We start from the raw sequence: 57671 nt of genomic DNA on the forward strand, positions 1-57671 counted from the left end.
TGGGGTTTCTCGCCTGCTGGTGATGGCTGGTCGAGGAGCTGCCTGCAGAGGCCGATACGATCCCGTCGGTGGCTATTGGCGAGAAAGCCGAAGTGGCGCATGCGGTGGAAGCCGTCAGGGAGCACGTGCAGAAGAAAACGCCGGATGAACTCGTGTGGGTCAAGTCGCATGATCTTCTCGCGGTCGCGACCATTGCCACGGTAATCCTTCCATCGGAAAGCAACATGGCCGTCATCGACCTCGACGATGCGGCTGTTGGCGATGGCCACACGATGGGTATAGCGGCCGAGATAGGCGAGCACCTGATCCGGGCCGCCGAACGGTGGCTTCGAATAAACGACCCATTCGACGCGGCGAGCACGCGCGAGATGGCGGGTGAACGCCTCGTCGTCGTTGAGATGGGTGAGTTCGTTGGAGAAGCGGAGTTCACCGTGAGCAAAGGCGTCGGCAAGGGCCGTCAGAAACAGCCGCCGAAACAGGCGTGACAGCACGCGCACGGGCAGAAAGAAGCCCGGCCGGCAAGCGACCCACCTTGACCTGTCGGGCGAGAGACCGCCGCCGGGCACGACGCAATGGACATGGGGATGATGGGTCATGGCCTGGCCCCAGGTGTGAAGCACGGCGACGATGCCGATATCGGCGCCCAGCCGCTTGGGATCGGCGGCAACGGTCCGTAGCGTCTGGGCGGCGATCCGGATCAGCAATGCATAGACGACCACCTTGTTGTGAAAGGCGATCTCGGCGATGCCGGGTGGTAGCGTGAAGACCACATGAAAGTACGGGACCGGCAACAGATCGGCGACGCGTGCATCGCCCCACTCCTTGCGGGCCGCGCCTTGACACTTCGGGCAATGGCGATTGCGACAGGAATTATAGGAGATGCGGGTCCTGCCGCAATCGTCGCAGGCATCGACGTGACCGCCGAGCCTGGGTGTCCGGCAAGCTTCGATCGCGCCCATGACGCGGCGCTCGCCGCGGCCCAGATGACCGGCGTTCTCACGCCTGTAGGAGCTCCCATGCCGTCGAAAGATGTCGGCGACTTCGAAGGTGGGGCGCAACCGATTACGATTCCGGCGGCGTCACCTCCAGTCGTAATCGATCGAGCGGACTGGCCGTCGACCGGATCGTGTCGGTGGAGACTTGCGTATAGCGCGCTGTCGTCGAGAGGTGGGCGTGGCCGAGCAGGACCTGGATGATGCGGATATCGGTCCCGTTCTCGAGCAGGTGAGTGGCAAAGGAATGCCGCAGCGTATGGACGGTGACGTGTTTGGAAAGACCCGCCGCCGCAACCGCCGAACGACAGGCGGAATGTAGCACCCACGGCTCGATCGGCTTGTCAGGATCGCGCCCAGGAAACAGAATGTCCTTGGGCCGCGCCAAGCGCCAATAGCTGCGCAGGATCCCGAGCAGTTCCGGCGACAGCATGACGTAGCGGGCTTTGCCGCCTTTGCCGCGCGTGATGTGGATCACCATCCTTGAGCTGTCGATATCGTTGGCGCGAAGACCACAGACCTCCGAGACCCTGAGACCGGCGGCATAAGCTGTTGTCAGAGCCACCCGCGCCTTCAGGCTGGAGACAGCTTGCAGAAATTGGACGACCTCGTCGCTGGAAAGAACAACCGGCAACTGGCGAGGCTCGCGCGCATACGGAATATGCTCCGGGATTGTATCCTGGCCGAGCGTTACGCCATAGAGGAACCGGAGTGCGCAGACGATCTGGTTCAATCCCGACCAGGAGATGCCCGTCGACACGAGGTAAACCTGGAAGGCATGGATATCGTCAAGGCCCAGCCGATCCGGCGATCGGCCAAAATAGCGGCTAAACTTTGCGACTGCATAAAGGTAGGATTGCTGCGTGGCCGGAGATAGATTGCGGACTGTCATGTCCTCGATCATCCGGCGACGCAGAGGGCTCATCTCGGCCATCTGGATCTCCTGTCTGAAGGATGGGTTTGCAACACCCAAATCCTCTCAGACAGGAGGCGTCTCTCAAAGCGGGCACCAATTGCCGCGACTAGCGGCTTAGTTCAATCCGCATCCAGCGGGTCTACAGTACCCCGCCGGCGTTTTACCGTGATCGTACAGCTCTGATCCTTCTTCGCCTTACCTTGAGAAGAAATACCTCTGCAGCATTAGCGGGATCTAACGAAGTTTGTCCTTGGCCAAGCAGAGTGCGGTTTTCCGCACGGTTAAAGGCGGTTCATCGGCGATGCGGCGGCGAAGACGATATGCCGGCGTTCTGAACTGAGATTCAGCTACTTCCGAAGCGCTATTGCAGCCCCAGTTTCCTCTTCAGCTCGGCGTTCTCCTCGCGCAGGCGTCCCGCTAGCAGGCTCTTCAGTCGCTTGTTTTCTTTTTCGAGCGCGACCAGATCGATTAGTTCGTCACTGGCTGCCGGGAGCGCCGCAGCCTTCTTCCAGTGATAGTAGGTCTGTTCCGAAATGCCGGCCTGCTTCACGGCGCTCTTGAGGGTGGTGCCGCCACTCATCGACTTCGCGATCTGAGTAAGCTTCTGGGCGCGCTCCTTTACGGAGTGGACCTTCCGGCCAGAAGGCGCGGCCGCTGCTGGTGTTTCCCCCGCTGGCGGTCCCGCATCGGCGCCATTCTTCCGAGTTCGCGGCCTCGGCTCAGCCTTGGTCTTTCGCGATCGTGAGGTTTGATTCTTCCCATCAGGCGTCGCAACTGTGGTTACAGGCTCGGTCGCCATTTCTCCTGATTCAATTGCTTTAGGATCTACCATGAGAGGCTCCGCTCCGGGTTGATGCACGTGTGCAACATCAAGGGCCACGACATTAGAGTCAACAAGATGCCGATTTGGCAGCTCCATCTCCTTGAGCTCTCTTGTTGTCTCGGCCACGGCTGCTGACAAATCAATGTCACCCCAAATCGAGTGACCCCGCCTTTGAGCGCTGCGCTTCTGTTTGATCTCAACAGTGAACGGTCGGGTCGGCCGCCTCATGATTACTTCCTTGTTGGACGCGAATTGCACTGAAAGTTGCTAATGCCAGGATTGAACGTCCTGACGCTTCCTTTATCGGATGACACTACCTGGGAGCAAGCGACCCTGATCGTGTCGTGCCGCAGCCCGATGAACGCGACAGTATTCTCGAAAACTGGTTACGTGACCATCCACGCAAGGGGCTTCCTGCCCTGGGTTTCGCAAAAATGGAAGGACGACGCTTGGGCCGTCGCCCAGATTTGCGGCCGAGACGACCGCCTTTCTGTCGAGCAGGTCCGGGCTATTCGGGAGCTTGCGAGGATCCCCCCAGCTAAAACCATCGCCGAGCGCATCGGCGCACGGAACCGTGAGCAGGTGCAACGGGTGATCGACGGAGAGACATATACGCGAGTGATTTGAACAAGGTCGAGCATGGTGAGTGTCAAGCCGAAGATCGGCCGCCAGGATGAGGACACAGCTCGGATGAGGAGCTGATAGTCCTACGCTGATCGACGCGGGTTTCAATCTTACTGACTTCGCTGATACAGCTCCAAGACCCACGGTGAATGGTGGTGCTCCTGATAGACCAGGCTGAGGTGCCTTTTCGGCCGGGTCACGCCGACATAGAACAAGCGCCTGGCGTCGCGAAGGCTCGCGGGACTGGTCCTATCGCGCGTGCTCGGCATGTCGGAAGCGTTTACTCCGTACATGATGACTGCATCGAACTCTCTTCCCTTGGCGCTGTGGAGGGTGCTGAGGTTGACACGTCCGGAACCTTCCGTTCGACCAGCGAAGTGCGCCAAGGAAAGATCGAGGTCACGAGCCGGATCGGTGTTGGTGATCATCTCCGGACAGACATCCCATTCCTGTTCGGAGTTGCGGGCAATCATGCGCCACGGCGTGACGAGTTCACGAGAGAAGCGCTGCAGCCAGAAATGGGTGGTCTCGGTGGTTCCGAGTGAGGCGTTGAGAAATCCCATAAGCTGCGCGGACAGGTTCTGTTCCTCACGCTCGCTGGCGTGGCGCCCATAGACCAACGTCATCGCTTGCGACAGAAGCCGCGCATATGGCGGCTCGGCATCGCGCCAGCCACCTGTGACCCAGCGGGCGCATTCCTCGATGAAGCGCGCAAGGCGGGAACTTCTCTTGACCAGCGCATTCGTGTCGGTTCTGACAAAAGGGATTCCTGCCTCTTTCAAAGCGGCCGCGACCTTATCGCCGAGCCAGGCTGCCCGATAGAGAACCGCGATTTGCCCGAGTTCGAACCCTTGTTCCACAAGCTTCGGGATGATCGTGTTGGCAACCGCCTCAGCCTGATCGTCGTGTCCGTACGGAACTGGCCAGAAGCTCAGGTCGCCGTCGGGAGCGCCATCTATGCCATGATAGTCGCGCTCCTCGCCAAGGGCCCCGAGCGAGGCTCGAATGATCTTCGCGCCGGAACGATAATTGAAGCGAAGCCTGATTGTGCGCACATCGGAACGGCGCGTCAGGCTTTCGAGCAGCTCAGGGTTGGCGCCGGCGAAGGCGTAGATCGATTGGTCGGTGTCGCCGACGGAGAACAGCCGAATTCCGCCCTCGAAGCAGAGCAGCAGGACGAGCTCATGCAGCGCGTCCCCGAGATCCTGATATTCGTCGACAAACAACACAGGAAAGCGTGCGCGAAGAGCGTCACGAATCCAGCCATTCTCCTTGATCATGCGATAGGCGATCAGCGGCATGTCGTCGAAATCGATCAGCCCTTGCCGGCGCAGATCTGCCTCGTAGGCCTCGACGAAATCAGCCAGCTCCGGATTGCGCCCCCGCCATTCGGGCCGCGTGCGATCGACATCGCGCAGGCGTTTTTCCGACGCGAACTTCCATCTTTCGTGAGGATCGTCATAGCCGTCGATCGAACTCTTGTACGCCGTTTCGACGGCGGCCCGCATCTGCGATCTACTTGCGACCTTGAAGTCCGCAGGAAGCCCGGCGGGCACGCAGCGCGCGTAGGGGCCGATGATCTGGCTCAGCGCGAAACTGTGTACGGTGCCGATGAAGGCGCGGTCTCCCGGCGTGATCCCAAGGCGGGCGAGCCGTGTTTCCAGCTCTATCGCGCAGTCATTGTTATAGGTGATGCAGGCAACGCCGCGAGGATCGGCCACGTCCTCGATCAGCGCGCGTGCCATCGCGGTCGTCAGCGTCTTGGTCTTGCCACTTCCCGGACCGGCCAGGACCACGCAATGGCCTTTTTCCACGACAGCGGCCGCTTGCTCCGGGTTGGTATTGAGGTCGGCCAAAGCTTGAATAAGGGCCCGGTCGCTAAGCATTGGAGACCAACGCGACGAGAGCGGTGATTGCGTTCTCGATATAGGCTGGTGGCGGAAAACCCGCAGCCTTCTTCGCCAGCCGGGCGCCGAGCCGTCCCTTACCGACGCTCGCGACCATAGCCAGCAGCTGTTCAGCATCAACTGCCATGCCAGCACGCCAGGCGGCAATGCGCTTGGTGCGCACCGACCCGAAATCCTCTTCATTCAGGATATCGAGGAGCGGGATCGACAAGCCGGCCGTGTTGGCGACGGAGACTTCGAAGGTCCGTTCATTGAGAAAGACCCTAGTCTTCACCGCGCCGGCACTGAATGCGGCATAATCCTTTGCCTCCCATTCCGCCAGCTGCGTCGGCGTCAGTGAGGGTTTGCCGCGAATTGTGAGCATGTCCGCCCAGAGATCCATGGTTCGTTTCTTGCCCAGAGGAGGCTTGCTCCCGTCGAGCGGATCCCAGTCGGTGATAACGCAATAGGGCAGTTTCAGCGCCTCGGCGAGCTTGACATAGGGGCGGAAGTTCGTCCCGGCCACATTGCAGACAGTGATACCGAGATCGTCAAGCGAGTGGCCGAGAGAGGAAGCGAAGACTGGTAACAGCGCCTCCTCTGCGTCGCCTTCGACGAAGATGACGCCCCGTGCGAACAAAAGCTCGGCGCGGGTGGCGTCGAGATAGTTTTCGAGATCGTCAAGCTCGCCGGGCGTCACCGGCAGTGTCGCCAATGAGAATGCCTGCGTCGCGCTTCCTTGCCTCTTCAACTGGACGATCGATCGCAACGGCGAGACCGCAGCCAGGGTGGGTGAATGGCTGGTGACGATCATGGCCCGGGAAGCGTCGACATCGCCGAGCAATTTCGCGAAGACGGATCGCTGAAGGTGCGGGTGAAGATGCGCCTCTGGCTCTTCGATGCAAAGCAGCGAGAAATTGCGTTCGTTCTTCTTCCGGCGCCATGCAAATTCCGCAAGCTTCAGTGCCAGCAGGGCGACGTTCGCCGACCCGAGGCTGGCCTCTGCGATGCTCCGCTTGCCGTTATCGATGAACATTGCGATCGCCCGGAATAAGCGCAGCGGGTCGGTGGGCGCAAACCTCAGGCGCGCGTCGATGTCATGCGCCTTCCCAGACAGGTGGGCGATGCCAGCTCGCAGTTCATCTTCAAGCGTCTTGATGGTCGGAAAGGCTTCGAGCGTCTTGCTCGCTTTTTCGAGCTCCGCCGCAACCGCGTCCAGGTCCGGGCGGCTGATCCCGGAAATAGCCTCCTCAAGCAGATGGCGCAGTGGTGAACTTCGCCAGCTCCCGAGCTGTCCTTCGGCGTCGCGCAAGGCGTCGAGCAGATCGATTGCGATCCGGCGACGTACCTTTCCTGGAAGGGAGCGCGTTTCGTCGCCGCCGCCAAAGACCAGAAACTCGCAATCGGCGCCCGACTGTGGGGCGCCAGTGACGTCGGACTTCTTGCGGAACAGATAGCTGAGCTGAGCAACGCTCGGATTGTGAGAGGCTCGGAAATCGGTCAACAGCGCAGTCAGCGCCATGTCGGTCGCGAATTCCGAAATCTCCAGATGCACCTCGATGGGCGTGCTGTAGTCAGCTGGTCCGCCATCCCAGAAATCCGTGAGCTTCAGCTGTCTTGCCGAATCGGGCAGTGTCGGGTCGAGGATAAGCTGGATCGCGAAAAGCAGATTGCTCTTCCCGACCCTGTTTTCTCCGAGGAGCACGACATTGCCAGCCAGCGCAACGTCGATCGATTGAAAGTTTCTGAAATTCCTGATGCTTAACTTGCTTAGATGCATTTCTATCCCCAAGGCCAAAGCTTTTTTCTTTGCCTGAGCTTTAATAGCTGGTGATATTGAGCGATCACAGTGCCTTATAGGAACAACAAGCCGAAAACCCGATGCTCATTCGTTCCACTCACGTCGTCGATGGCATGCTGGCGCTTCGCAGCGCCCGCGCTGCCGCGGCGCGAGCCGGAGCAATCGGTCGCGAGATCCTCACTTTGCCGCTGCTCGCTGCACGCTTGGTCGGTGGTTTCGCCACACCTGCCGGCACCGATGTTCTCTATCCGGCGATTCAGGCCGCGCTCGCTTCCGAGAGCTTTGGCGACATCGGAACCGTTGCGGGGCTGCCAGGCATGCCCCGTGCGGTCCTCCATTCCCTGGATTGCGCCTGGCGGGCGGATCTCGATCTGTCGTCACTGGCAGGCGAGGCGCCGAGGTTTGATGACCTTCATCGCATCGAGACCTACATTCGCGATCACGTTCCACCCACGCATATGTTGCCGCGCGACCTTCGCGACACTGCCAGCAGGCGGGTCGATCTCGCGCGCAGCCTGCTGGGTCCGGTGACGCTTTCAGGATTGGTGGACGTCGACCCGCTTTGGCGGCCGCTTCTCAATAAGCTCGCTCGCGTCACCGACCTCACCTGGGAGCTGTCGGTCCCCGTCGAGCAGCCATGGTTTAGAGGGTCGATCCAAAGAAGGGCGGCGACTACTCCGGTCTGTACATCCGCCGAGGCGAGCGCGGACCCGAAGGCGGAGGCCATCGAGGCGCTGCGCTGGACCCGGCAGTTGCTGGCCACCGGCAGGGTGCAAGCTCAGGACATCGCCATCGCTGCGACTGCGACCCAGGACTGGGACGATCATTTTCTGGCCTATGCGCGAAGCGCCGGATTGCCGTTGCACTTCTCTCACGGCATTCCGGCCTTGAGCACGCCGGAGGGCCAGGCGTGTGCGGCGCTGGCGGACATTCTTGGAAACGGTCTCAATCAGGAGCGCGTCTGGCGCATGATCCGGCGCCTACCGGCGCGCCCATTCGCCGGCTTGCTCCCCCCGGACTGGTTTGCTGCTGTTCCGCGAAACGCGGGACTGCGAAGCCTCGACCAGTGGCGCGAAGTGCTGGCGGCGGCCAGGCCGCAACGCGCCGATGGTGAACTGGTCGAGCAGGTCCTGTTTCCGATTCTTGAGCTCCTCGCGCGCGGAGCGCAGGCGGCGGGAGAGGCCGGCGCGCGGTTGCTGAGCGCCGCCAGCCTGGCGATGTGGGAGGAAGCGTTGCGAAGCGCGCCGGCGCAAGCCATCGCCCTGTCCTTGCAAGCTCTGCGTGTCGCCGATCAGCAAGACCCCGCCAACAGCGTCGTCTGGTGCCCGGCGTCGCAACTGGCGGCATGCCCACGTCCCTTCACCCGCCTGCTTGGCCTCACAAGCCGGTCCTGGCCGCGATCGGAAAATGACGACCCGCTGCTGCCGCATCATTTGCTCGACCGCCGAAGGCTGCATCCCGTGGGTGTCGCTGAGCGCGATCGGCGTCATTTCGAGATCATCCAGGCACACACAACGGAACAACTCGTTCTGTCGCGGTCGCTGCGCAACGCCAAAGGCGGCGTTCTGTCACCCAGCTCCCTATGGCCTTCGGACGAGATCGTGCACAAGCGCGATCGCATTCCGGAGCATGCTTTCAGCGACGCTGACAGGCTTTTGGCGAGGCCGCGCGATGCCGGCCACCTGCCCCATGTTCGCCAGAGCCAGCTTTGCTGGCGCAACTGGCAGCGGCCTTCCGAGTTGACGCCGCATGACGGCCTCTCAAGTGCCAATCATCCGGCGATTGAGGCAGCCTTGTCGCGCGTTCAGTCGACGACGTCACTGCAGCGCCTGCTGCGCGATCCGCTAGGATTTGTCTGGCGCTACGCTCTAGGTTGGCGCTCTGTCCGATTCCAGGACGACCCGCTGCAGCTCGATGCAGCCTCATTCGGCGAGCTGGTGCATGAGTTGATCAGCGGCGCGATCGCAGCGCTCGAGCCTACCCCGGGGTTTGCGCGTGCCAGCGCCGGCGAGATCGACGCGGCGATCGTTGACGCTTCGACAACGATCCTGAAGGCCTGGCCGCTGCAGCGTTCAGTTCCGCCGCCAATCCTGTGGCGCCACACGGTGAATGAGGCTGCACGTCGCACGGCCTGCGGCCTTGCCGCCGACGATCAGGTCAGATCCGATACGCGCAGCTGGACGGAGGTGCCATTCGGTCAGCGCACTGCCGCGGAGGAAGAAGCGCCGTGGGACACCACGGTGGCGGTGCCGATCGAGCAGACCGGTCTGGTGTTCGGCGGCCGCATGGATCGGCTAGATATTCGTGCCACAGGCGACGGTGCGCGCATCACCGACTACAAGAGCGTCAAGCCGCCTCCGAAACATCAGCGCATCGCGCTGGGCCAGGGACGGGAGCTGCAACGCGTGCTTTATGCGATCGCGGTCCGCTCCCTGCTGCCCGAAGTCAGGACAGTTGTGGCGCGCCTGATCTATCTCGCCGAAGATCCCGCTACCTTCGAGCTCAAGGGCGACCAGCTCGATGCGGTTGTGAATGAAGCGGCGGGGTATCTGTCGGCAGCCATGGCGATCCTGCGCGGCGGCCGGATTGCGCCGCGTTGGGAACAGGATGCCCTCCATGACGACATGCGTCTGGCGCTTCCGGCCGATCGCGAAAGCTATCTGCGCCGCAAAGCCGCTGAGTTCCGAGCGGCCAATCAGCAGCTCAATCGGCTGTGGAGCGCCTCGACATGACGCTCGTCGACCAGGACGCCCGTTGCCGGGCGATGACCGATTTCTCCTCGATCCTGCTGGTGGAGGCGGCTGCGGGAACCGGCAAGACCTCGCTAATGGCCGGCCGCGTGGCGATGATGCTCGCATCCGGCCATCATCCCGGCGACATCGCGGCCATCACGTTTACGGAACTTGCCGCAAGCCAGCTCGCGCACCGGATCAGGGAGACGATCGACACGCTGCTGATGGGCGATGTTCCGGCTTTCCTTCAGGCCGTTCTTCCGGAGGGCCTCTCAGAGCAGCAGCGCAATGCGCTGGTCGCCGTCTCTCCCCGGCTCGATGAGCTGACGGCGACGACCATCCACGGATTTTGCCAGGCGATCATCCGCAGCCATGGCGTCCAGGCTGGCCTAGACCCCGGCGCTCGCGTGGTCGATGCGACGGTCGCCGACAATCTGTTCATGGCCGAGCTGTCAGCCTGGTTTTCCAAGCGGCTTGCGGCAGATGCGGCGGAAACTGACCCAATCGTGGTTCTGGCCGAGGCTATCCCGCTCCAAGTCGTGGACCTTATCCGGGAGTTGGCGAGCCTCCGGCGCAAGCATCCGGATGCGCGACCGATCCCTCCGTCTCCCGACGCACGGCCCGACATTGATTTCGTCCAGGCGGTCGACGATTTCGCCCGGTGGCAGACAAGCGCCGACACTGAAAAATGGCTTTCCGAGATCGCGTCGGAATTGAGCCGGCTTGCGGAGCGCTATCAGGACTGTCTCGCCCAAGGCGAGGATTTCGGGGCCTTGTGGCGGCTTTGCGATCCGGGAACCGGCCGGCTCTTCGAGCGCAAGGGCCTCCAACTCAAGACCTATGAAGATGCGGCGCGAGGCTTCGGCGCTCACCGCAACGATGCCGGCCCCGGTGACGGCCGGACGCTCTACGAGATCGTCGTCATCGGCTGGAACGAGCTGGTAGGTCATATCGCAAGCGCGCTCGTCTGCTCTTTGTCGGCCTCGCTCGACCAGCTGCTGGAAAGCTACCAGGCACGCAAGCGTGCCGCCGCCGTCCTGGATTTCGATGATCTGCTGATCCACGTTCGTTCGCTGATCCACGACCATAAAGAGGTGCGTCAGGCAATCGGCCAACGCTATCGCTACGTCCTGGTCGATGAGTTCCAGGACACGGACAGCATCCAAAACGAGATTTTGTTCTCGATCGCCGCGACCGAAACGCGGCCAGGACAATGGGAGAAATCAGACCTGCGGCCCGGAGCGCTTTTCCTCGTTGGCGATCCGAAACAGGCGATCTATCGTTTTCGCGGCGCCGACATCGAAGCCTACGAGCTCTGCCGCCGGCTGATCGACAGCCAGGATCACGGTGCGGTGCTCGAGATCACGGCCAATTTCCGTTCGCTGAGCCGGATCATCGAGCATGTGAATGCCTGCTTCGAGCCGGTCTTTGCCAAGCCGTCGCAGCCCCGTTATGTCGCGCTTGCCCCCACGCTCTTCGAGGCTTCGCACTCGCTTCCCTGCGTGGGACGCTTCACCGTCGAGATTGCGACCGAGGGGCGCGTCTACGCGGAAATGTTTCGGGAAGCCGAGGCCGAGCGGGTTGCCGACATTTGCGCCGCCTTGATCGGCAACCTGTCGATACAACGTGCCGACAAGACATGCACGCCGCTCCAGGCCGGCGACATCGCGCTGCTTTCGCCGGGACATACGGAACTGTGGCGCTATGAGCGGGCGCTCGAGCAGCGCGGACTCGCGGTATCCTCGCAAGCCGGCCAGACGCTGATGCGACGACAGGAGACGCAGGATATCTTGGCATTGTTGCGGGTCCTGGCGGATACTTCCGACACCTTGGCCTTTGGCGCGCTGATGCGCGGACCATTGGTCGGGCTCAGTGAACAGGAAGTGCTCGACATCACTGCGACCCTCGCCGCGAGGGAAGAGGGCCAAACTTTTTTCACCGTGCGAACGGATCCAGAACTGGTGCAGCATCCAGTGGCTAGGGGCATTCTGGTCGAGCTGCAGCAACTTCGCCGGCGCGCTTCTATTGTGACGCCAAGTCTGATTCTGGCGGAAGCCATCGAGCGCCTGAACATTCGCGTCATCATGGCAGCGCGACATCGCAATCGAAATGCACGCGCGCTCGCCAATCTCGACGCCCTGATCGAGAGAGCGCGCGGTTACTCTGTTGCTGGCCTGCGCGCATTCATTCATGATCTCCAGTCTGATTGGGAGCGAAAGGCCCGGGCACAGGAAGGACGTCTCGACGCTGCCGAGGATGCCGTCGAGATCGTCACCATTCACAGTGCCAAGGGATTGGAATGGCCGGTCGTCATTCCGGTCAATTCCACGACCGAACTCTACCGGCCGGATCAGTTCGTGCATCGGCAATCCGATAACAGTCTGCACTGGATGCTCGGCGGCGTCGCTCCGCAGGAGCTGGCTGCAGCGCGTGCCGAGGAAAGCCTGGAAGATGCCAATCAACGAGAGCGGATCTGGTACGTGGCATGCACCCGGGCAAGGGATCTCCTGATCCTCCCCCATATTCCTCAGGCGTCCCAAGATTCCTGGTTCAGCTCCATAGACCTGCGTCAGCAACACATTCCCGAGATGGACCTTTCGTCCTTTGCGCGGCGGGAAACGCCTAGGCCGGCCTCTTCGTCGAACGTACAGTCTTCCGACATTTTTGCCGCCGAGCAGCGATCTGTTGAGGAAAGCGCGCCGCCGGTCCTGTGGCGCCGGCCCAGCGAGCACGATGCCGATCGGCTCGGGGACCCTCTCGCCGGGGTCGTGATCTTGGAGACCCATGCCGAGCATCTTGAGGTCGTCGGCGCCGGGACGCGTCGCGGCGTGATCCTTCACAAGCTGATGGAAGAGCTTCTCACCGGCGAGCTTGCGGGAGAATTCGCCGCAAGCGTGTCCCGCGCTCGCGAACTGCTCGATCAGCTTGTTTCCGACGTCAATGACGACGAACCTCGACCCGATCCTAATGAGATGGCAGCCGCGGCGCTTCGTGGGCTCGCATTGCCAGAGATTGCCGAACTGAGGCCCCACCTCGTGCCCGAGATCGCAATCTGGGGACGAGACGAGGTTGGCCTGCTCGCCGGTCGGGCTGACGCCTTGGCAATCATCGAAGAACGCGTTGACGCTGCGATCGATTGGAAATCTGACGCAAACCCTACACCTGCTGTACGCAAGGCACATGTGCAGCAGCTTCATGAGTATCTGTCCGCGACCGGCGCCGTACGCGGCGCAATTGTCTATCTGACGAGCGGCGAGGTCACCTGGATCCTCCGTTCCTAAATGGGATCATCTATTCGTCGAGCGCGATGCTGGCACCACTATCGTCGATATCTGCAAATCCCGGTATGATGTCGCCCGCCAGCAGTTTCTCTTTGCTGAGCAGTCCTGCGTCCTCCAACGCCTCGAAGTCGGGCAGGTCGCGCAGCGTGTCGAGGCCGAACTCCAGCAGGAATTCCTTTGTCGTCACGTAGGTGTAGGGCGCGCCCGGCGTCGGGCTACGCGGACCGGAAGCAATCAGGCCAGCACCGCGCAGATGGCCAATAAAATCGCGACTGATCTCCTTGCCGAAGAAAGACGACAACTCGGCGCGGGTGATCGGCTGGAAGTAGCCGATGCACATCAGCACGAGCACCTCTGACTGCGTGAGGTCTGCCGCGCGCTCGTTACCGCCGACTGCACTGCGGATGGCGTCGGCATAGGCAGGCCGGGTGCGGTGCTGCCAGCCGCCGGCAACGGCCACCAGATCGTAAGGGCGGCCACGCAGCTCCTCGCGAATGTCGTCGATCAAAAGGTCAACGCTGCAGCTCTTGCCGACGATGCGGGCCAGCGTCTCGCGGCCGACCGGCTCGCTGGCGGCGAAAATCGTGGCCTCGACGCGATGCATCCATTCACGCCAGCGCGCGTCCGGCGGCAGATGATCCAGCTCCCGATCAACCAGCATTCGCTGGACATCTTTTTTTCTCGTCTGCGCACCGCTTCCGCCATCGTCTTCACAGCCCGTAAATGCGGAAGGTCGGACGGCCGGACAGCTCGCGCACCGCGCCAAGCTCAACCAGCCGGTCGAACAGGCGGCGCAGCCCACGGTCACTCATGCCTGCGATCTTTTCCGAGGCAACGATCGTATCGTCAGAAAGGAGCTTGTCGACAACAGCGTCCGCCGCCTTGGCCCTGAGTTTCGGCGCAACAGCAAGCAGCCGGTCCGCTCGGCGCTCGAGCTCAGCGGAAAGATCAATGGCGCGCAGCGCAGCGCGCGCCTGCGCGGCAAGCAGACTTTTGGCACGCTCAGGATCTGTCTCAATGTCTGTCACCACAGAGCTGGCTGCCGATCGACGCGTGCGGGCGCTTGTGCCCAAGGCTGCCTCGGCGCCCAGCAGCGGCACCGCGTGTGCCCAACCCAGCCGTTGCGCCAGCAGGGCGTCGGCGAGCCAGCATCCGAAGGCTCGTGCGAAGCCATATCTTTCGGCGGCCATGAACGCGCCGGTCAACGTTGCGAGAATGCCAGCGCCGTCGGCGAGTTGCCGAAGATCATCCGCCAGATCGCTGACCGCCTCATCATCCGGGGCGTAGCCGAACTCTTCCAACACCGCAGCGAGGTTTTTCTCCGTCAGCAATTCGTCCCCGGGCCGGGCCGCCAGCCGGCGCCAGGCCAGCAGCATCGATCCGGCGGGGCCGAGGGACAAAAAATCGCCCGGTCGTGTGAGCAGCACGGCATCGCGCAGCGCGCCTTCATCCTCGACGCGGCCGGCCTGCTTCGCCGTCACCGCGGCAGCGACAAGCGCCAGGCGCTGTCGCCAGGCGCCGGCCCAGCGTTCCTGCCGACGCACCACCGCATCGAGCGCGCCGATGGCAGCGCCGACAACGAGCGCCACATCCTCTACGTCTTTACTGGCAAGGCCTTGCCCATCCGGGACGGCGCGGCGCAGCCAGGCCGGCACCGCTGCCATTGGCGCGGTCGAAGGGGCGCCGGCAAGCGTGACGTAGTGGCGCGGAGCGGGTTTGGGACGCAGAATCATCGACAGCACGATGAATCATGGCGGCGCTTTTGGCAACGTAAATAGACAAAAAGCGCTGTGCTTGTCGCGCGCCAACAACGAATGATAATGTTGCATTATCGTTCGTTTTGCGAATGAGACGCGAAATGCCTCAGCCGCCCTTATTTTTCACCGGAAATGAGATTCATGTCGCGGCACGAAAGGCTGCCGACTGTCGCCATCACGCCGGCAAATTATCTTGCCTGGCCCCCGGGGTTGTCGGCTGCCAGCAACCTTAGACCCGACCAAGATGGAACGATCACAGCGTTGTCCATCTCAAGGCAGCGTATAGCGCATTTTTGCCCTTTTCGCAACCGTTCGCCCTTGTCGGTCATCCTAGATCAGTGGAAAAGCCCAGAAACGGTTTTCGGAACGTCGTTCTCACCCTAATTCGCCGGACTGTTGCCCTGGTTTGGTGGACTGATCGGCTCAGATGAGTGGATTGGCGCCTCGCCGCTGCTCCAAACGGCGCCTCCGAGCCCAGCTAAGCACCAAAGCAGGCTGCTTTCCGCCCTCTACCTTCCCAAAAGCCTGGAATTCCGCGCTCGCGGTCATTGATTATGAGATTGCCGGAGCACAATTATGAGACCGGTGAATCGGAATTGCGAGACTGAGCACCTCTTTTGGGCCCGAGCTGCGTTCGAGACTTTTCGGGGCGCCTCCGTCAACTGCATCGAAAGAGGCTTTCTACCGCGCTTTGGTTCATCGCCACGCCTCTTTCCGGTGGCGGCAGCTATCGCATCATGTCGCCAAGGGCAGCCTGCAGCGGTGGCGATCGCTCCAAAGTGGCCGCAATCCTGTCCCGCCAGCGCTTGCCGCGCGCCAGGGCGTCCTCGAGAGCCTCGCGCAGGTCGTCCGGCCTATCCGTAGCAAGCACATCGATCAGGAATTCGGCCTGCAGCCGGTCCTTGATTGATTTTAGGCTGTCTGGCCCATCGCGGCGGCGGTCGGCCACGATGAGCTTATGGATTGCGAAGCGTTCCGGCCGCGGAATTTGCACGAGCACGCCGTCGCGATAGGTAACGGCTGCCAGCATTGGCTCTGCCAGGAGATAGTTGAGATGATGCAGCGATTGGGCATGTACGCCGAGCGCCGGCAGTGGACGCAGCCCCTCTTCTTCGGCGAAAGACGGCGTCAGGAATTCGACGAGCGTCTCGCTCCGCGTTTGTTTCCAGCGCCAGGTCTTACCGGGGTCCAGCGTCGGCGCCGGTTCGAACGAGAAATCCTTGAGAACCCTTTCGAGCGGCGCCGACACGCTGTCGTCCAGGGCGATCGAGAGTCGCTCGAAGCTGGCGATGTCGACGTCGTTCGTTTGGGCGGTCTGGTCAAGGGTGAAGCGAACGCCGAGCTCGCCCTCGTAGAGGCGGAACGCCTGAGTTCCCACGACCGTCCCGCCGAGGCGGAAAACGCCGGCGGATGCGAATGCGTGCAGAAGGCTACCGGTCGCGGCATCGACGCCAAGAAACCCTTCCGCGCGCAGCAGGCGGACCCGCCGCGCGCGATTGCGTCGGCGATTGTCGCGGTCGTCGCGCAGTGCTTCGATGCGTTGCATCCGAAGGCGGAGTTCCTCGCTATCTTCCCCGATATAGGTCTTCTTGACATCCGAACCGACGCGGTAGGTATCGTACCAGTAGACGCGGCCTTTGCGGTCGATCCGCGTCGGCGTTCCGCGGATCCCCGCCGCGACTTCGTCGCGCAGGGACGACAACAGATCGTGGTAGGCCGAATGGGCGAGCGGTGAATGGCGCGTGATCATTATGCTCAACGAAATGGATTGTTGTTGAACATAGCCCATGTTCAACGAAAATGAAAGACGTTGAACATCATGCCGCCGCGATTTGATTAGGGCAAACTTCGGCGGTCGAGGGGGCATTCCCGCTAATCGTCCCTGACATGGTATGTTGCGAATCGTAGTTGAGGATCCGCGCGCTTGCCCGAACAAGATGACCTGCCCGATATCGTGGAGATCGTCCACGCCATGGGCCGAGATGCGGCTGAAGGGTCAAATGCGCGGTTGACGGCCGCCAGGAATCATCCCTCCCCTGCCCTGCCGGAGCCAAATCCTGTCGACCGGCAGCGCTTGCCCGGCCACCTCGAACATCTTGCCGATCGCGCCCGCGACTATGTCGAGGCGGCGAGTTCCGCCAACACCCGCCGCGCCTATGGCTCGGACTGGAAGCATTTTGCCGGCTGGTGCCGGCGCCAGGGCGTCGAGATGTTTCCGTCTGATCCTCAGGTCGTCGGCCTCTACATCACCGCTTGCGCTTCCGGCAAGGCGACCGGCGACAAGAAGCCAAACTCGGTGTCGACGATCGAACGCCGGCTTTCCTCGCTGACCTGGAACTATGCGCAGCGCGGCCAGCCGCTCGACCGTAAGGACCGGCAGATCGCCACCGTCATGGCCGGTATCCGCAACACCCACGCCTTCCCTCCCCGGCAGAAGGAAGCAATCCTGCCCGAAGACCTGATTGCCATGCTGGAGACGCTCGACCGCGGCACCCTGCGCGGTTTGCGCGACCGCGCCATGCTGCTGCTCGGCTTCGCGGGCGGCCTGCGCCGCTCGGAAATAGTTGGCCTCGACTTGGCCAGGGATCAAACCGAGAATGGTCGTGGCTGGGTCGAGATCCTGGAAAAAGGGCTGCTCGTCACCCTGCGCGGCAAGACCGGCTGGCGCGAGGTCGAGATCGGCCGCGGCTCGTCCGACGCGACTTGCCCGGTGGTGGCGCTGGAGACCTGGCTCAAACTGGCGAGGATCGGCCATGGGCCGCTGTTTCGACGCGTCACCGGCAAGGCAAGACAGTGGGAACTGATAGGTTGAACGATCAGGAAGTCGCCCGCCTCGTCAAGCGTGCGGCGCTCGCCGCGGGCGTTCGTGGCGATCTGTCGGAAGGCGAGCGTGGCCAAAAGTTTTCTGGCCATTCGCTGCGCGCCGGCCTCGCTTCCTCGGCCGAGGTCGATGAACGCTACGTGCAGAAGCAGCTCGGCCATGCTTCTGCGGAAATGACCCGTCGATATCAGCGCCGCAGAGACAGGTTCCGTGTCAATCTCACCAAGGCAAGCGGGCTGTAAACGCCCCTTCAGAGGGAGCCCGCGCCCCTACCAAGGCCAATAACCTCCGTTTGCGCGATCGCCTTTCTGCAATCCAGTCATGTCGATAGATTGCGAGTCTGTCGACATGACTGGAATAGGTCGATGCCGGCGACGAGCAATTGAGGGTCGTCGAGGAAGATATCGATGTCGTGGCTTTTCGCGATGGCCGATCTGCATCATCATCTATGACCATTCGAAGCCGTAGCCGCCGCCATTCGGAGGGACGTCGGCTCAAGTCCAGCCATTACGTGGCGAGCGGGGAGCTCTCACCGGACCAGGCAGAGAACTGGGCGGCAAAAGCCTTCAAGTCGTGGACCGCTATGTCGTGCGCGATTGCGAACTCGACTTGCTGGGCCAGCGGGACCTCACCGAAAAAGGCGCTGATATGACCCGGATGCAGCTTGGCCAGATCGATATCAGCAAGGCAGTGCGCCAGCGCCGCGTCGTCCAGTTGATCACTGTAGGGCGCATTCACCGTCGTCAGGACAGATGCTAAGTGCTTGCTCATGATGGCCGTAAGGTAGTCTTTTCGGGCCGATGACACAATTGCCACCTCTTTCGCTTTCAACCCTGCCGGCGTAAGTCTGTCACCGGCCGGTAGAAGATCACACGTACCGACGGAACAAGCTGGTTGAGGTAATCGAAATCCCGAACGTTGCCTCTCAGGACCGTCGCCCCCAGCAGGCCGGCTGGTGAAAGATCAGCGCATCATTAAGAAAGCGGCGTTCGTGCCCCCTCCCTTTCGGCAGACGGCTCACCCGGAACAGAAGGCCACCAAGCATGCCGGCGCGTCCCAGGCGGTGGCGTCGGGAGCATGTAGCCGGTGCGCGGGAATGTCCTTGATCGTGTCCGCAACCACTTTCAGGACCGACTTCGTCGTGGATGCAGCGGCTCGAGCCGGCCGAACACATGGCTAATCTCGGCAAGACAACGGCGGAGTGATGGCAAAGCCGATAGCTGACAAGCTCGTCGACCACTTCGGGCGTGCGTCACTGCAGAACATCCAGATAGACGCTCGTGTCGAGAAGCAGGGCACCGCCGACAGGCGCTTGGTCAGTTGCTCAGGACAAAAGGGAATCCGGCCGCCTTTCCAGCCCGGTACGCCGCTGTGGCTTGAGGGAACGCAGTGCGCTCCCTAGATCACACGCGAAGATCAATGTCCGCAGGGATGGTGCCCTTACGGTCGACGAGCCGGGCGCCAAAATCGTCCTCGAGGGCCAGCCCGGACAAGGCGAGTTCAAGCAGCTCGGTGTCGGCCGCTTCGATCAATTCCGGTGGCACCCTGCCGGAAAGCCGTGTGTTCTTGGCCGCGCCAACAAGGCCAACCGCCCTTGCCTGCTCTAGCACCAGACGGTTGCGGGTGTGAGCGATCCGCTCCTCGCTTTCGGCAGCTGTTGCGCCGCGATTGGTCATCCTGGGTTCTCCTCCGTTGAACGAAATTAGAGGATGTTGAACGCGAAGGCAATGAATGCAGAGAGTGCGGCGGGACCGGTGCGGGCTCCAGCGGCTTTGCTCGCCCTTTTCGTTTCAGTCGGAGCTGGAACGGAGAGTTGGCCGCGGCCAACTTTGCTGTTCGATTACGACATAGGCTCTATTGTCGCCGAAACGATTCGCACGAAAGAAAGTGTTGGCCGCGGCCGACTATGACCGTAGTTCTCCGAAACCGTTGAATCATAAGGGTTCTTGGCAGGGTTACCGAATCGTGCCATCTTCGATACGGTTTTTTAGCCATTCGCAGCTAAAAAGCGCATCGAAAGGGGAAATCGATGTTGCAGACTCAAAACGTATCGACGGCCATTTCTTCGGACGCGCGGATTGCTCATCATGCGCGTCAGCTGTCTATGCAGCTGCAGTTGCTGCGAGAGCGCCTGTTCCCACCGTCCTCCCAGAAGATGTTGAAGACGTTCACCTCCGGCGAGGCCGCTCAGCTTGTCGGAGTATCAGACGGCTATTTAAGGCAGCTTTCAATAGATGGCAAAGGCCCTATGCCCGAGATGTCCCAGACGGGGCGACGTTCGTACTCTCTCGCCCAAATTCACGAGTTGCGTCAGTACATGGCTTCTATCAAGCCGAAGGACGCCCTCACTTACCTGCCGTGGCGGCAGAAAAGCGAGAAGCTCCAGACGATTGCCGTCGCCAACTTTAAGGGCGGCAGTGCAAAGACAACGACATCAATCTACCTCGCACAGTATCTTGCTCTGCAGGGATATCGCGTTCTCGCGGTTGATCTCGATCCGCAGGCTTCGTTGTCGTCGATGCTCGGTGTTCAGCCGGAGTTCGATCTAGCGGAAGGCGACACCCTCTACGGTGCGATCCGTTACGACGAGAAACGGCGGCCGCTGAAGGAAATAATCAGAAAGACGTACTTCGCTGGTCTCGATCTCGTTCCCGGAAATTTAGAACTGATGGAGTTCGAGCACGAAACCCCGACTGCGCTGATGGAGCAGCGGAAAACCAGCAATAGCGGGATCTTCTTTCGGCGCGTTGGCATGGCTTTGGCCGAAGTCGAAGCCGATTATGACATTGTGGTGGTCGATTGCCCGCCACAACTCGGATACCTAACGCTGGGTGCGGTTTGCGCAGCGACATCGCTTCTAATCACCGTCCATCCTCAGATGGTCGACGTGGCGTCAATGTCGCAGTTTCTGCTCATGACTTCCGACCTTCTGTCGGTCGTCCGCAACGCAGGCGGTGATCTCAACCACGATTTCATTCGATATGTCATAACGCGCCATGAGCCGCACGATGGTCCGCAAGCACAGATCGTTGCCCTGCTGAGAAATCTCTTCGGGGAGGAGGTTTTGGCCGCGACAGTACTGAAATCGACGGCGATCGCTGATGCCGGGCTTACGAAGCAGACACTCTATGAAATCGAACGAGGTCAAGTCCGCCGCTCGACATTCGACAGGGCCATCGAATCCCTTGATGCAGTCAACGGGGAAATCCTCGGCGGCATCGAAAAGGCATGGGGCCGGTCATGAGCAGGCGAGACGTTCTGAACGGAATATTTGCCGATACGACACGAGAGTTGGCCGCGGCCAACTTTTCCAAAGAGACAGATAGCGGTCGTGTTCTGGCGGGGCCCGTAAGGACGATGGGACTTGCCCTGGACCGCATGGACCAGGAAGCCAGAGAACTTCGAGAAGCCTTGAAGTCCGGCGAGAGGGTTGTCGAACTCGATCCCGAACTGATTGACGGTTCATTCGTGCGTGATCGCCTCGACGGCGAGGTAGCCGCTACGGACGATATTGTGAGGTCGATCGAGGAAAACGGCCAGGAAGTGCCCATCCTCGTCAGGCAGCACCCCGATATCGAAGGACGATATCAGGTCGCCTATGGCCATAGAAGGCTTCGTGCTGTCCGGCTCCTGCGGCGGAAGGTAAGGGCGGTTGTAAGACCACTATCGGACAACGAACTCGTTGTCGCACAAGGTATCGAAAACACTGCGAGAAAGGATCTCTCTTACATCGAGAGAGCGATCTTTGCCTCAAGCCTCGAAGCACACGGCTTCGGCCGCGATCTGATCATGCAGGCGTTAAGCACTGATAAAACGGAACTGTCGAAACTTCTGTCTGTCGCCAAGAGCATTCCGGGTAGCCTAGTCAAAGCCATCGGCAGCGCACCCTCTATGGGCCGCCGTAGGTGGATGGATATCGCCGAGAAGATCATCGATCCCAAAGCGCTGGAGGCCGCTAGAAAAGCCATCGAGAGGCCCGAATTCGAGGCCGTCGGATCGGACGAGCGCTTCATGATCGTTCTTGCAGAGGTTTATAAAAAGCCGCAGCGAGAACAGACAGTCAGCGAGTGGAAACCGAAGGGTGGCAAGGTCACGGCAAAGATCAAGGACACCGGGACAGCCTATACGCTCTCCCTCAAGACCTCCGGAACCGATGGAGGCTTCGGTGCATATCTGACAGAACGGCTGGATGATCTCTATGCCGACTGGCAGACAAACAGAAAGTCGAAGCAGGAGTAAACCGCAAAAGAAAAAGGCCCCCGAACGTCACCGTCGCGGAAGCCCTTCTCATCCTTTAGCAAGTTGAGAATCACATTTTCGCGAATCAGTGTCAAGAGTTTTAAGCGTCGATTCGGCGGACGGATTTCTTTTGCCTAATTGAAGGTGAAAGAAGAAATGGAGACGGGTATTGCAACGACGCCCTTTGGGCGGCGGCCGATGTCGCTTGCCATGCTGGCAGCGCAAAACGATGCACGTGAAATCCCCAAGGGCAGGGTCGTCGACAAGTGGCAGATCTACCGCAACCTGTGCGAGGGTAAGAGCATCGTCGGCATCGGCGATCGCGCTTTGGCCGTGCTGAATGCGTTGCTATCATTCTATCCTGACAGCGAATTGAGTGAGGAAAACGACCTGATCGTTTTTCCCTCGAACGCACAGCTGTCGCTCAGGGCGCACGGAATGCGCGAGCCCACAGTCAGGCGGCACCTGGCGGCTCTTGTTGACTGCGGGCTGATCATCCGTCGGGACAGCCCGAACGGCAAGCGTTACGCCCGTAAGGGCCGGGGAGGGGAGATCGAGGAAGCATTCGGTTTCTCCCTGGCGCCGCTGCTGGCCCGTGCTTACGAGTTCGAGGCGGCGGCCGAGCGTGTTCGTGCCGACAACCGGGCGCTCAGGCTGATGCGCGAGCGGATCACCTTGCACCGCCGTGACATCCACAAGCTGATAGAGGCGGCCTTTGACGAAGATGTCCCAGGCGACTGGGGAGGCCTGTGGAAGCGTTTCCGCGGCGTTGTGGAGGCAATTCCACGCCGAGCTTGTGTTGCCGAGCTCGAGCCCATCGTTGCCGATCTGGCCGCCTTGCGCGATGATGTGGATAAGCTGCTGGAAATCCATATGAAATCCACCAATCCGAGCGGCAATGACTCTCAAAACGAGCGGCAGCAATCTGATTCAAATACCGACTCTACTTTTGAATTTGAACCGGCTTTAGAGAAAAGCGGGGCGGCGGCCGAGCCCAAGACGAGGACCGCAGAGGCGCCGAAAACATACCCGCTGGGGATGGTGCTGAAGGCCTGCCCAGAAATTGCGGACTACGCCGTCGACGGGATCGGCAATTGGCGCGATCTCATGATAACCGCCGCCCAGGTGCGGGGATATCTGGGTGTTTCGCCGTCAGCGTATGAGGAAGCCTGCCATGCGATGGGCCAGGAGATCGCGGCGGTGGTGATTGCCTGCATCCTGCAACGTGCTCAGCACATCAACTCGGCCGGCGGCTATTTGCGGGTACTGACCGAAAAGGCGACGGCAGGGCAGTTCTCTGTCGGGCCTATGCTGATGGCGGCGCTCAAGGCCAACGGCGCCACAGCAAGGATGACGGGATGATGATCGCCAAATCCCGCAGCTTATCGCTTTGCGCCCAGCTCAAGCGCGAATTACGATGGCCGGTTGATACCTGTGGAAAGCCCGGAAAACCCGTATCTTCCGGAAGAAATGAGTTCAGCCGATGACCACCGCCGCCGCCGTCTCGAAAAACGTCGGCGCCTATCGGGATGCCGCGGTTCGCGACCCTGTCATCATCACCAAGAACGGCCGGCCGTGCACCGTGCTGCTGGCTTACGAGGATTTTTGTCCGGCTGTCGAAGCGCGACCGGCGGGTCCATCTGACCGCGGAACTCAGCGCCGAAGAAATCGCCGCTGTCAAGCCGTCGAAATGGTGCCTGGCCTTTACCATCTCAACGACGAGTTCCCTCCGGCGAAGGTCTGACGGATGGAAGGACGCCCTCCGGCTCTTTCCAGCGCTAGGCTGGTCCTGCCAAACCTGACGCGGTCCGCGCAGCGCCACGGTGGTCAGCGATCCCGTGAGTTCGGTCGTGGCGCTGCGCCCAATCATCCTTGCAATCGTGGAGTGCCACTCCTATTTTGCAACGAAGAATCGAAGGTCACGCCGCGTCGGCCGTTACGGTCAAGCGTTCGAGCATGGCGATCAGATCATCCGGCAGCACCGCCTCTTTTGAGGCGGGGCGGCGTGTTTGTTTGCCGTCGCGGTATGCTTGCTCTTGCCCAACGCGCATTTCCGGGTTTTGATCGACGAGAGGGCATCTCCTCTACAAGGATCAAAACGAAAGGCTACGGTTTATCGTTCGTTTTTAACTGTCGACGGGCGCGGCGGCTTTGGGCCATTTTCGTTGCCAGAAGCGCCGCGATGATTCATGCTGTCGACGATGATTCTCCGCCCGAAACTGCTTCGCCATGCACCTGTGGCCCTCACCGGTGCAGCCCCGGCTGCGCTGGCCACTCCCGTGCCGACCTGGCTGCGCGCCGTGGCGGCCGGTCCGGACTCGATCGAAGACGCTGCGTTTGCCGCGGCTGCGGCGCTGACCGCCCTCGATGCGGTGGTGCGCCGGCAGGAGAGATGGGCCGGCGTCTGGCGGCAGCGCCTGGCGCTCGCGGCAGCGGCGGCAACGGCCAAACGCGCCGGTCGGGTAGAGGACGAGGTGGCGCTGCGCGACGCGCTGCTGCTCACCCGTCCCGGCGACGACGTTGGACCCGCCGGCCGTATGCTGCTTGCTTGGCGAACGCTGGCATCTCGTCCGGTCGCCACGTTGGTCAGCGAGACGGTGTTGGTCGATGTCGCCGCGGATCTGGGGAGCGCGCTTGACGAGGCCGCGGCCGGCCAAATCGGTGACGAAATCCAGGCGACGACTGGCACGGTCGGTAATGCAGTCGCTGGCGCGGTCGACGCGATCGCCGTGCTCGAGCGTCATCACAGTCGCGCCGCGCGTGAGCTTGGACCGTGGCTTGCGGACGCTGTTTTGGCCGACCGGCTAGGGTGGGCGCATGCGGTGCCCCTGTTCGGCTTGCACCCGGTGGCGGGCGGTCGTCGGTCACCCCATGCCGAACGGGAATCCGGGCAGGCGTCCCGGCAACGCATTTGGGCAGCTTATGCGCAGGCGGCGCTGCAGGCGATGGATCTTGCGGCCGAGCTCGGCCGCCGCGCCGACCGCCTGCTGGCTGTCGCCCCAAAACTGCGGGCGAAAGGGGCGGACGCTGTCGTCGAGAAGCTGCTGTCCGACGACGCGATCGTCGCATCCTCAAAGATCGCTGGCATGAGCGACCGCGGCCTGCGCCGCTTGTTCGACCGGCTGATCGAACTTGGCGCCGTGCGCGAGCTGTCCGGCCGTCCGACCTTCCGCATCTACGGGCTGTGAGACCATGGAGCAGGCGAGGGGGAAAAGGGCGAAGGAACGATCAGATGGTCACCTGTTCGACCGCGAATTGGATCACCTGCCGCCAGAAGTACGTTGGCGCGAATGGATGAACCGCGTCGAAGCAACCATCTTCGCCGCCAGCGAACCGGTCAGCCGCGAGGTGCTTACCCGCATCGTCGGCAAGACCTGCAGCATCGACCTTTTGATCGACGACATCCGCGAGGAGCTGCGGGGCCGGCCTTACGATCTGGTCGCGGTCGCCAGCGGCTGGAAGCACCTGACGCGGCCGGCCTATGCCGACGCCATCCGTACGGCGGTAGGCTCTAGCGAACGCGCCGTCGACCTCACGCAATCTGAAGTGCTGGTCTTGATGTGCATTGCCTTCTTTCAGCCGATCACGCGCGCCGAACTGTCGTCATTCTTCGGCAAGGAGATCAGCCGCGACCTGATCGGCAATTTGCGCTCCTTCGGCCTGATCGCCTCCGGCCCGCGAAGCCCTACTCCAGGCGCCCCCTATACCTATGTGACGACGAAACAGTTCCTGCTGGAATTCGGGCTTGAAACCTTGCGCGACCTTCCCGACTTCGAGGCTCTCGAGGATGCGGGGCTGCTGTCGAAGGAAAAGCTTCTGGCGGGCGACATCATGCCGGGGTTTTCGGGCCCCGGCGAGAGTGATGCCGACGCCGACGAATAGAGCGCCTGTGCCTGGTCCGGACGACCGCTATCGTCACCGCAATTTCTCGAGCGATATGGCGGCAAGATCGATTTTTCCCACGAGATCCATCAACGGCGCACAATCCGGATAGTGTTGCATCAGCATGGACTGTGCAAGGCGGAGGTCCTCGATGTGTTGTTCGCCAGCTTTTGACGTTCCTCCGGCGGAATTCTCTCCGTAGTAGAGGTCGAAAAACACCGCATCGGGCCTGGCCGCCCGATCGTGTTCGCATTGAACCCAGTCATCAAGCTCGCTTCGGACTGCATCAACGCGCTTGTAGACGCCCGGGCGCGCTCGCATGTCGGTCAGCACACCCTTCAGCAGGGTGCCTATCCTGGCATGCGCGTCCACCGGCATCGCCGCCTTCGGACGCCGGCGCCGCTTGCCGCTGAGCGGCAGCCGGTACTCGACAGTGGTATTGGGACCGCGTGGCGGGGTAGCTTTTCGTTGAACGTTTCTCGCGAGCTTCGCCTCGGCTTTAGCCTTCTCTCCCGGAGTCACAAAAGGAGCGTGACCGTCGATGGCGACCCGGTCACAATTCGCCGGCACGATCGGTGAAGGGCCTTTGGACAGCGCCTTGAGAAGCCCATCAAGCGAATATCCCTTCGACGCATCGGCATACAGGTAAAGTTCACAGCCTGCCGGATAGTACATCCCCGCCTCATTCCGGCCTTGCGAGCGACCAGTTGTGTCGCCGCGCCCAGGCGTCACGCTCTTTCGACGCAGCACTCCCTGCGTAAGGTTCGTCGGCCCCAACGTGATGTTTTGCGACGGGATCGTACCAGGCACTTCCATGATCACGTCCAGGCAGGCGGGCCAGATATTCCGCTCCGGGTTCGACGTGTGCCTTGGATGGCTGCAGGCCCGTGATGTCCATGAACTGCAGTACCCTCGCAGCTCCGCAAGCGATGTCCAAAGCCGCGCTCGCAGAGTCTGGTCGATACCCATCGACCACATGGTCTGAGGCACGACGTGCGGATGAAAAATCAGTGGCGGGTCAGGTCAATATAATGCATTTCGCGGGTGGCGCAGCTGGTTGTCGGAGCAACTTTTGCTGCGCAATTCAAATAGGATTGAAACTACCTGTTTTTACTATGGAAAACACTCCAGAAGTAACGGCTTGAAATTGCAATTGCGGCGAGAGATCGCCAAGCTAAGGACAAGGTCGATTCGACTTGGGTGGCAGGTAGCGATTGTCTGGGATAGAGAGTTTTTCTGCAGCAGACTCCTTGGTGGGATATGTCTACCAATGTGAGTACGCGCTATTTCGAGCCCTGGATACGGATGATCCGGCGGAAGGCTTCATGGTGGAAACCTTCGACGACGTGGTCGTCGGAGGGAAGGACGACGCGTTTGAGCTTTTGCAGCTGAAACACCACGACCCCGCCAAGGCAAAGGCCTTCACCGACAAAAGTGCTGATTTGTGGAAAACGATCCGCATATGGTCCTCTCTCGTCGGGGACGACGCTGTCGATCCAAGCAAGACCTCGTTCTTTTTGCTCACCACTGCCCAGTCGTCGTCCTCTGCGATGCTCGTCGATTATCTAGCGCCCAAGGGAATCGCGGGAGGAACGAGGCACGTAAAGGCTGCTAAAGGCCTTCTCATGCAGATCGCGAAGGAGATAGAGGCCGGAACGACCGGTAGCATGAAGAAGAACGTCGAGCCTTTCTTGGCATTACCAGAAGCCGCCCGCGACGTGCTGATTGGAAACATGACCATAGTGCCCGGGGTGGCGGTTATCGAGAGCCTTCGCCAGAAGATCGTCAAGCGATTAAGCCTGACGGGTGCTACGACCGGAAATCTGGAGCGCTTGGCGCAGTCGCTGGTTGGCTGGTGGTACTGGGTTTTGATCGAGCGCCTCAGAACGAAAGAGAAAGTGCCGATCAGTAAAGAGCTGCTCCAAGAGAAAATTACGGATCTGGTTTCCCAGTATGTCGTGTCGAGCTTGCCTATATTCGAGGACATCACGGACCCGGACGCCGACCAAAAGGCTCGCCTGTTGCAGAGGCTGTTTGTTCGGCAATTGATGGCTATCGGGCACGCTCCGGACAAGACGGCGGTCGCCGGGGCGCTACTTGATGTCTACAAGGCTGATGGGCACATAAAGCGCTGGATTGAGAGCCTGCGGCTGCAGCCAAAGGAATTACAAGAGTTCAAGGATCAGCTTTACGGTCACTGGGCAGCAAAATTCGGTGCGATCGAACCTGACGCAGACGCTTGCCTTGGCCGGGACGGCGTAGAATTTGAGCTAGAAAAGCTCGGCCGAACCGCTCTAAGCGGCTCACTCTCGGGAAGTCAGGCAAAGCTCAAGGACGTCGAGCTCGATTATCTACGGCGCGGCGTCTTACACCTCATGGCGAACGAACCAGTGATCGGTTGGCACCCTCATTGGACCGCGAAATTCAAGCCGGACGAATGATATGGCGTTTGCTCCCTGGAACGATCGGCAGACAGATTTCGCCAACTATTTTAATCCGGGCTATCTCGGCGTCCTCGTGTATAGCATGGCCAAGGGCTATAGCGTTACTAATGGGGGCATGTCGCTAGCCCTTGCGTTTCCCGGCGTCGCCATAGCCTTGCATCCCGATATCCGGAATGCCCTTCCCCGCACTATCGCTACCCGATTTTCGAAGTGGCTGAGGGATCACCCGGAACTTCGAACCGACCTGATCTTATCTACGCAGTCCCTTGTTCCGCAGGTCAAGGAGGCCGTTTTGACGTCGCTCCGCTCGAACTGGGTCTCGACTGAGAACGGCCGCCTGATTGCGGCCACCAAGGGGCCTCCGATCTTGAAGTCGGACAAAACCCTTGATGACGACCAGACGGCGGCCGCATTTGTCGGAAAGTGGTTCGCGAAGGTAGGAGACGAGAGAGAAATCTACCAACAGATAGGAGTAAGACCATAATGCAAATCCAGAGCGTGGTCCTTTACTCCCTTGACGGCAGGATCAACGAAATCTCGTTCGACCTAGGTCGCGTGAACATCCTCACTGGCCCAAGCGGTCGGGGAAAGTCTGCACTGCTAAGCGTCGTCGATTACTGTCTTGGAGCATCGCGTTTCGAGATCCCGGCAGGTGTGATCTCGAATGCCGTGTCATGGTTCGCCTTGAAACTGGATTTTGGAGCGGAAAGGTTATTCGTTGCCCGCCGTAGCGTCCCCGTAGGGAGGACGGCGAGCAATGAGTTCTTCGTGCGGCCAAACCCGGACCACGAAACGCCGCCTCTGAGTGATTTGAAGCCGAATGCTCGTCGGGATGATCTTATAGAAAAGATCGGATCGCTTCTAGGCGTGGGAGTCACACTTCTTCCTCGGGCCGACGGCACGGCTGACCGACAAAAGCTTACTTTCCGGTCAAGTCTTATCTACAGCTTCCAAAAGCAGAATGAGATCGCCAACCCGGACCTGTATTTCCATCGTCAAAGCGAACTCGCTCAGACGATAAGAGATACGTTGCCATACTACCTCGGCGCAATCTCCCCTGCCATCATCGAAAAGCAAGCCGAACTCCGCAATAAGCGGAAGAGACTGCGAGAGGTCGAGCGTGCGCTTGAACGCAGCGTATCGATCGCCGCCAATCGTGACACGGAACTCCTATCAATTGTGGCGGAAAGCACCCGGCTGGGTTTGATTGCAACATCCGACATCCCAGCTAGGAGCTCGACGGCACAGATACTCGAGAGAGTTTCTTCGGCCCTCCAAACCACTCTTTTCGCCAGTAGCCAATTAGCGGACGGTCAGGACGTTGACGTCCTCAAGCAGATGAATACTGAGCTACTGAATAAGACTCGTGAAAGGTCAGATCTCAAAAAAGAGATTGACGCTCTGGAGCGTTTTGAGAACGACCAAAACGTCGTCGATAGCGCGCTCAACGAGCAGCGGCGACGTTTGACGGCGTTGCATCTCCTCGCAGATGACCACGATTCCAAGCAATGCCCGGTTTGCGAAAGCTGGCTAGAGGGTGTCACACCGGCTGTAGCGGATATGAAGCAATCTTTGGAAACGCTTGCAGTCGAACTTGCGATGGTGAATTCGGACAAGACCGATGTCCGGGAACAACTCTCCAAACACCGTGCCGCCGTCACCAATCTCACGTCGGAAATCGCTTCGCTTAGGCGCGAGGTTCAACGCTTGAAGGTCGAGGAAGACTCCATCAAGTCGCTATTGGAGCAGAAACACGAGGTTGCCCGGCTTTCTGGCATGATCGACATGTTCCGCAGGCTCATATCGGTCGACGACGACGAGACACGTGTCGCGATGGAACTTGAGAAGGCCTCTTTGGTCACGGACATCGAAGAACTCGAATCAGAGACTAACCTGTCAGACGTACGTGCGAAGACCGCGACCTTCCTCGGCGGTATCGGGCAGCAGATCACCCGCTGGGCTCGCGAGCAACGTCTCGAATACGCGAACGGTTTTCTGACATTTGATCTCCGCGGGCCGAGGCTTGTCAGCGAGACTGCAGACGAGACGATTCCGTTTTCGCGCTTTGGCAGCGGACGGAACTGGGTCTGGTATCACTTGCTCGGCCATCTGGCTCTCCACGAATGGTTTGCCTCGAACAAGCGGCCCGTCCCTAACTTTTTGATCCTCGATCAGCCGTCACAGGTCTATTTCCCTTCAGCTAACGGGGAGACAGAAGACAATGACTGGATGGAGGTCCGCAAAATCTACGAGTGGCTTTTCGACGTCGTCGAAAAACTTGATGGCCAGATGCAGATTATCGTCACCGACCACGCGAAATTCGAGAACGACGCGCGTTTCACAGACCACCTCAAGCACGACTGGTGGGAGGGAGGATCCCTGGTGCCCCAAGATTGGTTGAACCAAAACCTGCAGTCCTGATGAACCGCCCGACGTGATGGTCGCCCGTAAGTCGATGACAGTCATAGTGGCGGGCTCGCCTGCCTTCAACTTTGTTTCAAGATGCGTGGGAAGCGGAGAGCTCCCCTTGACGGTAGCCGACTAGCTGACGCCCTCTTCACCGATATCGCTAGCAAATATGTCGCGCTCACTAGGACTACCGGACTACCGATGCATTCGCGCACCTGGCTAGCCTGGCGCGCGAGCGTTTCACGATCATAATCCCTTCATCGACCGCATTGGAGCCGAATGGGCGACCGGACTATTCGAGACCACCACTGCAACCGAGCGCCTGCTGGTGATTTGGGGCGCATTTCACCCCTTGACTACGGCAAGGGGAGTCACCGGGTCAAAGTCAGCGCGACACGCATCATTGACTATGGCGGCGCCGATCTAGCCACTGAAACGTTCCACGCCAAGATCGTCTTGGCGGACGGCTTTGCAACTCATGTGGGTTCAGCCAGCCTACCGCGCGCCTGCTGCCGCTGGTCTGACGCAGTGGCAGCAGGAGGGGCGAAAGCGCATTTTGCGCAGAGGCCATCTGCGCTAACGTTTCCCACGCTATGCCGGAATGGTCATGAAGCAGGCGCGACATGCCGTCGGGCAGGAAAAGGTCGAGGCGGGCCGACCACATGCCGCCGCCCAGTTCAAAAACACTGGCGAAATGGCGCGGCGCGATTCCGTTCGCGAGCGCCAGGCGATGAAGCCAGCTCGACAGCAATTCGTCTGGTTGTGGCACGACCGCGATCGGCCAGCGGTCGGAATGAATCTGGCGGTAGCGCGGCAGCACCTCGATCGCGAACTCGGCCTTGCTGATCATAACCGCTATAGAAGGGCTTCGCGCACCGGCGCCTGACGACGGGCCGAGAGCGGAATGTGGCCCAGCCGATCGATCATCGCCATCGTGATGAGCTCGGCACCGGATCGGACGGCGACGCTCGCCGCCTTGGTAAGGATGGCGACGACCTCGCCGATCAAACCCTCGGAAAGCGAGAAGATCTTGCGCGCGATTTTTTCCTCCGACAGGTCGGAACCCTTGGCGAGCGGCAGCGCCGCCTCGAGGCTGTCAAGAAGCGCCAGATATTCTTCACCGTATTGCCAGCGCGGGACGGCGCAAAGTTCGAACCGGCTTGCCATTTCGTCGGTCGCGTTGACAAAGTCGTAGACGGCAACCTCGCCGATCAGCACCGGCGAAATGTCGTGGACCCGGCCGAGCCGGCGCAGAAAGGCGAAAATTGCCTCAATGTCACGAGTCCGGCCGCGCAATGCATTGTGGAATTCGTCGAAAATCAGAATTCTGGGCGCCAGGCTGGCGAGCAGATGATCGAGTTGCGCGGCTTTCCGGCCGACATCCCGGACATTGCCGGTTGGCGCCTTCAGCGCCTGAAGAACGCTCGCATAGAAGTGGGCAAGTCCGGCACCCTCGCGGGTCTGCACGATAAAGACCCGTTGCTCCGGCGATGTTTTCAGATGTTCGACAGCAAACCGCTCGGCGATCATCGTCTTGCCGTTGGCGTAAGGACCGACCAGCATCAGGCCATTGGTCCGCAGCGTAGCCGGCCGAGACAGCAGATCGGCCAACCGCTCATGGGCCTCCAGCGCCGTGTGATGGCCGATCCAGCGCGGCGCGCGGATGAAGGCGACCCGCTCCTCCGTGTCTCGATCGAGATAGGGCCGCACATGGTCGAGGAGATGATCGGCCATCCCCGCTACCATTCTTCGACCGGCAGCCGCCGCTTCTGACGCACCGGGTGCTCGGCCGGGGCCGGCGGCAACGGCGCCATCGCCTCATAAAGCTTGGGTGCTCCCGCCGCATGGACGGCGCGTGCGGCACCGCGCAATTCCGCCTTCTTGGCCTTGGCGGTCCCCGCTATGGTCGCAATTTGTCGGCGAAACTGGACCTTCTCGACATTCGACCGGGAATTCGCCACCCGGCGGTTGGCGCGGTCGCTTTCGTGTTCCCACAAGGTGACCGGTGTCGATATCCCGTCACGGCGAGGCACAGGACGAAACGCGGCGCTCGCCGGGTCGCGGACATAGACATTGCTGATGTCGCGCGGATCGTAGCGGACCTCCAGTTTCCCCAACCGGTCACGCTCCGGCACCAACGAGCCGAGCCACGGCGCGTAATAGAATAGGGCAAACATGCTGATGCCCTGCGGCGTCAGGCGCCGTTCGGCGCTTGGTAGGAACGTTAGCAGCACCTGATGCGATTCGTCATTGAAGCGCGGCAGCTCCGCGGCACGTGCTTGCCACTCGGTGAGCGGCACCTTCAGGGTCTTTCCGTTTTCATGGAGATTATGATCGATGATAGCGAGCGTCACACAGCGTTCGAGATCGGCAAAGCTCAGACAAGCGCGCTTTTCCGACGGATATTCGTCACGGTTGGCCACCGATCGTCCAGTCGATCCTGGGTGTGCGGCGAGCACGGCATTGAGCTTGCCCAGGAGACGCTCGACCACACCGCCCTGGTGAACGCGCCCGCGATCACGATATTGGATGTGGTGCCATAGTCCTCACAGCCGCGCTGAAACGCCCGCCCTTTGAACTCCTTGGCGGAGTCGGTGACAAGCCGGCGCGGCCGGCCGAACATTGGCCAGTCATGATCGAGACCGCGTGCGGCCATCCACCCATCCTTCGCGCATATTGCGTGCGCCAGACAGAGTGCGACGGAGAGGGAAGACGGTTTTTCCAGCGTCAGACAAAAGCCCAGAATGCAGCGCGAGAAGACGTCGGTGACGATCGTCAGGTAGGCGCGGCCGACGAAAATTCCGGCACCGTCGATCACCTCGACGAAATTGATGTCGGTCGGCGTGTGGTCGATCTGGCAGACATCGAGGGGCCGCGGCGCGTGGATATAACCCGGTCGCGGCTTCAGGCGGTGAAGATGCTTCAAGTTGGCTGACCGCCCCTTGGCTATTTCCTCTGGCGTGAACAGGGTCGGAATGCGCCGCGCGACGGCGACATAGGATGGCGGCCGAAAGCCGGCCTCCTCGCAACGCGCGCGGATTTCGGCGACAACAGGGGCAAGCGGCGGCGCTTCCAGTATCAGCCACTGCTCGCGCAGCGTCGCCGCGATGATCGTCTCGACCTCCTTGGGCAGACGCTTCCGGCGCGGTCTTCCGGCTACCGGCAGCAGCGCTGTCACCGTGCGATCGTCGCGATAGCGCGCCAGAAGATTGTAGACCTGACGCGTCGACAACCGGAGTTCCACCGCCGTCCGCGCAATCGCCGACCGACGCGAAGCGGCGGTATCGAGAATCTTGTCCAGTTCGCGTGCGATCCGTCGCGCGAGCAACCAGCGCTCAGCGGGATCACCCGCAGCGGTTCTGGACGCGCCGGATACTCCTTTGTTGTGCGATAGCTTCGGCAAGGCGCACCAGATAATTGAAATTCTTAGCGTGAAATCAGTCGCTCAAATACAAGCCGAAGCCAACGGGGATATGACATTTGTCGGATTGAAATCCGCAAGTAAAAGCCACAGCGACCGAGGTTTTGGCCCGCCTCGACGAGCGGGTGCGGACCAGCCCGGTGCGCGACGGTTTTGTCGAACGCCAGAATTTTGCCGACGCGGCCGCCGCGCTGTGGCTCGAGGGCGAGCTCGTCCACACCGAAGACCTGGTCCTGCACGACGCCCACATGGACATCCGCACCCCGACCCACGAGCTCACCCGCGCCCACGCCGTGCTGCGCGCCCGCCGCCGCATTTTTGCGCAAAAGCCCGCCTGGGCGCTCGGCCGCGACGGGTATTTGGCCCTGACCGGCCGCGGCGGCGCCATGCCGGCAGCGGCAGGCCAAAAAAGCCGGGAAGGGCAGGGGGTTTTTGCGCCCGAAGCGGAAACGGATGGGGCGATGGAGGCGCAGGAGCCGGACCTGCTGGCCGAAGAATTCGCCGAGATCGATGCCGTGCTGGCACGGTCATCGAAGATTTTGAGCGGCGCCGAGGCGCCTGCTCGAAAACAGGAAACGTCACTGCGTGACCGGCCGGAGCCGCAAAACGGCCTGGTCTACGATCTCGACTGGAATGAAGAAGAACGGCTCACCGAATGGCAGGCCGTGCTCGCCGAGACGCGCGAACTGCCGTCGGTGCTGCGCGCCGCGATCCTGCTCGAGGCCTGGACCGAGATCGAAGTGCTGCAGCATGCCGCCTGGCTCGGGCCGCTGTTTTGCGCCGCCTTGCTGCGGCAGGAGGGGCTTGCCGGCCACCAGCTCGCCTGCCTGCATCTTGGCCAAAAAAACATTCCGCGCGAGCGGCGGCGCTCGCGCAACCGCGGCGATCGGCTGCTGGCTTTTCTCGATGCGATCCACGAGGCGGCGCTGGCCGGCCTGAAGGAGCACGACCGGCTGGTGCTGGCAAAAAACCAGATGGCGCGGCGGTTGCGCGAGCGCCGCGCCAGCTCGAAACTGCCCGACCTGGTCGAATTGGTGCTCTCGCGCCCACTGGTCTCCACCGGCATGATCCAGGAGACGCTAAAAGTGTCGAAGCAGGGGGCGCTCAATCTCGTCGGCGAGCTCAACCTGCGCGAGATGACGGGCAGGGGGCGGTTTCGCGCGTGGGGGATTGTCTAGGTTGCCCCGCTGAGGCAGCTCTCCAAGTGCTACGCCCCCAATCAGAAGTTAGTTGCCCGGTGGAGAAGCGGACTCGCGGCCTACCTTCCAACTGGTCGTCCGAGGGAGGTGCGGTCGACGGTCTTTCGCTTGAAGAGGAGGCCGTCGTTGTCTCCTTCGAGAAAAGCAGCGGGGGCCCGGAGACGGAGGCCGACGAATTGGGCGAATGCGCAATACTTCAAGGCGGCAGGCTATGAACTGGATGAACCTGGACCGACGGCACGATCTCGCTCGGCGGCCGGGACGTCATGAAGCCCGTCCAAGAAGAGCGTGCAACGCGTCATGCCGAAAGTCAGCGAACTCCTACGACCGGGTAACAAGGGGCCATGGCCAGTGCGTGTTCGGCTGAACCAGCTCTTGCTCGGTTGGTCGACCTACTTCAGCTACGGCACCCGAGCGCCGGCCTATGAAGCCGTTGACGGTTATGTTTACGACCGCGTGAGCAACTTCCTGCGCAAACGGCATAAGCTGCAAGGGCGCGGCACGAAACAGGTCTCGCGGACCAACATCTCCGAGAAACTGGGCGTGGTGCGTCTTCGTCGCCGGCAGCGCGGGTCGCCGCCGTGGGCCTTACGATGAAGCCAGTCGGAAAGCTGGATGCGGGAGATCCCCATGTCCAGTTTGAAGAGCAGCGACTGGAAACGGAGCGACGGTCCGGACTGAGGCACCGGCACGAGGCGAAGCCGCCGGCCAACACTCCCCGGAACCCACCGCCACCGCGCCAGTCGTTGACTCTACAGATTATCGGCCGCAAGCGCCACATTGCCGTCGATCCGGATGGGCGGCTCTTGATGGTCAACCTTCACCACCGCCGACATCTCCGACAGTGCCGGGGCTCAGGCGGTCCTGGACGGCAATCCGCAAGCGTTGGCCCTGGGTGAAACATCTGTTCGCCGCGACGAAGTCGAGATAGGCGGCTTTGTCCATGAGCTTCAGCCGATCATAGGCGCTGTCGCCATGGGTGGAAACATGATCCGACGAAATGCACATCCCTGATTTTCAAAACGGATGGTGATTGGGGTCTCGGCCGAGCCCGAAAGAGGGCGGCTGCTTGTGTCGGGATGTTAGAACGTGGTCGCTTTTGGAGCGCCACAAACATCGGGAAGGAGCAGCCGTGAAGTATTTTGCCGGACTTGACGTGTCTTTGGAAGAGACCGCGATCTGCGTGGTCGACGAAACCGGCCGGATCGTGAAGGAAATGCGTGCGGCGAGCGAGCCGCAGGCGCTTTCGGCCGCCTTGCGGGAAGTCGATCTGCCGATGGAACGGGTGGGTCTGGAAGCGTGTTCGCTGACGGCCTGGCTTCATGACGAACTGCGCGCCGAGGGTCTGCCGGCGATCTGCATCGAGACGCGGGCCGCCAATGCGGCGATGAAGACGATGCCGAACAAGACCGATCGCAACGATGCCCGCGCCTTGGCGCAGATCATGCGCACCGGCTGGTATCGGCAGGTGCATGTGAAGAGGCGGCAATGCCGTCTGTGGCGCTCCCTGCTCGTTGCCCGCCGCACGGTGCTGAACGAAATGCGGACCATCGAGAACGTGGTGCGGGCGATCCTGCGGGAGGCCGGCCTCAAGCAGGGCACGCCGTCGCGAACCGCCTTCGCCGATCGCGTGCGCGACGTGGCTGGCGCAGACCCGGTCGTCATGCCGCTGGTCGAGCCGCTGCTGACGATCCTCGCCACCATGCTCGCAGAGTTCGCCCGCCTGACGAAGCAGGTTCTCGATCTCGTTCGCAAGGATGAGGTCTGCCGACGGCTGATGAGCGTTCCCGGTGTTGGCCCCATCACCGCGCTCGCCTTCCGCGCCACGATCGACCAGCCCGACCGCTTCAGGCGATCGAGAAATGTGGGCGCGCATCTCGGCCTGACCCCGGCGCGCTACCAGTCGGGCGAAACCGACATTCAAGGCAAGGTCAGCCGATGCGGCGACGAACTCGCCCGTACAGCGATTTACGAAGCGGCCCATACGCTGCTCGTGCGTAGCAAGAAATGGTCTAGCCTCAGAGCATGGGGCATGAACATCGCCAGGCGACGCGGCATGGCGCGCGCCCGGGTCGCGGTTGCGCGCAAACTCGCCGTTATCCTGCATCGTATGTGGAGTGACGCGACCGAGTTCCGCTACGGCAAACAACCGGTCTCCGCAGCGGCGGCATGAAGTGAGACAACAGCTGGAGGGCCAAGAAACAAACCTTCGCCCGCAAGGGTGATGCCGGATCGTCCGTGTGGACGATGGGCAAGGGCGATCTCGTTGAGAGTCCAGAGCCTTGGGGCTAAAGCCTTCAAAGGTCGTGACACAGATTGAGACGCCTTTGCTCTCCTGAACCCATCATGCGGCGGCCCGAGTGCTGACCGCGAAGAGAAGCGCGTGACCCGCGGACGATACGATCCGGAAAAGAGCAGGAGCAACTTGACTTCAAAGACCCCAATCAGAGAGGACTCTTAGCGGGCACGTTGTCGTCAGGTTCTTGACAGCTTCCCTATGGCACATCCAAGCCCAGCTTCAAACTGGCTTATATTGCTGAAAGTGAGAACGGATGGATTTCACCTCAACCAAGCGGGTGCGCGGACAATCGAACAGGGCCGGCCTGCAAGATAGCTCACGTGCGGCTCCGTTCGCAGGTGCGGCCGCGTTTGAGCGGCAACTGAGCGAGATCGCCAATTCAGGTGGAGGTGGTGGAGCAATGCCGACCGGCTCGGCGCCGCAGCCGCCTCAGTTTGTGAAAAGGCTCAGCAAGCGCCCTTTTCATTTCAGGGATGAAGACAGTAATCGCCCTCTTCACCCCGGGGATTCTGAGTCTATTTCGGCCCTTGAGGCGGCCCTCATCAAGGGCAAAGCCGCCGAGAACACCGCCAGGGTCTATTTAGGTTCTCTTCTCCGCTTTGGCCGCTGGCTCTTCGCAAACAACAAAGATCCCATGAAGGACCGGCTAGACGATCAGTCGCTGACCGATGATGTGCGCGAGTTCATCGGAAAGCGTAATCCCAAGACCCTCGGTCTGGCAATAGATCATCTCCGGACCTTGCAGTCGACGGGCGGAATCGTGCTAATCGCAGGCCCCCCTGAGTTGATTCCGTATCCTCAGGATGTGGCCCTGATCGATGAGTACAAAAACGAAGTGGCGACAAATACCGGCAAGAGGTATGCAGCTGATCTTAGGAGCTTCAGTGACTACCTGCGTCAAAACAACAAGAAGGGCATTGCTGGTCGGCTTTCCGGCAAGAAGCTGGATGGAGATGTCAAGGGCTATAAAGAGGACGCCGGTGGTCATCCAAACATCGGTTACGCACTGCCGCATCTCCGAAAATCGCAGGCCGGCGCTAAGGCGATGGAGCTCGAGCGCCGGGTTCCCCCCGTTCCTGATCCCGAGGACGCGGCACTGGTGGAGCCGAGGCGGGTCGGCGAGGCGATTGCGCAGCACAGCGCGTCGCACGAAGCTGGCAGTTGGCGAAAGGAGCTTCGGGGACAGCAGGATAATCAACCAGCCCGGTCATTTTTTATCGCTCCAGGGAAGTTGCCCGTTGGACTGAATAACCGCAACAGCATCGGCGCGGGTGCTTTCGGACCATCCGGCTCTCGGCAGGCTGGGGTTGAGGCTGCCGCCCGGCCGTTGTTAGCGCTTAGCGAACAGCAGATTCGGCGCTCGCCTGGCGCGCCTGACAGGGGCAACCTCCTGCCAACCGAGTGGGTCAACATCAACAATGAACATTCCACAGCGCTGTTGAGGCCAGCGAAGCGGCAGAGGAACCTGAATGCGCCGCCAGCCGTCGCCATTCAGCAGCAGCTGAGCGGGATCGGCAATTTAGGCGGCCGCAGGCCGATCCAGCCCTCCACCTACGAGGTGGGCGCATTGATGCCCGGGAGCGAGTCCGAATACATCCCAAGGCTGCAGTCGGAGCCTAGAGGCATCGGAGGCGCCACTGCGCAGCACAGTGCCCCGCATGACGCTATCGCTTCGCGATTCGTCGTTCCTATGGAAGATTACGATCAGGATCTACTTTGGGAGGGAGTGGCTAAGGCCGGCCCACTGCCATCTCTAGGGTCAAGTGCGAGCCATTATCAGCCGCCGGCTTCTGCAGGAGCCGTGCATGCTTTGAACGGGCGCCACGACCGCCATTCGGCCGCGGACGAGTTGGCCGGGAGCAACGTCCTGCCGAGGCGGCAGGACGGCGGGTTCGAGGCAATGGTCCGTCAGAATCCGCCCACACCATTCGAGCTCAATGCTTGGGTTCCAGCGCCTGATTTTCCGCCGCCGTTTACCGGGCCAGTACCGGTTCATCACCAGGGCGCTCGACAACCCGGCGCGCCGCAGGGGCTTTCTCCCGTGCCAGCCTCCTCGGACGATGAAGCTTTGGCGTGGTTGGGCGAGGAGTTGGTGCGGCGGCGGATCCAAGAACCGGCGTTACCATCAGCGGCCCACTTGCCCGTGCAAAGTTTCGGTGAGGAGCGGCTTTTGGGTAGTGCCGCGGATCGGGCCGATGAGGATGGCGCACCGGCGAAGAGACAGAGCACGCTAAACAATCCGCCAGAGATCGCCGTTCAGGGCCTGCTGAGCGAAAGCGGGAACTCAGGCGCTCGCGTGCTGATGCAGGCCGCCACCTCGTTGCGGCCCGCTATCAACGAAGCGCAGATCCGGCGGGGCCGACTCAACAACCCTGATGCGCCGAAGAAGGACCTTGACGGCTTCAAGCGTCCTGCCGATCGGACCCAAAATTCAACACTGGTTACCGTGGGTAGCGACAAGCGTGCTCTTTTTTCCCAAGATGCGTCCCTTATTGAGGTGCTGGAGTCAGCATTCCGCAAGGGCAAGGTAGCGGAGACCACCTTCAGGCTCAATGTAAATCCTCTTTTGCAGTTCGCCCGTTGGCTCGTTGACAGCGGAAAGCAGGGCTTTGCTACCCGCCTTGACGAGACGACACTGAAACAGGATTTGAAGCAGTACGAGCGATCGGGTGGTCCGTCCCTCGAAGCGCCGATGCGCCATCTCAAGACTGCGGAGGCCGGCGGCGTGCCAATTGCAGGACACGCTCTCCGCAATCCCTATGCCCAGGACGAAGCCCTCATCAAACTGTACAATGCAACTCCGTCTGCGAAAAACGCCGACAGAGATAGAGTCATGAGGTATACGTCTGCTCTTAAACGTTTTAGTGATTACCTGCAGAAAAATGGGAAGATGGGCATTGCCGCTCGGCTTAACGACAAGACGCTGGATGATGACGCCAAGCTCCATCCCGGTGGTTACATAGGGATCCACGCCGCGCTGGTGCAACTGCGGAAATCGGGCGCCGGAGAGTTGGGATTTGAAGGCCATATTGCCCCTGTTTTGCGCGACGATGCTCACTTTGCGCCAGCGCACCCTGCGAGAGTGCGCTCAGGCACCTTCGGCGGTCTTCAGTCTTTTGTTGATCTGAATGCGCCCACGCCGTCCGACCTGCGCGATGATGCTCACTTTGCGCCAGCGGCACCGGCAAGGGCTCGTTCAGGCACTTTCGGCGGTCTTCAGTCTTTTGTTGATCTGAATGCGCCCACGCCGTCCGACCTGCGCGACGATGCTCACTTTGCGCCAGCGGCACCGGCAAGGGCTCGTTCAGGCACTTTCGGCGGTCTTCAGTCTTTTGTTGATCTGAATGCGCCCACGCCGTCCGACCTGCGCGACGATGCTCACTTTGCGCCAGCGGCACCGGCAAGGGCTCGTTCAGGCACCTTCGGCGGTCTTCAGTCTTTTGTTGATCTGAATGCGCCCACGCCGTCCGACTTGCGCGACGATGCTCATTCTGCACCGGTGCGTCCGCGCGAGCAGATGCTTCGCGAGACGGAGTGGCAGCCCATGATGCAAGCGACAGGGTCCGCCGCCGTCTTCAGGCCGGGAGGGCCCGATGACGTTCGGCTCATCCATCGCGGGCGACTTTCGCCGATGAGTGAAGCTGCGCCAGCGCCACTGGCAAGGGCTCCCCAACCCGCCCCGTCAGCAACCGCCAGGCTGCCAGAAACCTACCGCGGTCTTCCAGTGGTTGATCTGACGAGGCCGACCACCACCTCCTCGGATGCCCAGATCGGGGCGTTGGATCCGGCAGCCTCGTCCAAGGTCCCCAACGGGTCGGTGCTCGGCGCCGACGAGTGGCTGAGCGACGCCCATATTCTTAGAGATTACCATTTGCTGGAGGAGCGGCTGCGGGGGATCAATCCGACGCTCGCCGGCCAGACGCGGTTGGTGGACCCCCTCATAGCCAATGGTCCCCTGCGCTTGCGCAGTTCCAGCGAAATCGACAGGCTATACGCATTGCAGCGCATTCTCTATGATCACAATGGCAACGACACAGCCGACTTCCTGTTCCTGCCCGTGAACAATGCCACTGAGCATAACCTCGGCACCCATTGGTCGCTGCTGCTCGTTGATCGCCGCAACCGGGAAAGACCGGTCGCCTATCACTACGACTCCCTCCAGCGAAAGGGATACAACGACATGCCTGCAACACAGCTCGCGAGACTGCTGAACGCCACCTTGATGCCAGCCCGCATGCCCCCACAGGGCAACGATTACGATTGCGGCGTCTTTGTGGTGGACGGCACGTGGGCGCTGGTTGGACGATTGCTCGACGGGGAGCGGCCGGATCACGAGCCGCTGCACCTCGACAACCTCGTCGCCGATCGGCAGGCGCTGCAAGACCGGCTGAGGGGGCGCTTGCCGCACGAGGAAGAGACAGGGGAGCTCCGGCTGCTGTTGGATGATCAGCCTGCCTCCCCACAAATGATAGCATTCGGGCCAGCGGAACTCTGGCAACTGCTGGATGATGAACCCGCCGCCTCTTCGCCACGAAGTAGTTCGACCCCAGATGCGGGAAGAGACAGTGTTCATGAGCCGGCCAAGGCGCCGTGGCTCCCTCGCTCTCAAGGGTAAGCGCTGCGTCGGCGGACGAGGGGATGTGGATCACGGGGCAGGCAAGCCCTTCGTGTAGAGGCGCAGGCCCGGTCTGACTTGAACTATGGTGGCAAGGAGCAAGAACACGTGCAGCGCCTACTGGTCGGGGAGATGTAATCTGGCCAGCAGAGCGACACCGGATCGTCGCTCGTTGCCCGGCTGCGGCTTCTAGCGCGCGTCACCTGCTGCTCTGTGTCTACTAAGAGTTGTCGCTTGGCAGTTAATCGTGAGAATGCGGTCGTTTCGGTTAGGTTTGGCAGTTAATTGCGAGAATGGGGTAGCTCAGATTCTCAATTTAACTGCACTCGCATCAGCGTGAAGGTCATGAATCCATTGAATTTCATCCGCCGTGTTGGGTAAAATCGATGCCGTTACGCCGCGACACAGCTTCTCACATTAAATGCCAATGACCTGGTTTGATTATCAAATTAAGTGCACGTTCTCAGATTAAGTGCACAGCTAACCAACTGAAATCGTTGACACGCGATTCTCATAATTAACTGCAAAGCGACAGCTGCGATAGCGATCATTTCACCGGTGGCTGGCCAATGCACAATGCCCGAAGTATACAACCCCAGCCTTCAACAACCGAGCTTTGGTCGGAGTAGTTCTTGTCAGCGTCTTGGGTGACGGCTGGAGCTGGAGCGGTCATTACAATGGCCAACGCCGTGGCAGCAAGTATCGTTCGTGGCCAGTGAGACCGCAATTTCTGGAGCCTCGAGCGGCCCACAGCGTCTTTTTCTGAGGTAGGCATTTTTCGTTTTCCTTTTGGATCATCACGGATTGAAGAGGATCTGGTGTTATGTCCCGTTGGGAGAGCCGGCGAAGCGGCCGATTCATGTGGTCGAGTCATAAGTTCTCCTGAATGTTTGTTTTACGAGAACCCTTATGGCAGCCCTAGCTGACAACAGCCTGAAAGCGGTCTTCGGGATGGCAATCCTGTCCGCCGATCGCAGCGAGATCCAACGGAGCTGGGGCGTCCCATGGGATGCGTAGCCTGTATTGCGTTCGGACGAATGTCATGTGAACTCCTGGGCTAAAGACTGCGCGACGGGCCATGTCGGAACACGTATCATGGCTATGAATATGCAATTGGCATGCCACCAAACGGGTTGTGAGCAGCGACCACAAATCGGAGGAGTCGCCCCCTGGCCGGCTTGATCCTAACCCGTAGGATGTCTGGATCTGAACACAGATTGTCGTCAATCGGACTCGGACAAAATGCTGTGACCAGCTTTGGCACCGGCTGACGCCAGAGTCCTCGGTTGAGAATTGCGCGTCTGAGGGCGGATGGGCAACAGGCGATCGCCGGGGCCGGTCGAGTTGCGCAGCCGTGTGTTGCTGTTAGCGTGGCGGCATAGGGCCGCAGGTGTGAGCACCCGCGCCGATCTGGGCGAGATGATCCTGATCCCCGCACCCGAAATCATGAAATTGCGAGAATTTGGACCGCTAACCCTTTCATTTGCAGCACTGTTGCATGGATCAGACTTTGGACGAGGCAACCCTATCCACTGCTTTTTTATGCAACGCGCTCGAACTTGGGCCGGCCAAGTTCTGTCATCCGGTTAAGAACACGGACGCCAATCTTCGCTTCAGTCTTCTGATTGTCAAAATGTCGCGCTTTGAGTTTGGGCCCGATCACAGCCTTCCATCGACCCATCTGGGTCTCAGCGCGACTGCGCTTGTTGTAGCCGGTGGATTTCTGCCATGCCATCCGCCCTTTGGTCTGGATATTCTGCAATATGGCGATCGCGGACAGATGGAACCAGCACCGATTGAGGGCTGGCAACGGCAGTCTTGCGAGGTGGGATAATGACCTCCACGATCTCACCAAAGCGTGTCGCCAGAAGATCTCGGGTTGGCGTTCCATCATAGGCGCCGTCGGCAATGAACTTCTCGACGGGGCCACCGATCTGGTCCAGAAGTCCTGGTAACGCTGTCGGATCGCCGACATCATCCACGGTCAGATCGGAACAAACAATCTCACCACTGACAAGATTGAGACCAAGGTGCAGTTTGCGCCATCTTTTGCGTTTGGCCTTGGTTTTGTGCTTGTTTTCCAGCCACTCGCCCTCGCCGAAGACCTTCAAGCCGGTGCTGTCGACAACCAGATGGACCGGACCTGATGTTGTGGCTCGGGACTTTGTCGACGGCAACGCCAGCCCTTTGCTCCGGCGAGACAGGGTGGAGAAGTCAGGCACGGCAATATCGAACCCCATCAGCGCCGCGACACTGCGCATCAAGCCTTGGGTCTGGCGTAGCGCCAGCCCGTAGACGACGCGCAGGGTCAAGCACAACGTAATCGCCAGATCCGAGTATTTCGGCTGACCACCCCGCGATGTCCGCCTCCGCGCCGTCCATAAAGACAGGGCCTCATCCTTCACCCAGATGGTCAAATCACCACGTTGACGCAGGCTTTCATTATATGCCGGCCAATTCGTCACTTGATATTTCTGCTTGGCAATCTTGTCCCGCCGATCGGCATTGAACTTGTGCGGCATCGTCGAAATCCGGATCAGGAGACTGAAAACCACCGCTCAATATCAGTCGCCGGGTGATCCACGCAACAACGCCTCCTGATGACAGGTGGGACCCCCCGAAACGGAATTCCTCTGCGCTTCCGGCCGACAAAGAGATGGGGATGCTTAGGCATTGTGCGATTGGAAAATCCGGCTAGACCGCGTGCCCGCGGCGGCGATCGGCGAGCGCAGTTACAAGCAGATCGGTATCGAGATCGCCATCATGGTCCAGCACGGCGGTACGCGCCGCATCGGCTGCGCCGCGCGCGATGTCGCAATGGGACATGCCTTTCGCTTCCGCGATAAGTCGATCCCAATCTAGGCGCGTCACATCAAATGTGGTGAGATTGTTCGCGAGCACCGCCCGCGCCTGCGCTTCGTCTGGCAGGTCATAGTTGAAGATCGCATCGAAACGCCGGAACAATGCACGATCCAGAAGCTTGGCGTGATTGGTCGCCGCGAGGATCAGGCTGGTGCTGCGATCCTCCTCCAGAAACTTAAGAAACGCCGTTGAGATGCGGCGCGCCTCGCCGACATCGTTCGGCATTGACCTTTCCGCGCGATCCGCGCCGTCCTTCTCCATGCGCCGGATGATCGCATTCGCCGCCTTGGCCTTGTCGATGGAGAGCGCCAGCGCCTCGATCTTGGCCTTGATCTTCTCGACGGCAGCGGGATCTCCCGAGCGGATCGGCTCGTCATCCGCCCCATGCGGTAAGGCTTTCCGCTTAACGGCCTTGCGGGCTGCGACCGGATGCGCGCCCAAATCGGCACGGCGGGCGTCTGCGACCTTCATGCGCTTTTCGTTGCGGGCGACGGGAAAGCGTGCGGGGCCGGTGATGAACCAGTTCATGCACCGTCCTTCCGCCGCCCAAAACCGCCGAGCCAGATCGACATGACGCAGCGCGAACGCCTCGACCTCGGCGACGCCATTAAACTCGGGTGCAATATCGCCCTTGTCGGCCAGGTTCTCGACATAGGCCGCAAAGTCATTGAGACGCGCTGCAAGCTCGTCGAGTTCGATGTTTGCGCGCCGGTCCGGAAAATGGGTGAGGGCGTCGAACTGGTGTTCGATGGACTTCGCCGCGATACTCGCGGCGAAGCTTCCAACCGAGATGACGAGCGTCCCGTTTTCGACAATGGCGACTGTCATCACGCCTCTCCTGCCACAATGGTAGGAGCGCGGCGCTCGATACGAACCTGCAAGCCCATCAACACGCCTGCGGTGATCAGCCCTCCCGCCGTCACTTCGTCGCCGGTCGCAAACACGGGGTCGAGTACCGGGCGACAGCACTTGAAATTGGCTGCTGCATCTTCAACGCTGATCAGGGGAGAGGCGTAGGGCTCGCTTCCATCGCCGCCAACGAGAACGATTTTCCCGGCCAATGGCTGCGGATAGCCTTCAAAAATGGTGAAGGCGGTCAACCCGTCGCGTAATCCTTCCTCGTCGACGAACAGGGTATGCCGTTCATCGAAACGCACAACCTCGATCATTTGGCAGCTGATCAGTTCATACAGCGGTTTGTAGCTGTTCCCGGCCGGAAACTCGACCGCCCGAAAGATCGACGTTTCGGGGTCCAATAGGTAAGCGATCTGCTTCATGGTCTAGCTCCTCTTTCTGCGCGAAGCGGTCTTGCTCTTGCCCGAGGGGCAGGAGCCCGCTCCTGCTGCCGAGCTCGTGCGGAACAGCGGGAGAGAGGGAGGCAAGGGAAAAAGCGGAGGGGTTCGCCCGCCCGCAGACGAAGCCGGAGGGTCGGCGCCGATCCGCGCATGCGGATCGACGCCGATCCTGCACGGAGCGCGGCATTGGCCGCGCGGAGGAAGGACGGGGAGACCGCTTTTTCGTTTGCGAGGGAGAGAGGGCGGAGCCCTCTTTCCCTCTCTCAGCTAATCAACGTCGGCCGCAATCGCGGCCGTCATTCTGAACTGAAAGGAGCCGTCGCCGGCTTACGCCAGGACGGCTCCCCCGCGGTGTATGACAAGAAGGGCTAGCGACTTGCCATCACCAACTCAGAGCTATCGTGCGGGGGCGCACTATGCTGAATTTGCTCCGCGCTGTAAACGGATGATGCCGCCAATTTGGTTCACTGATGATGACGATCCGGCTGGGAAGCAGCCTGCACGAGCGATCGTTACCCGAATGGGCGGAGACCGGTTGAAAACCGGGCTCCGTGCCGCTAGGCATAGAGCGCGGCCACGAAGCGGCGTGACCGAGACTACCGCACCAGATACCAGTTGCCAGGGGTAACTGCTTACCCATTTCGGCTACATGCGGTTGAATAGATTATATTGGACAAGGGGCCAATTGGCACGGGATATGGCAGAACCCTCATTCGACGACTGGATAGATCAGCTTGGCTTGCGCGAGGTCCGGGATCCTCACTTCGACAAGCCGGCCTATCTTCGCAAAGCTCCGTTCGGCAATCTCACGCTCAGTGTAGACATCGAAAAGGAGATCAGCGCCAACCTTCGACGCGGCTGGCAACATCGGAAAGGCAGGGTGCAGTTATGAGGCGTTGTTGCGTGGGAAGCCGTGAGTGCACGGCCTGCCTGAAAAGCGCGGTATCGGCCTCACGCGGCCACATTTCAAACAACGTGACAACGCCAAAAATAGCTCTTGCAACTCACCGATTCACAGCCCCTCTTCACCAAATCGCGGCCACCAAACTCTTCATCCTGATCGTCGCGCTTCCCATCCAAATTGTCGCGCCATACTAACGAGCATATCCCAAGGAGTTGCCGGCTTTTTGGATCAGATTGTGCGCAAGAAAGAAATTCCATGAACCCACCCATTCTCGAACGCGATCCGTCCGACCCGCAAAAACAGAAGAAGGAAGGCGTCAATCCTCGGCTCAAGCTGGTGCTGCAGCTGGGGCCGCTGATGGTGTTTTTCTTCGCCAATGCGCGCGGCGAATGGCTGGTGCGCAAATTCCCTGTCCTGGCCGAATTCGGCGGCCCGATCTTCGTCACCACCGGCCTGTTCATGGCCGCGACGGCAATCGCGCTGATCGCCTCATGGCTGCTGATGCGCACCTTGCCGATCATGCCGATGGTCTCGGGCGTCGTCGTCTTCATCTTCGGCGCGCTGACGCTCTATCTGCAGGACGACATCTTCATCAAGATGAAGCCGACCATCGTCAACACGCTGTTCGGCGGCGTGCTGCTCGGCGGCCTTTACTTCGGCAGGCCGCTGCTCGGCGACGTCTTCGATTCGGCCTTCAGCCTCGACGCCGAAGGCTGGCGAAAGCTGACCTTCCGCAAGGGCCTGTTCTTCCTATTCCTGGCCCTTGCCAATGAAGTGGTGTGGCGGAATTTTTCCACCGATGCCTGGGTTACCTTCAAAGTCTGGGGCATCATGCCGATCTCGCTTCTGTTCATTTTCAGCCAGATGCCGCTGATCCTTCGCCATTCGCTCGACGACCAGACCGCGAAGGAAGAGAAAGCCGGCAAATAGGAGGGGGCCAGGCGTTGGTGCGCGGATATGAAATCGAACGCATTTCGATCATTTTAATGTAGTTGGGGTAGATTGAAAGTACGTGTAAAAAGTTCACCCGGTCGACGCTTTTGCCGATCGGACGCGTTTGACGATTTCACCAACGCGGCCGCGACTGGCTTTTCCTCCGATTTTCTCTTGAATCTTTCGAATGCTCAGATCGGTTGATGCGGCAAGCACCTCGATCTCTTCAACCAACAGAATTGGGAGACTTGGCCGTCCGAGATGCTTGCCGCGCGATCGCGCCGCCTGCATTCCAGCGGTGACGCGCTCGCTAATCAAAGAGGACTCCAATTCTGCCATGGCTGCGATGATGGTGAACATGGCCCGCCCCATGGGGCTTGCGGTGTCTATCTGATCCTGAACGCTGATAAAGCGCACGCCGAGGTGATCGAATTCCTCGAGGGCGATCAGAAGGTGACGCGTGGAGCGGGCGAAACGGTCGAATTTCCAGACCAGGACACAATCGACCTCACGGTTACGAACACTCGCCATCAAGGCGTTGAGCCGGGGGCGTCCCTCGCGGCGGCCTGACACCGCAATGTCGCAGTAGTCTCCGACGATCTCCAGTCCGGCGCGCGCAGCGTAGCCATGCAACCCATCATATTGCAGATCGGGCTTCTGCTCCGGCGTGGAGACGCGCAGGTAAAGTGCCGTGCGGTTTTTGGCATGGAAGTGACGATGATTGCGTCCCAGAATGTCTTCCTTTCCGGACGGCGAATCGCTATGTCCTAACGCCTTCAATTCATACACTTTCCGTCGCCCCTTCGGCGGACCCTTTTCTGGACATCTCATGACCTCGATTGACCGCACCGCTTACCCGCGTCCTGGCGACCCTCTGACGGCTGAGGAACTGAACGTCCGCTACCTCCTGAATGAAGCCGATCTCTTCTTCGTTCGTGGTAAGGCGCTCACCGATACCGGTAGCCTGACACTGGCGACGGTGCTGAAGGGCCGGCAGGACCTTGGCTACTTTCCATCGGTGAGCGACGTTCACGTCGGTACGCTCGCTTATCTGGCGGCGCAACTTGATCTGGACGCCGTGCCCCCGTTGCTCGACGAGACCCGTCAAAAGACGACGCTCCACCGCTATCGGACGGCGGTACGCATTCATCTCGGCGTGGCGGCTTATTCCGAAACTGCCGAGCAGTTGGTATCGGTCACCGTGCTTGCGGCAGCCGAAACGATGAGCGATCCGGCGGACCTGATCAATCGAGGCATTGAAGCTCTGGGGAAGGCTTCGATTGATTTGCCGGCCTTCAGCACACTGGACCGGCTGGTCAACCACTTGCGAATCCAGGTCCACACGCGCATGTACGACCAGGTTGCAGTTCGGCTGACCGCAGATGTTGTCGCGGCTCTGGATGGATTGCTGACGGTCCCGCCGGGAGCCGCGACAACCCCTTTCAACCGGTTGAAACTGACGCCTGGGCCAGCGCGCCCAGAGACAATGGCTGTGGATCGAGCGCCTCCACTGGCTGAACAATTTGATTGATCCTGATCCGCCTCTGGCAGACATAACCCACACCAAGCTCCGGCAATTCGCCGCCGAGGCCCGGGCTTTGGAGGTGAGCGAACTTCTTGCCATTGCCCGGCCAGGACGGCGCTACCTTCTGGTCCTGAGCCTTCTGCGACAGGTCCGCGCGCAATGCCGTGACGAACTGATCGAGATGTTGTTGCGCCGTGTCCGAAAGACGCAGGCCGCCGCCAAGGAAAAGCTCACAGCGTTCCAGGAGCAGCACCGTGACGTCGAGGAGAAACTGATCGCTGTTCTGGGACAGGTGCTGGAAACGGCTAAGGAAGGCGAGAGCGACACCGATACTGGACGTCGCATCCGCGCTCTTTTGGCCGAGCAGGGCGGCGTCGAGGCGTTGTCGCAGCAATGTGAAACGGTCAGCACCTGGCATCGCAACAACGATCTGCCGCTACTGTGGCCAATCCACGCCAAAACCCGCAGCCTCTTGTTCCAGCTGCTGGACTTGATGGAGATTCGCTCGGCGACACAGGATCGCAGCCTGCTTGACGCATTGTCGATCGTGATCGAACATCGTCACGCCCGCCGTGACGAATTGGCTGGACCGCTTGACCTGAGCTTTGCCTCGCAGCGATGGCAAAGCTTCGTGGCGAAGCGCCGTGGTGGCAGTACAGTGGTCGATCGTCGCGCGCTCGAAGTCTGCGTCTTCATCCATCTGGCGGACGCGCTGCAAGCAACGGATCTGTTCGTTGTCGGCGCCGAAACCTTCGATGATTACAGGACTCAGCTCCTGCCTTGGCCGGATTGCGAAGCGCGGCTGGCAGAATATTGCGATGCGCTTGGCCTTCCCGGGAGCGGTGAACACCTTGTCGATCAATTGCGGCGAGAACTGACGGCGACAGCAGTGGCGGTCGATGCGGACTTCCCCTCCAACGCGGAACTGACCATTGACGCTGACGGCGTGCCGCACCTCAAACGGCTCAGGGCCACGTCGCTGCCCGAGGATTGCAGGGCTTCGAGATGGAAGTCCATGCTCGCATGCGCGAACGCCACCTGCTCGATATTCTCAGGGACGGGACTTTCTGGACCAACTTCACGCGCCACTTCGGCCCGCCTTCCGGAGCCGATCCGAAGCTCACAAGAGCCGAGCAGCGCTATGTCTTCACGACTTTTGGCTATGGTTGCAATCTCGGCCCCGTCCAGGCCGCCCGCCATGCTCCAGCTATCGCCAGCGCCGATACGTTGCGTCGCCTCAATGCCCAGCATATCAATACGTCCAAGCTCGAAGCCGCAATGACGGACCTGATCGACGCCTACAATCGCTTCCCCTTGCCGAAAATCTGGGGCGCCGGCCGGGCGGCGATCGCCGATGGCACGCACGTCCCGCTTCGCGAAAACAACCTCCTCCTGGGTGCTCAGCATATCCGTTACGGTGCCTATGGTGGCATCGCCTATCATCACATCGCTGACAACTATATCGCGTTGTTCACCACCTTCATCCCCTGCGGCGTCTGGGAAGCGGTCCATATCCTGGACGGCCTCATGAAGAACCGATCGACAATCCAGCCGGACATCCTCCATGCCGACACCCAGGGTCAAAGCGAGCCTGTCTTTGGTCTTTCCCGCTTTCGCGGCATCATGCTGATGCCGCGTATGCGCAATTGGGGTGACGCCACCTTCTATCGGCCCGACAAATCGGTGCGCTACCAGCATATTGACAGGCTCTTCACCCGCGAAATCGACTGGAGCTTGATCTCGACGCATTGGCAGGACCTGATGCAGGTCGTCCTCTCCATTCAGGCCGGCTTGGTCCTACCCTCCATGTTGCTGCGCAAACTCGGATCGCACAACCGGAAAAGTCGGCTATACCAAGCCTTCCGCGAACTCGGTCGGGTCGAGCGTACGCTGTTCCTGCTGCGTTATATCGCCAATCCCGAGATCCGGCGCACCATCCGCGCCGAAACCACGAAAATCGAATCCTTCAATGATTTCCTCGACTGGATCACATTCGGCGGTCCAATCATCAAGAGCGGGGATCCGGTCGAGCAGGAAAAGCAGGTCAAATATGCCAGCCTGGTCGCGAACGCTATCATGCTTTCAAATGTCGCCGACTTGACCGAGGCTCTTGCTTCCATGGCCAATGACGGCCTGCACGTCACTCCGAAGCTTGCTGCTGCCCTCAGTCCCTACACCCGTCGGCACATTCGCCGATTTGGAAAGTACGAACTCGACATGGACGACCGGCCTGCGCCACTCGTGCCGAAACAATTGCCCTTCGACCTGCCCCTGTGAACTTTTTACATGTACTTTCAATCCACCCCAAGAACGCTCGCATAGAAGTGGGCAAGTCCGGCACCCTCGCGGGTCTGCACGATAAAGACCCGTTGCTCCGGCGATGTTTTCAGATGTTCGACAGCAAACCGCTCGGCGATCATCGTCTTGCCGTTGGCGTAAGGACCGACCAGCATCAGGCCATTGGTCCGCAGCGTAGCCGGCCGAGACAGCAGATCGGCCAACCGCTCATGGGCCTCCAGCGCCGTGTGATGGCCGATCCAGCGCGGCGCGCGGATGAAGGCGACCCGCTCCTCCGTGTCTCGATCGAGATAGGGCCGCACATGGTCGAGGAGATGATCGGCCATCCCCGCTACCATTCTTCGACCGGCAGCCGCCGCTTCTGACGCACCGGGTGCTCGGCCGGGGCCGGCGGCAACGGCGCCATCGCCTCATAAAGCTTGGGTGCTCCCGCCGCATGGACGGCGCGTGCGGCACCGCGCAATTCCGCCTTCTTGGCCTTGGCGGTCCCCGCTATGGTCGCAATTTGTCGGCGAAACTGGACCTTCTCGACATTCGACCGGGAATTCGCCACCCGGCGGTTGGCGCGGTCGCTTTCGTGTTCCCACAAGGTGACCGGTGTCGATATCCCGTCACGGCGAGGCACAGGACGAAACGCGGCGCTCGCCGGGTCGCGGACATAGACATTGCTGATGTCGCGCGGATCGTAGCGGACCTCCAGTTTCCCCAACCGGTCACGCTCCGGCACCAACGAGCCGAGCCACGGCGCGTAATAGAATAGGGCAAACATGCTGATGCCCTGCGGCGTCAGGCGCCGTTCGGCGCTTGGTAGGAACGTTAGCAGCACCTGATGCGATTCGTCATTGAAGCGCGGCAGCTCCGCGGCACGTGCTTGCCACTCGGTGAGCGGCACCTTCAGGGTCTTTCCGTTTTCATGGAGATTATGATCGATGATAGCGAGCGTCACACAGCGTTCGAGATCGGCAAAGCTCAGACAAGCGCGCTTTTCCGACGGATATTCGTCACGGTTGGCCACCGATCGTCCAGTCGATCCTGGGTGTGCGGCGAGCACGGCATTGAGCTTGCCCAGGAGACGCTCGACCACACCGCCCTGGTGAACGCGCCCGCGATCACGATATTGGATGTGGATGCCATAGTCCTCACAGCCGCGCTGAAACGCCCGCCCTTTGAACTCCTTGGCGGAGTCGGTGACAAGCCGGCGCGGCCGGCCGAACATTGGCCAGTCATGATCGAGACCGCGTGCGGCCATCCACCCATCCTTCGCGCATATTGCGTGCGCCAGACAGAGTGCGACGGAGAGGGAAGACGGTTTTTCCAGCGTCAGACAAAAGCCCAGAATGCAGCGCGAGAAGACGTCGGTGACGATCGTCAGGTAGGCGCGGCCGACGAAAATTCCGGCACCGTCGATCACCTCGACGAAATTGATGTCGGTCGGCGTGTGGTCGATCTGGCAGACATCGAGGGGCCGCGGCGCGTGGATATAACCCGGTCGCGGCTTCAGGCGGTGAAGATGCTTCAAGTTGGCTGACCGCCCCTTGGCTATTTCCTCTGGCGTGAACAGGGTCGGAATGCGCCGCGCGACGGCGACATAGGATGGCGGCCGAAAGCCGGCCTCCTCGCAACGCGCGCGGATTTCGGCGACAACAGGGGCAAGCGGCGGCGCTTCCAGTATCAGCCACTGCTCGCGCAGCGTCGCCGCGATGATCGTCTCGACCTCCTTGGGCAGACGCTTCCGGCGCGGTCTTCCGGCTACCGGCAGCAGCGCTGTCACCGTGCGATCGTCGCGATAGCGCGCCAGAAGATTGTAGACCTGACGCGTCGACAACCGGAGTTCCACCGCCGTCCGCGCAATCGCCGACCGACGCGAAGCGGCGGTATCGAGAATCTTGTCCAGTTCGCGTGCGATCCGTCGCGCGAGCAACCAGCGCTCAGCGGGATCACCCGCAGCGGTTCTGGACGCGCCGGATACTCCTTTGTTGTGCGATAGCTTCGGCAAGGCGCACCAGATAATTGAAATTCTTAGCGTGAAATCAGTCGCTCAAATACAAGCCGAAGCCAACGGGGATATGACATTTGTCGGATTGAAATCCGCAAGTAAAAGCCACACCGAGGTTTTGGCGCGGCTCGACGAGCGGCTGGCGCGCTCGTCCGTCCGCGAGGGCTGGATTGAACGCCAGCACTTCACTGACGCGACCGCAGCGCTGTGGCTCGAGGGCGAGCTCGTCCACCTCGAGGACCTCGTCCTGCACGACGCGCATATGGACATCCGCACCCCGACCCACGAGCTCACGCGGGCACATGCGGTTCTGCGAACCCGGCGGCGAATTCTAGCGCAGAAGCCGGACTGGGCGCTCGGCCGGGACGGTTTTTTGGCCCTGACCGGCCGCAGCGGCGCCGTGTCGGCGGGCCAAAAAAACCGGGAAGGGGAGGGCACTCAAGCCGGCGCCGTTGAAGTCTACGGTCGCGACGATGCCGAGGACGATCTTCTGGCGGAAGAATTTGCCGAGATCGATGCTGTCCTGGCGCGCTCATCAAAGATCCTGGCCGGTGCCGACGTGCCTGCTCGAAAAGAGGAAACGTCACGATGTGACCGGCCGGACCTGATCTACGATCTCGACTGGAATGAAGAAGAACGGCTGGCCGAATGGCAGGCCGGGCTCGCCGACACGCGGGAGTGGCCGTTGGTGATGCGCGCCGCGATCCTGCTCGAGGCCTGGCAAGACATCGAGGTGCTGCAGCACGCCGCTTGGCTTGGATCGCTGCTGGTTGCCGCGCTGCTACGGCAGGAAGGTCTTGCCGCGCACCATCTCGCTGGACTTCATCTCGGCGCCAAAAACATTCCGCGGGAGCGGCGGCGGGCGCGCAATCGGAGCGACCGGCTGCTGGCCTACCTCGATGCCATTCACGAGGCAGCCGTGGCTGGCCTGAAGGAGCATGACCGTCTCGTGCTGGCGAAAAGCCAGATGGAGCGGCGGCTCAAGCAACGCCGCGCCAGCTCGAAACTGCCTGACCTCCTCGAGCTTGTGCTCTCGCGGCCGGTCGTCTCCACCGGCATGATTCAGGAGGTGCTGAAAGTCTCGAAGCAGGGCGCGCTCAACCTGGTCGGCGAGCTCGGCCTACGCGAGATGACGGGGAGGGGGAGGTTTCGTGCGTGGGGCATTATGTAGCCCGAACGGCGTCGAGGTTCGGAACGAACCTCGCGGTGGACCGTTAGCAATAATCACAGGCATTCAGCTTCCCGCTAACAGTCTCGGTTGACGCCCTACGGCGAAGCACCGTAATAAGGGGAAAACTCGTGTGCTGATCCGGGGCTGCCGAGCCCACCGCTGCACGGCCCGGATGCCTCCCTCGCCAACCCCAAGCCGCCGCCACGATTGTGACCGAAAAAGCACCCGCAGCACCTACCAACGTTCCTCCCACCCGAGAGCGTGTCGAGATGAGTGCGGAGTCTATCGGTTTCACGCTCAAGAGCGATCCCGAGACGATTCGCGCCATCGAAAAGATTCAAGAGAACGCGATCAAGGCGGCTCAGGACGTCAAGAAATTTGCGTTAAGATAGCTGTTGATTCCTTCGCACCCGAAAAAGGAAGACAAATGCGCTACGGGTTGACGAGATTGATTGCCTATGAATCTGGATTACGCCGTCGGAACGCTGGCATCGCCTGAGGATTGGGCGGGACTCGCCGAGGTCCTCGGCGGCAACGATCAACGTCCCGTGCATAGCATTATTCGCCATCTCATCACGCTCGGCGCCAAGTCCTATCTTATCGAGTCGCGCTATATCGACCGCGACTATTCCGCGGACTACCGGCGCTTTTATGCGCAGACGTTTCGCACCTACGACCGCAACTGCAAACGCGTACATTTTTTCCAGGAAGACGTGGCTACGATCCTCGCGCTGCCAAGCTGGAGTGAACGGACCATCGCGCTGCAGCGCACCTCAAAGCGCAGCTATCTCGGGTTTTGTGTGGTCCGTCCGCTGCCAGGGGCTCCGATCGGTAGGACGGCCCTCAAGCAGATGGGGCCAGGAGGAGCTGGCCTTGAGTCGGTCGTCACATGCCGCGCCGACATTCGCTCCAACGTCCTCGGTGCTGAGCTCGATGTATCGGCTGCGTGCTTCATGCAGCAGGACTCTCGCGTAGGCGCCTGCGCCCAGGTGGCGATCTGGACGGGCGCGCGCCACATGCATCAGCGCTACAAGTATAACTGGCTCTCGGTTGCCGACATCACGCGCATGGCAGCGCCAACCACCGCGTATCAGGCGACATCCCTTCCTGCCGGGTCGGAGTTTCTCACACCGGATCACATGATCCACGCCATTCATGAAATGGGATTTCAGCCGCTCTATATCGATGGCTCGGGCAATCAGATCGCGACAGACATCATTCCTTACGTGGAATCTGGCCTGCCGGTCATCCTCGGGTTGCGCCACGGCACCGGACTTGGCCATGCCGTCACAGTGATCGGCCGCGTCTTCGCTGCCCGCAAGACGCCATCCAATCAGCTTGCGGACTACGTTCCGGCATTCATAGTCCATGACGATCAAGCTGGACCATACATGCTGCTGCCGCGCACTCGCGATGCTTCGGCCACACATAACTTCGATACCAATCAGCTGATCCGGCATTCATTCTCGACCACAACACCTGTGGACCTCAACGTTGAGGAGCATGCTGTGTTCGGCGTGGTGCTGATGCCGACACGCGTCTTCTCGACCGCGCTTGCAGCGCAGCGCACAGCGATTGGTCGTCTCAACTTCGCACTCAACCACATCGCTTCGATACGACAGAAATTGGCAACTCAGGGCGCAACGGTAAACGACCGTTTGCTTGAAGAACTGATCGAGGCGCACAAGAAGCAGAAGATCATCCTGCGCACCTACCTCACGTCAGCCGCGGGGTATCGCAAGCATATCGCTCAAGGTAGCGCATGCGACGATTTGAAAGATGTGCTCGCACGCATGCATCTACCGCACTTCACCTGGATTACGGAAATCTCCACTGCCGGATCCTATAACCAGGCCTCACCAGGGATGCGCCGCATGTATGGCCATACTATCCTCGATGCCACGTCGACCGGCCGCGACGATGCTGGCTTGCTCGCGTTGCACATGCCCGGCGTGCTGATCCGCCGCGATGTCGATACCGGCAACGAAGTGGTTACCGAGATCCGAGACGATGCCCTCTATCACAGTCGCGAGAAGAAGGGGCCCTAGCGGCGTGGCCGCGTCGGCAGCGGGAAATTATCCCCACGTGCAAGCCTGCTGTCATCGACCATCGAGCATTCGAGACATTGCAGGTCCATGCGCGGCACGTCATAGCTGGCGGTACCCCGGCGCGCATTCCACCTGAACCAAGCCGTTTCGGCGTTCTCGTACTTCAGGCCAGTCATGTGAAACAAGAAATCGTCCGCAGCGTGAGCGCAGGCGACTGCATTCATGGTCACCACGCTCGGAGCCGCCACCCCTGGATCATCAACATAGGCGTAGCCCTTTTTCGTGGACGCCGGCACCGCCTCGTCCTGCAGCCGAGACGGGCTGATGAGACCGTTGCACCACAGACAGCCATGCCCCGAACGCACCGTCCGCGACACACAGAATACGTCACCGACCGTGCCGTCAGGACCGACCGGCACCTTTGCGCCGACTTGTACGCCTGGCACGCCATATTGATTAACGATGGCATTGAACAGCAGCCGTGCGCTCATCGTGTCC

Annotated in this window: 38 protein-coding genes and 8 pseudogenes (2 of these 46 running past the window's edge); 24 read left to right on the plus strand and 22 right to left on the minus strand. The window is 60.7% G+C overall.

Annotation, left to right across the window (positions count from 1 at the left end; translation table 11 throughout):
- From BPNPMPFG_RS35865 to BPNPMPFG_RS35875, 3 genes are all read right to left on the minus strand, one after another.
- On the minus strand, positions 1–1058 hold the 5' portion of the coding sequence (locus BPNPMPFG_RS35865; protein WP_258597880.1) for an IS91 family transposase. It extends 130 nt beyond the left edge of the window; 1058 of the gene's 1188 nt are visible here — the first part of the coding sequence; its start codon is at positions 1056–1058; its stop codon lies beyond the left edge, outside the window.
- Positions 1059–1062: 4 nt separating this feature from the next.
- A complete protein-coding gene (locus BPNPMPFG_RS35870) occupies positions 1063–1926 on the minus strand; it encodes a tyrosine-type recombinase/integrase (protein WP_258597881.1) in 864 nt (287 codons plus the stop codon).
- A gap of 343 nt (positions 1927–2269) precedes the next feature.
- Entirely contained in the window at positions 2270–2959 is a 690-nt protein-coding gene (locus tag BPNPMPFG_RS35875) for a transposase (RefSeq protein WP_258597882.1), read from the minus strand.
- A 42-nt stretch (positions 2960–3001) separates the two neighbouring features.
- On the opposite strand from BPNPMPFG_RS35875, the gene BPNPMPFG_RS35880 reads away from it, so the two are divergent.
- Entirely contained in the window at positions 3002–3358 is a 357-nt protein-coding gene (locus BPNPMPFG_RS35880) for a hypothetical protein (protein ID WP_319946024.1), read from the plus strand.
- Positions 3359–3465: 107 nt separating this feature from the next.
- Here the strand turns inward: BPNPMPFG_RS35880 and BPNPMPFG_RS35885 are convergent, their stop codons facing one another.
- Together BPNPMPFG_RS35885 and BPNPMPFG_RS35890 are read right to left on the minus strand one after the other, a co-directional pair.
- Positions 3466–5241: an ATP-dependent helicase gene (locus tag BPNPMPFG_RS35885; RefSeq protein ID WP_258598220.1), complete on the minus strand. Its 1776-nt coding sequence runs from the start codon at positions 5239–5241 to the stop codon at positions 3466–3468.
- Positions 5234–7021 (minus strand): ATP-dependent nuclease, encoded by a 1788-nt coding sequence (locus BPNPMPFG_RS35890; RefSeq protein WP_258597883.1) that lies wholly within the window; start codon positions 7019–7021, stop codon positions 5234–5236. Before BPNPMPFG_RS35890 ends, BPNPMPFG_RS35885 begins: the two co-directional genes overlap by 8 nt.
- A 101-nt stretch (positions 7022–7122) precedes the next feature.
- On the opposite strand from BPNPMPFG_RS35890, the gene BPNPMPFG_RS35895 reads away from it, so the two are divergent.
- Complete coding sequence (locus tag BPNPMPFG_RS35895) at positions 7123–9774, plus strand: PD-(D/E)XK nuclease family protein (protein WP_258597884.1); 2652 nt, start codon at positions 7123–7125, stop codon at positions 9772–9774.
- 32 nt (positions 9775–9806) lie between these two features.
- Positions 9807–13055, plus strand: coding sequence for a UvrD-helicase domain-containing protein (locus BPNPMPFG_RS35900; protein ID WP_258598221.1), 3249 nt, complete (start codon positions 9807–9809; stop codon positions 13053–13055).
- Positions 13056–13065: 10 nt separating this feature from the next.
- Here the strand turns inward: BPNPMPFG_RS35900 and scpB (BPNPMPFG_RS35905) are convergent, their stop codons facing one another.
- The 3 genes from scpB (BPNPMPFG_RS35905) to BPNPMPFG_RS35915 form a co-directional block, all read right to left on the minus strand.
- Positions 13066–13716 carry an SMC-Scp complex subunit ScpB gene (gene scpB / locus BPNPMPFG_RS35905; protein WP_258597885.1) on the minus strand — a complete coding sequence of 217 codons (651 nt, stop codon included), beginning with the start codon at positions 13714–13716 and terminating at the stop codon, positions 13066–13068.
- A gap of 49 nt (positions 13717–13765) precedes the next feature.
- On the minus strand, positions 13766–14719 hold the full coding sequence (locus BPNPMPFG_RS35910; protein ID WP_413776919.1) for a DUF1403 family protein: 954 nt from the start codon (positions 14717–14719) through the stop codon (positions 13766–13768).
- An 820-nt stretch (positions 14720–15539) separates the two neighbouring features.
- Positions 15540–16562 carry a nucleotidyltransferase family protein gene (locus tag BPNPMPFG_RS35915; RefSeq protein ID WP_258597886.1) on the minus strand — a complete coding sequence of 341 codons (1023 nt, stop codon included), beginning with the start codon at positions 16560–16562 and terminating at the stop codon, positions 15540–15542.
- A gap of 222 nt (positions 16563–16784) precedes the next feature.
- Between BPNPMPFG_RS35915 and BPNPMPFG_RS35920 the strand changes: the two are divergent.
- Positions 16785–17875 (plus strand): annotated as a pseudogene (locus BPNPMPFG_RS35920) (site-specific integrase).
- 265 nt (positions 17876–18140) lie between these two features.
- On the opposite strand, the gene BPNPMPFG_RS35925 reads toward BPNPMPFG_RS35920, so the two are convergent.
- The 3 genes and pseudogenes from BPNPMPFG_RS35925 to BPNPMPFG_RS35935 all read right to left on the minus strand — a co-directional run bounded on the left by BPNPMPFG_RS35925 (position 18141) and on the right by BPNPMPFG_RS35935 (position 19309).
- Positions 18141–18404 carry a hypothetical protein gene (locus BPNPMPFG_RS35925; protein WP_258597887.1) on the minus strand — a complete coding sequence of 88 codons (264 nt, stop codon included), beginning with the start codon at positions 18402–18404 and terminating at the stop codon, positions 18141–18143.
- Positions 18405–18460: 56 nt separating this feature from the next.
- A pseudogene (locus BPNPMPFG_RS35930) lies at positions 18461–19050 on the minus strand (type II toxin-antitoxin system VapC family toxin).
- Positions 19037–19309, minus strand: coding sequence for a hypothetical protein (locus BPNPMPFG_RS35935; protein WP_258597888.1), 273 nt, complete (start codon positions 19307–19309; stop codon positions 19037–19039). Before BPNPMPFG_RS35935 ends, BPNPMPFG_RS35930 begins: the two are co-directional and overlap by 14 nt.
- Before the next feature lie 353 nt (positions 19310–19662).
- On the opposite strand from BPNPMPFG_RS35935, the gene repA reads away from it, so the two are divergent.
- From repA to scpB (BPNPMPFG_RS35965), 6 genes and pseudogenes are all read left to right on the plus strand, one after another.
- Entirely contained in the window at positions 19663–20877 is a 1215-nt protein-coding gene (gene repA, locus BPNPMPFG_RS35940; RefSeq protein WP_258597889.1) for a plasmid partitioning protein RepA, read from the plus strand.
- Positions 20874–21872 (plus strand): plasmid partitioning protein RepB, encoded by a 999-nt coding sequence (repB, locus tag BPNPMPFG_RS35945; RefSeq protein ID WP_258597890.1) that lies wholly within the window; start codon positions 20874–20876, stop codon positions 21870–21872. Before repA ends, repB begins: the two co-directional genes overlap by 4 nt.
- Positions 21873–22028: 156 nt before the next feature.
- Positions 22029–23234, plus strand: coding sequence for a plasmid replication protein RepC (gene repC, locus BPNPMPFG_RS35950; RefSeq protein ID WP_258598224.1), 1206 nt, complete (start codon positions 22029–22031; stop codon positions 23232–23234).
- A 121-nt stretch (positions 23235–23355) separates the two neighbouring features.
- Positions 23356–23616: pseudogene (locus BPNPMPFG_RS35955) on the plus strand (type II toxin-antitoxin system Phd/YefM family antitoxin).
- Positions 23617–24061: 445 nt separating this feature from the next.
- Complete coding sequence (locus BPNPMPFG_RS35960; RefSeq protein ID WP_258597891.1) at positions 24062–25060, plus strand: DUF1403 family protein; 999 nt, start codon at positions 24062–24064, stop codon at positions 25058–25060.
- Between the two features lie 4 nt (positions 25061–25064).
- Positions 25065–25754, plus strand: coding sequence for an SMC-Scp complex subunit ScpB (gene scpB, locus BPNPMPFG_RS35965; RefSeq protein WP_258597892.1), 690 nt, complete (start codon positions 25065–25067; stop codon positions 25752–25754).
- Between the two features lie 33 nt (positions 25755–25787).
- On the opposite strand, the gene BPNPMPFG_RS35970 is transcribed toward scpB (BPNPMPFG_RS35965), so the two are convergent.
- The gene (locus tag BPNPMPFG_RS35970) at positions 25788–26570 is read right to left on the minus strand and encodes a DUF5623 domain-containing protein (RefSeq protein ID WP_258597893.1); all 783 of its coding nucleotides are present in this window, start codon (positions 26568–26570) and stop codon (positions 25788–25790) included.
- Between the two features lie 437 nt (positions 26571–27007).
- Here BPNPMPFG_RS35970 and BPNPMPFG_RS35975 point away from each other — a divergent pair, with 437 nt between their 5' ends.
- Genes BPNPMPFG_RS35975 through BPNPMPFG_RS35985 form a run of 3 tightly spaced genes read left to right on the plus strand, consistent with a single transcriptional unit; the run spans position 27008 to position 30619 of the window.
- Positions 27008–28195, plus strand: coding sequence for an ABC-three component system protein (locus tag BPNPMPFG_RS35975; RefSeq protein WP_258597894.1), 1188 nt, complete (start codon positions 27008–27010; stop codon positions 28193–28195).
- A 1-nt stretch (position 28196) separates the two neighbouring features.
- The gene (locus BPNPMPFG_RS35980; protein ID WP_258597895.1) at positions 28197–28682 is read left to right on the plus strand and encodes a three component ABC system middle component; all 486 of its coding nucleotides are present in this window, start codon (positions 28197–28199) and stop codon (positions 28680–28682) included.
- Complete coding sequence (locus BPNPMPFG_RS35985) at positions 28682–30619, plus strand: DUF3732 domain-containing protein (protein ID WP_258597896.1); 1938 nt, start codon at positions 28682–28684, stop codon at positions 30617–30619. Before BPNPMPFG_RS35980 ends, BPNPMPFG_RS35985 begins: the two co-directional genes overlap by 1 nt.
- Before the next feature lie 388 nt (positions 30620–31007).
- Here BPNPMPFG_RS35985 and BPNPMPFG_RS35990 read toward each other — a convergent pair whose 3' ends face one another.
- The 3 genes and pseudogenes from BPNPMPFG_RS35990 to BPNPMPFG_RS36000 all read right to left on the minus strand — a co-directional run bounded on the left by BPNPMPFG_RS35990 (position 31008) and on the right by BPNPMPFG_RS36000 (position 34010).
- A complete protein-coding gene (locus tag BPNPMPFG_RS35990) occupies positions 31008–31457 on the minus strand; it encodes a TniQ family protein (protein ID WP_258597897.1) in 450 nt (149 codons plus the stop codon).
- A gap of 5 nt (positions 31458–31462) precedes the next feature.
- The gene (locus tag BPNPMPFG_RS35995; RefSeq protein WP_258597898.1) at positions 31463–32341 is read right to left on the minus strand and encodes a TniB family NTP-binding protein; all 879 of its coding nucleotides are present in this window, start codon (positions 32339–32341) and stop codon (positions 31463–31465) included.
- Positions 32342–32346: 5 nt separating this feature from the next.
- Positions 32347–34010: pseudogene (locus BPNPMPFG_RS36000) on the minus strand (TnsB C-terminal domain-containing protein).
- Positions 34011–34132: 122 nt separating this feature from the next.
- Here BPNPMPFG_RS36000 and BPNPMPFG_RS36005 point away from each other — a divergent pair.
- The 5 genes and pseudogenes from BPNPMPFG_RS36005 (at position 34133) to BPNPMPFG_RS36025 (ending at position 42141) form a co-directional block, all read left to right on the plus strand.
- The gene (locus BPNPMPFG_RS36005; protein ID WP_258597899.1) at positions 34133–35206 is read left to right on the plus strand and encodes an RHE_PE00001 family protein; all 1074 of its coding nucleotides are present in this window, start codon (positions 34133–34135) and stop codon (positions 35204–35206) included.
- Positions 35207–35527: 321 nt separating this feature from the next.
- Positions 35528–35824: a group II intron maturase-specific domain-containing protein gene (locus tag BPNPMPFG_RS36010; RefSeq protein WP_258597900.1), complete on the plus strand. Its 297-nt coding sequence runs from the start codon at positions 35528–35530 to the stop codon at positions 35822–35824.
- A gap of 158 nt (positions 35825–35982) precedes the next feature.
- Positions 35983–36140: pseudogene (locus BPNPMPFG_RS43330) on the plus strand (transposase); the annotation flags it as partial.
- A 219-nt stretch (positions 36141–36359) separates the two neighbouring features.
- A complete protein-coding gene (locus BPNPMPFG_RS36020; protein WP_258597901.1) occupies positions 36360–37400 on the plus strand; it encodes an IS110 family RNA-guided transposase in 1041 nt (346 codons plus the stop codon).
- 379 nt (positions 37401–37779) lie between these two features.
- On the plus strand, positions 37780–42141 hold the full coding sequence (locus BPNPMPFG_RS36025; protein WP_258597902.1) for a C48 family peptidase: 4362 nt from the start codon (positions 37780–37782) through the stop codon (positions 42139–42141).
- A 1540-nt stretch (positions 42142–43681) separates the two neighbouring features.
- Here BPNPMPFG_RS36025 and BPNPMPFG_RS36030 read toward each other — a convergent pair.
- From BPNPMPFG_RS36030 to BPNPMPFG_RS36040, 3 genes and pseudogenes are all read right to left on the minus strand, one after another.
- Positions 43682–44663: pseudogene (locus BPNPMPFG_RS36030) on the minus strand (IS5 family transposase).
- Between the two features lie 172 nt (positions 44664–44835).
- Positions 44836–45831: an AAA family ATPase gene (locus BPNPMPFG_RS36035; protein WP_258598226.1), complete on the minus strand. Its 996-nt coding sequence runs from the start codon at positions 45829–45831 to the stop codon at positions 44836–44838.
- The gene (locus BPNPMPFG_RS36040; RefSeq protein WP_258597910.1) at positions 45831–46280 is read right to left on the minus strand and encodes a DUF3846 domain-containing protein; all 450 of its coding nucleotides are present in this window, start codon (positions 46278–46280) and stop codon (positions 45831–45833) included. Before BPNPMPFG_RS36040 ends, BPNPMPFG_RS36035 begins: the two co-directional genes overlap by 1 nt.
- A 703-nt stretch (positions 46281–46983) precedes the next feature.
- Between BPNPMPFG_RS36040 and BPNPMPFG_RS36045 the strand changes: the two genes are divergently transcribed.
- Together BPNPMPFG_RS36045 and BPNPMPFG_RS36050 are read left to right on the plus strand one after the other, a co-directional pair.
- Positions 46984–47190 (plus strand): hypothetical protein, encoded by a 207-nt coding sequence (locus BPNPMPFG_RS36045; RefSeq protein WP_258597912.1) that lies wholly within the window; start codon positions 46984–46986, stop codon positions 47188–47190.
- Positions 47191–47457: 267 nt separating this feature from the next.
- Complete coding sequence (locus BPNPMPFG_RS36050; RefSeq protein ID WP_258597929.1) at positions 47458–48132, plus strand: septation protein A; 675 nt, start codon at positions 47458–47460, stop codon at positions 48130–48132.
- A 93-nt stretch (positions 48133–48225) separates the two neighbouring features.
- On the opposite strand, the gene BPNPMPFG_RS36055 is transcribed toward BPNPMPFG_RS36050, so the two are convergent.
- Positions 48226–48924 carry a recombinase family protein gene (locus BPNPMPFG_RS36055; RefSeq protein WP_183454909.1) on the minus strand — a complete coding sequence of 233 codons (699 nt, stop codon included), beginning with the start codon at positions 48922–48924 and terminating at the stop codon, positions 48226–48228.
- Positions 48925–48964: 40 nt separating this feature from the next.
- Between BPNPMPFG_RS36055 and BPNPMPFG_RS43645 the strand changes: the two are divergent.
- Positions 48965–51937, plus strand: a pseudogene (locus BPNPMPFG_RS43645) (Tn3 family transposase).
- A 29-nt stretch (positions 51938–51966) separates the two neighbouring features.
- Here BPNPMPFG_RS43645 and BPNPMPFG_RS36080 read toward each other — a convergent pair.
- A pseudogene (locus BPNPMPFG_RS36080) lies at positions 51967–52284 on the minus strand (TniB family NTP-binding protein); the annotation flags it as partial.
- Between the two features lie 5 nt (positions 52285–52289).
- Positions 52290–53879 (minus strand): TnsB C-terminal domain-containing protein, encoded by a 1590-nt coding sequence (locus BPNPMPFG_RS36085; RefSeq protein ID WP_258597940.1) that lies wholly within the window; start codon positions 53877–53879, stop codon positions 52290–52292.
- 55 nt (positions 53880–53934) lie between these two features.
- On the opposite strand from BPNPMPFG_RS36085, the gene BPNPMPFG_RS36090 reads away from it, so the two are divergent.
- From BPNPMPFG_RS36090 to BPNPMPFG_RS36100, 3 genes are all read left to right on the plus strand, one after another.
- On the plus strand, positions 53935–55125 hold the full coding sequence (locus BPNPMPFG_RS36090) for an RHE_PE00001 family protein (RefSeq protein WP_258597942.1): 1191 nt from the start codon (positions 53935–53937) through the stop codon (positions 55123–55125).
- A 209-nt stretch (positions 55126–55334) separates the two neighbouring features.
- Positions 55335–55517, plus strand: a complete 183-nt coding sequence (locus tag BPNPMPFG_RS36095; RefSeq protein WP_258597943.1) for a hypothetical protein — start codon at positions 55335–55337, stop codon at positions 55515–55517.
- Positions 55518–55583: 66 nt separating this feature from the next.
- Complete coding sequence (locus BPNPMPFG_RS36100) at positions 55584–57173, plus strand: hypothetical protein (RefSeq protein ID WP_258597945.1); 1590 nt, start codon at positions 55584–55586, stop codon at positions 57171–57173.
- Here the strand turns inward: BPNPMPFG_RS36100 and BPNPMPFG_RS36105 are convergent.
- Positions 57170–57671, minus strand: partial view of a ThiF family adenylyltransferase gene (locus BPNPMPFG_RS36105; RefSeq protein WP_258597947.1) — the 3' end only. The gene runs 935 nt beyond the window's last position; 502 of the gene's 1437 nt are visible here — the last part of the coding sequence; the start codon falls outside the window, past its right edge; it ends in the stop codon at positions 57170–57172. The two genes, BPNPMPFG_RS36100 and BPNPMPFG_RS36105, sit on opposite strands and share 4 nt — an antisense overlap.

The sequence above is a fragment of the Mesorhizobium sp. AR07 genome, from assembly GCF_024746815.1.
Lineage (GTDB): Bacteria > Pseudomonadota > Alphaproteobacteria > Rhizobiales > Rhizobiaceae > Mesorhizobium.

What these genes read in the sequence shown, in the direction of transcription:
- repC (WP_258598224.1), top strand. Translation starts at nt 22,029, where the DNA reads ATGGAGACGGGTATTGCAACGACGCCCTTTGGGCGGCGGCCGATGTCG.
- BPNPMPFG_RS35980 (WP_258597895.1), top strand. Translation starts at nt 28,197, where the DNA reads ATGGCGTTTGCTCCCTGGAACGATCGGCAGACAGATTTCGCCAACTAT.
- BPNPMPFG_RS35985 (WP_258597896.1), top strand. Translation starts at nt 28,682, where the DNA reads ATGCAAATCCAGAGCGTGGTCCTTTACTCCCTTGACGGCAGGATCAAC.
- repA (WP_258597889.1), top strand. Translation starts at nt 19,663, where the DNA reads ATGTTGCAGACTCAAAACGTATCGACGGCCATTTCTTCGGACGCGCGG.
- BPNPMPFG_RS35890 (WP_258597883.1), bottom strand. Translation starts at nt 7,021, where the DNA reads ATGCATCTAAGCAAGTTAAGCATCAGGAATTTCAGAAACTTTCAATCG.
- BPNPMPFG_RS35870 (WP_258597881.1), bottom strand. Translation starts at nt 1,926, where the DNA reads ATGGCCGAGATGAGCCCTCTGCGTCGCCGGATGATCGAGGACATGACA.
- BPNPMPFG_RS36035 (WP_258598226.1), bottom strand. Translation starts at nt 45,831, where the DNA reads ATGACAGTCGCCATTGTCGAAAACGGGACGCTCGTCATCTCGGTTGGA.
- BPNPMPFG_RS35900 (WP_258598221.1), top strand. Translation starts at nt 9,807, where the DNA reads ATGACCGATTTCTCCTCGATCCTGCTGGTGGAGGCGGCTGCGGGAACC.
- BPNPMPFG_RS35970 (WP_258597893.1), bottom strand. Translation starts at nt 26,570, where the DNA reads ATGGAAGTGCCTGGTACGATCCCGTCGCAAAACATCACGTTGGGGCCG.
- BPNPMPFG_RS35935 (WP_258597888.1), bottom strand. Translation starts at nt 19,309, where the DNA reads ATGACCAATCGCGGCGCAACAGCTGCCGAAAGCGAGGAGCGGATCGCT.
- BPNPMPFG_RS36025 (WP_258597902.1), top strand. Translation starts at nt 37,780, where the DNA reads ATGGATTTCACCTCAACCAAGCGGGTGCGCGGACAATCGAACAGGGCC.
- BPNPMPFG_RS35885 (WP_258598220.1), bottom strand. Translation starts at nt 5,241, where the DNA reads ATGCTTAGCGACCGGGCCCTTATTCAAGCTTTGGCCGACCTCAATACC.
- scpB (WP_258597892.1), top strand. Translation starts at nt 25,065, where the DNA reads ATGGAGCAGGCGAGGGGGAAAAGGGCGAAGGAACGATCAGATGGTCAC.
- BPNPMPFG_RS35995 (WP_258597898.1), bottom strand. Translation starts at nt 32,341, where the DNA reads ATGGCCGATCATCTCCTCGACCATGTGCGGCCCTATCTCGATCGAGAC.
- repB (WP_258597890.1), top strand. Translation starts at nt 20,874, where the DNA reads ATGAGCAGGCGAGACGTTCTGAACGGAATATTTGCCGATACGACACGA.
- scpB (WP_258597885.1), bottom strand. Translation starts at nt 13,716, where the DNA reads ATGCTGGTTGATCGGGAGCTGGATCATCTGCCGCCGGACGCGCGCTGG.
- BPNPMPFG_RS35880 (WP_319946024.1), top strand. Translation starts at nt 3,002, where the DNA reads ATGCCAGGATTGAACGTCCTGACGCTTCCTTTATCGGATGACACTACC.
- BPNPMPFG_RS35960 (WP_258597891.1), top strand. Translation starts at nt 24,062, where the DNA reads ATGCTGTCGACGATGATTCTCCGCCCGAAACTGCTTCGCCATGCACCT.
- BPNPMPFG_RS35915 (WP_258597886.1), bottom strand. Translation starts at nt 16,562, where the DNA reads ATGATCACGCGCCATTCACCGCTCGCCCATTCGGCCTACCACGATCTG.
- BPNPMPFG_RS35925 (WP_258597887.1), bottom strand. Translation starts at nt 18,404, where the DNA reads ATGAGCAAGCACTTAGCATCTGTCCTGACGACGGTGAATGCGCCCTAC.
- BPNPMPFG_RS35895 (WP_258597884.1), top strand. Translation starts at nt 7,123, where the DNA reads ATGCTCATTCGTTCCACTCACGTCGTCGATGGCATGCTGGCGCTTCGC.
- BPNPMPFG_RS36100 (WP_258597945.1), top strand. Translation starts at nt 55,584, where the DNA reads ATGAATCTGGATTACGCCGTCGGAACGCTGGCATCGCCTGAGGATTGG.
- BPNPMPFG_RS35990 (WP_258597897.1), bottom strand. Translation starts at nt 31,457, where the DNA reads ATGATCAGCAAGGCCGAGTTCGCGATCGAGGTGCTGCCGCGCTACCGC.
- BPNPMPFG_RS35910 (WP_413776919.1), bottom strand. Translation starts at nt 14,719, where the DNA reads ATGGCAGCGGTGCCGGCCTGGCTGCGCCGCGCCGTCCCGGATGGGCAA.
- BPNPMPFG_RS36050 (WP_258597929.1), top strand. Translation starts at nt 47,458, where the DNA reads ATGAACCCACCCATTCTCGAACGCGATCCGTCCGACCCGCAAAAACAG.
- BPNPMPFG_RS36010 (WP_258597900.1), top strand. Translation starts at nt 35,528, where the DNA reads ATGCCGAAAGTCAGCGAACTCCTACGACCGGGTAACAAGGGGCCATGG.
- BPNPMPFG_RS35875 (WP_258597882.1), bottom strand. Translation starts at nt 2,959, where the DNA reads ATGAGGCGGCCGACCCGACCGTTCACTGTTGAGATCAAACAGAAGCGC.
- BPNPMPFG_RS36040 (WP_258597910.1), bottom strand. Translation starts at nt 46,280, where the DNA reads ATGAAGCAGATCGCTTACCTATTGGACCCCGAAACGTCGATCTTTCGG.